This window comes from Streptomyces sp. yr375 (assembly GCF_900110755.1).
GTDB lineage: Bacteria > Actinomycetota > Actinomycetes > Streptomycetales > Streptomycetaceae > Streptomyces.
Genome location: NZ_FOFF01000024.1, coordinates 57,672 through 114,506, shown reverse-complemented (window position 1 = coordinate 114,506; position 56,835 = coordinate 57,672). Strand labels below are relative to the sequence as shown.

Annotated in this window: 52 protein-coding genes (2 of these 52 running past the window's edge); 30 read left to right on the top strand and 22 right to left on the bottom strand. The window is 71.1% G+C overall.

Annotated features, from left to right (window positions below):
• Positions 1–100, top strand: partial view of an FmdB family zinc ribbon protein gene (locus BMZ82_RS23440; protein WP_093778904.1) — the final stretch only. The gene continues 125 nt to the left of window position 1, outside the view; only the last 100 of its 225 coding nucleotides appear in the window; its start codon lies off the left edge, out of view; it ends in the stop codon at positions 98–100.
• A gap of 81 nt (positions 101–181) precedes the next feature.
• On the opposite strand, the gene BMZ82_RS23435 is transcribed toward BMZ82_RS23440, so the two are convergent.
• From BMZ82_RS23435 to BMZ82_RS23425, 3 genes are read right to left on the bottom strand one after another with little or no spacing between them, the layout of a single operon-like run.
• Entirely contained in the window at positions 182–982 is an 801-nt protein-coding gene (locus tag BMZ82_RS23435) for an HAD family hydrolase (RefSeq protein ID WP_093778902.1), read from the bottom strand.
• A complete protein-coding gene (locus tag BMZ82_RS23430; RefSeq protein WP_093778900.1) occupies positions 982–3,537 on the bottom strand; it encodes a phosphoribosyltransferase in 2,556 nt (851 codons plus the stop codon). The genes BMZ82_RS23435 and BMZ82_RS23430 overlap by 1 nt, the downstream gene beginning before the upstream one ends.
• Before the next feature lie 24 nt (positions 3,538–3,561).
• The gene (locus BMZ82_RS23425) at positions 3,562–4,728 is read right to left on the bottom strand and encodes an HpcH/HpaI aldolase/citrate lyase family protein (RefSeq protein ID WP_093778898.1); all 1,167 of its coding nucleotides are present in this window, start codon (positions 4,726–4,728) and stop codon (positions 3,562–3,564) included.
• A gap of 186 nt (positions 4,729–4,914) precedes the next feature.
• Here BMZ82_RS23425 and BMZ82_RS23420 point away from each other — a divergent pair, with 186 nt between their 5' ends.
• Positions 4,915–5,634 carry a TerD family protein gene (locus BMZ82_RS23420; RefSeq protein ID WP_093778896.1) on the top strand — a complete coding sequence of 240 codons (720 nt, stop codon included), beginning with the start codon at positions 4,915–4,917 and terminating at the stop codon, positions 5,632–5,634.
• 119 nt (positions 5,635–5,753) lie between these two features.
• Positions 5,754–6,641: an SCO6745 family protein gene (locus BMZ82_RS23415; RefSeq protein ID WP_093778894.1), complete on the top strand. Its 888-nt coding sequence runs from the start codon at positions 5,754–5,756 to the stop codon at positions 6,639–6,641.
• Between the two features lie 53 nt (positions 6,642–6,694).
• On the opposite strand, the gene BMZ82_RS23410 is transcribed toward BMZ82_RS23415, so the two are convergent.
• The 6 genes from BMZ82_RS23410 to BMZ82_RS23385 all read right to left on the bottom strand — a co-directional run bounded on the left by BMZ82_RS23410 (position 6,695) and on the right by BMZ82_RS23385 (position 11,423).
• The gene (locus BMZ82_RS23410; RefSeq protein ID WP_093778892.1) at positions 6,695–7,435 is read right to left on the bottom strand and encodes a TerD family protein; all 741 of its coding nucleotides are present in this window, start codon (positions 7,433–7,435) and stop codon (positions 6,695–6,697) included.
• Between the two features lie 109 nt (positions 7,436–7,544).
• The gene (locus tag BMZ82_RS23405) at positions 7,545–8,693 is read right to left on the bottom strand and encodes a DUF475 domain-containing protein (protein WP_093778890.1); all 1,149 of its coding nucleotides are present in this window, start codon (positions 8,691–8,693) and stop codon (positions 7,545–7,547) included.
• A gap of 208 nt (positions 8,694–8,901) precedes the next feature.
• Complete coding sequence (locus BMZ82_RS23400; protein ID WP_093778889.1) at positions 8,902–9,477, bottom strand: TerD family protein; 576 nt, start codon at positions 9,475–9,477, stop codon at positions 8,902–8,904.
• Positions 9,478–9,619: 142 nt separating this feature from the next.
• A complete protein-coding gene (locus tag BMZ82_RS23395; protein ID WP_057583419.1) occupies positions 9,620–10,195 on the bottom strand; it encodes a TerD family protein in 576 nt (191 codons plus the stop codon).
• 121 nt (positions 10,196–10,316) lie between these two features.
• Positions 10,317–10,775, bottom strand: coding sequence for a peroxiredoxin (locus tag BMZ82_RS23390; RefSeq protein ID WP_093778887.1), 459 nt, complete (start codon positions 10,773–10,775; stop codon positions 10,317–10,319).
• 210 nt (positions 10,776–10,985) lie between these two features.
• Positions 10,986–11,423: a DUF3052 domain-containing protein gene (locus BMZ82_RS23385; protein WP_177244620.1), complete on the bottom strand. Its 438-nt coding sequence runs from the start codon at positions 11,421–11,423 to the stop codon at positions 10,986–10,988.
• Positions 11,424–11,839: 416 nt separating this feature from the next.
• On the opposite strand from BMZ82_RS23385, the gene aceE reads away from it, so the two are divergent.
• Together aceE and BMZ82_RS23375 are read left to right on the top strand one after the other, a co-directional pair.
• Complete coding sequence (gene aceE / locus BMZ82_RS23380; protein ID WP_093778885.1) at positions 11,840–14,587, top strand: pyruvate dehydrogenase (acetyl-transferring), homodimeric type; 2,748 nt, start codon at positions 11,840–11,842, stop codon at positions 14,585–14,587.
• A 90-nt stretch (positions 14,588–14,677) separates the two neighbouring features.
• Positions 14,678–15,448 carry a potassium channel family protein gene (locus tag BMZ82_RS23375; RefSeq protein ID WP_093778883.1) on the top strand — a complete coding sequence of 257 codons (771 nt, stop codon included), beginning with the start codon at positions 14,678–14,680 and terminating at the stop codon, positions 15,446–15,448.
• Between the two features lie 219 nt (positions 15,449–15,667).
• Here the strand turns inward: BMZ82_RS23375 and BMZ82_RS23370 are convergent, their stop codons facing one another.
• A complete protein-coding gene (locus tag BMZ82_RS23370; RefSeq protein WP_093778881.1) occupies positions 15,668–17,287 on the bottom strand; it encodes an MFS transporter in 1,620 nt (539 codons plus the stop codon).
• Between the two features lie 66 nt (positions 17,288–17,353).
• Between BMZ82_RS23370 and BMZ82_RS23365 the strand changes: the two genes are divergently transcribed.
• The 3 genes from BMZ82_RS23365 to BMZ82_RS23355 all read left to right on the top strand — a co-directional run bounded on the left by BMZ82_RS23365 (position 17,354) and on the right by BMZ82_RS23355 (position 20,206).
• Entirely contained in the window at positions 17,354–17,980 is a 627-nt protein-coding gene (locus BMZ82_RS23365) for a TetR family transcriptional regulator (protein WP_093778879.1), read from the top strand.
• Positions 17,981–18,072: 92 nt separating this feature from the next.
• The gene (locus BMZ82_RS23360) at positions 18,073–19,290 is read left to right on the top strand and encodes an alpha/beta hydrolase (protein WP_093778877.1); all 1,218 of its coding nucleotides are present in this window, start codon (positions 18,073–18,075) and stop codon (positions 19,288–19,290) included.
• A gap of 58 nt (positions 19,291–19,348) precedes the next feature.
• On the top strand, positions 19,349–20,206 hold the full coding sequence (locus BMZ82_RS23355; RefSeq protein ID WP_093778875.1) for a DUF4429 domain-containing protein: 858 nt from the start codon (positions 19,349–19,351) through the stop codon (positions 20,204–20,206).
• Here the strand turns inward: BMZ82_RS23355 and BMZ82_RS23350 are convergent, their stop codons facing one another.
• Both BMZ82_RS23350 and BMZ82_RS23345 read right to left on the bottom strand, forming a co-directional pair.
• Positions 20,207–21,223, bottom strand: a complete 1,017-nt coding sequence (locus tag BMZ82_RS23350; protein WP_093778873.1) for an aldo/keto reductase — start codon at positions 21,221–21,223, stop codon at positions 20,207–20,209.
• Positions 21,220–21,696: a MerR family transcriptional regulator gene (locus tag BMZ82_RS23345; protein ID WP_093778871.1), complete on the bottom strand. Its 477-nt coding sequence runs from the start codon at positions 21,694–21,696 to the stop codon at positions 21,220–21,222. Before BMZ82_RS23345 ends, BMZ82_RS23350 begins: the two co-directional genes overlap by 4 nt.
• A 144-nt stretch (positions 21,697–21,840) precedes the next feature.
• On the opposite strand from BMZ82_RS23345, the gene BMZ82_RS23340 reads away from it, so the two are divergent.
• A complete protein-coding gene (locus BMZ82_RS23340) occupies positions 21,841–22,665 on the top strand; it encodes a serine hydrolase domain-containing protein (protein ID WP_093778869.1) in 825 nt (274 codons plus the stop codon).
• Here BMZ82_RS23340 and BMZ82_RS23335 read toward each other — a convergent pair whose 3' ends face one another.
• Positions 22,666–23,346 (bottom strand): pirin family protein, encoded by a 681-nt coding sequence (locus BMZ82_RS23335; protein ID WP_177244619.1) that lies wholly within the window; start codon positions 23,344–23,346, stop codon positions 22,666–22,668.
• 127 nt (positions 23,347–23,473) lie between these two features.
• Here BMZ82_RS23335 and BMZ82_RS23330 point away from each other — a divergent pair, with 127 nt between their 5' ends.
• The 5 genes from BMZ82_RS23330 to BMZ82_RS23310 all read left to right on the top strand — a co-directional run bounded on the left by BMZ82_RS23330 (position 23,474) and on the right by BMZ82_RS23310 (position 28,428).
• The gene (locus BMZ82_RS23330; protein ID WP_093778867.1) at positions 23,474–24,679 is read left to right on the top strand and encodes a PucR family transcriptional regulator; all 1,206 of its coding nucleotides are present in this window, start codon (positions 23,474–23,476) and stop codon (positions 24,677–24,679) included.
• 89 nt (positions 24,680–24,768) lie between these two features.
• A complete protein-coding gene (locus tag BMZ82_RS23325) occupies positions 24,769–25,695 on the top strand; it encodes an ACP S-malonyltransferase (RefSeq protein ID WP_093778865.1) in 927 nt (308 codons plus the stop codon).
• Positions 25,696–25,712: 17 nt separating this feature from the next.
• Entirely contained in the window at positions 25,713–26,714 is a 1,002-nt protein-coding gene (locus BMZ82_RS23320; protein WP_093778954.1) for a ketoacyl-ACP synthase III, read from the top strand.
• An 81-nt stretch (positions 26,715–26,795) separates the two neighbouring features.
• Positions 26,796–27,044 carry an acyl carrier protein gene (locus tag BMZ82_RS23315; protein WP_093778863.1) on the top strand — a complete coding sequence of 83 codons (249 nt, stop codon included), beginning with the start codon at positions 26,796–26,798 and terminating at the stop codon, positions 27,042–27,044.
• A 103-nt stretch (positions 27,045–27,147) separates the two neighbouring features.
• Positions 27,148–28,428: a beta-ketoacyl-[acyl-carrier-protein] synthase family protein gene (locus BMZ82_RS23310; protein WP_093778861.1), complete on the top strand. Its 1,281-nt coding sequence runs from the start codon at positions 27,148–27,150 to the stop codon at positions 28,426–28,428.
• Positions 28,429–28,512: 84 nt separating this feature from the next.
• Here BMZ82_RS23310 and BMZ82_RS23305 read toward each other — a convergent pair whose 3' ends face one another.
• Positions 28,513–29,007, bottom strand: a complete 495-nt coding sequence (locus BMZ82_RS23305) for a DUF3145 domain-containing protein (protein ID WP_093778859.1) — start codon at positions 29,005–29,007, stop codon at positions 28,513–28,515.
• A 278-nt stretch (positions 29,008–29,285) separates the two neighbouring features.
• Between BMZ82_RS23305 and BMZ82_RS23300 the strand changes: the two genes are divergently transcribed.
• On the top strand, positions 29,286–30,185 hold the full coding sequence (locus BMZ82_RS23300; RefSeq protein WP_093778952.1) for an SGNH/GDSL hydrolase family protein: 900 nt from the start codon (positions 29,286–29,288) through the stop codon (positions 30,183–30,185).
• Positions 30,186–30,200: 15 nt separating this feature from the next.
• A complete protein-coding gene (locus BMZ82_RS23295) occupies positions 30,201–31,178 on the top strand; it encodes an aldose epimerase family protein (RefSeq protein ID WP_093778857.1) in 978 nt (325 codons plus the stop codon).
• Between the two features lie 103 nt (positions 31,179–31,281).
• On the opposite strand, the gene BMZ82_RS23290 is transcribed toward BMZ82_RS23295, so the two are convergent.
• Positions 31,282–33,705 carry a beta-glucosidase gene (locus tag BMZ82_RS23290; protein WP_093778855.1) on the bottom strand — a complete coding sequence of 808 codons (2,424 nt, stop codon included), beginning with the start codon at positions 33,703–33,705 and terminating at the stop codon, positions 31,282–31,284.
• Between the two features lie 104 nt (positions 33,706–33,809).
• Here BMZ82_RS23290 and BMZ82_RS23285 point away from each other — a divergent pair, with 104 nt between their 5' ends.
• Both BMZ82_RS23285 and BMZ82_RS23280 read left to right on the top strand, forming a co-directional pair.
• Positions 33,810–34,394, top strand: coding sequence for a TetR/AcrR family transcriptional regulator (locus tag BMZ82_RS23285; RefSeq protein ID WP_093778853.1), 585 nt, complete (start codon positions 33,810–33,812; stop codon positions 34,392–34,394).
• 89 nt (positions 34,395–34,483) lie between these two features.
• Complete coding sequence (locus tag BMZ82_RS23280) at positions 34,484–35,773, top strand: pyroglutamyl-peptidase I (protein WP_256252063.1); 1,290 nt, start codon at positions 34,484–34,486, stop codon at positions 35,771–35,773.
• An 18-nt stretch (positions 35,774–35,791) separates the two neighbouring features.
• Here BMZ82_RS23280 and BMZ82_RS23275 read toward each other — a convergent pair whose 3' ends face one another.
• Positions 35,792–36,595, bottom strand: a complete 804-nt coding sequence (locus BMZ82_RS23275) for an EI24 domain-containing protein (protein ID WP_093778851.1) — start codon at positions 36,593–36,595, stop codon at positions 35,792–35,794.
• A 256-nt stretch (positions 36,596–36,851) separates the two neighbouring features.
• On the opposite strand from BMZ82_RS23275, the gene BMZ82_RS23270 reads away from it, so the two are divergent.
• Both BMZ82_RS23270 and BMZ82_RS23265 read left to right on the top strand, forming a co-directional pair.
• Positions 36,852–39,458 carry a M14 family zinc carboxypeptidase gene (locus BMZ82_RS23270; protein WP_093778849.1) on the top strand — a complete coding sequence of 869 codons (2,607 nt, stop codon included), beginning with the start codon at positions 36,852–36,854 and terminating at the stop codon, positions 39,456–39,458.
• On the top strand, positions 39,455–40,636 hold the full coding sequence (locus BMZ82_RS23265; RefSeq protein WP_093778847.1) for a serine hydrolase domain-containing protein: 1,182 nt from the start codon (positions 39,455–39,457) through the stop codon (positions 40,634–40,636). Before BMZ82_RS23270 ends, BMZ82_RS23265 begins: the two co-directional genes overlap by 4 nt.
• Positions 40,637–40,751: 115 nt before the next feature.
• On the opposite strand, the gene BMZ82_RS23260 is transcribed toward BMZ82_RS23265, so the two are convergent.
• Positions 40,752–41,771 (bottom strand): NADP-dependent oxidoreductase, encoded by a 1,020-nt coding sequence (locus BMZ82_RS23260; protein ID WP_093778845.1) that lies wholly within the window; start codon positions 41,769–41,771, stop codon positions 40,752–40,754.
• Between the two features lie 151 nt (positions 41,772–41,922).
• Between BMZ82_RS23260 and BMZ82_RS23255 the strand changes: the two genes are divergently transcribed.
• Positions 41,923–42,369, top strand: coding sequence for a MarR family winged helix-turn-helix transcriptional regulator (locus BMZ82_RS23255; RefSeq protein WP_093778843.1), 447 nt, complete (start codon positions 41,923–41,925; stop codon positions 42,367–42,369).
• A gap of 22 nt (positions 42,370–42,391) precedes the next feature.
• On the opposite strand, the gene BMZ82_RS23250 is transcribed toward BMZ82_RS23255, so the two are convergent.
• Genes BMZ82_RS23250 through BMZ82_RS23240 form a run of 3 tightly spaced genes read right to left on the bottom strand, consistent with a single transcriptional unit; the run spans position 42,392 to position 43,934 of the window.
• Entirely contained in the window at positions 42,392–42,580 is a 189-nt protein-coding gene (locus BMZ82_RS23250; protein WP_093778841.1) for a hypothetical protein, read from the bottom strand.
• Positions 42,577–43,395, bottom strand: coding sequence for a GntR family transcriptional regulator (locus BMZ82_RS23245; protein WP_093778839.1), 819 nt, complete (start codon positions 43,393–43,395; stop codon positions 42,577–42,579). The genes BMZ82_RS23250 and BMZ82_RS23245 overlap by 4 nt, the downstream gene beginning before the upstream one ends.
• Positions 43,392–43,934 carry a GntR family transcriptional regulator gene (locus BMZ82_RS23240; protein WP_177244618.1) on the bottom strand — a complete coding sequence of 181 codons (543 nt, stop codon included), beginning with the start codon at positions 43,932–43,934 and terminating at the stop codon, positions 43,392–43,394. Before BMZ82_RS23240 ends, BMZ82_RS23245 begins: the two co-directional genes overlap by 4 nt.
• A gap of 219 nt (positions 43,935–44,153) precedes the next feature.
• On the opposite strand from BMZ82_RS23240, the gene BMZ82_RS23235 reads away from it, so the two are divergent.
• The gene (locus BMZ82_RS23235) at positions 44,154–44,552 is read left to right on the top strand and encodes an ATP-binding protein (RefSeq protein ID WP_093778948.1); all 399 of its coding nucleotides are present in this window, start codon (positions 44,154–44,156) and stop codon (positions 44,550–44,552) included.
• 22 nt (positions 44,553–44,574) lie between these two features.
• Here the strand turns inward: BMZ82_RS23235 and BMZ82_RS40825 are convergent, their stop codons facing one another.
• Complete coding sequence (locus BMZ82_RS40825; RefSeq protein ID WP_177244617.1) at positions 44,575–45,450, bottom strand: SCO2400 family protein; 876 nt, start codon at positions 45,448–45,450, stop codon at positions 44,575–44,577.
• Between the two features lie 236 nt (positions 45,451–45,686).
• On the opposite strand from BMZ82_RS40825, the gene BMZ82_RS23220 reads away from it, so the two are divergent.
• From BMZ82_RS23220 to BMZ82_RS23185, 8 genes are all read left to right on the top strand, one after another.
• Entirely contained in the window at positions 45,687–46,847 is a 1,161-nt protein-coding gene (locus BMZ82_RS23220) for a mandelate racemase/muconate lactonizing enzyme family protein (RefSeq protein WP_093778831.1), read from the top strand.
• On the top strand, positions 46,844–47,857 hold the full coding sequence (locus tag BMZ82_RS23215; protein WP_093778829.1) for a zinc-dependent alcohol dehydrogenase: 1,014 nt from the start codon (positions 46,844–46,846) through the stop codon (positions 47,855–47,857). Before BMZ82_RS23220 ends, BMZ82_RS23215 begins: the two co-directional genes overlap by 4 nt.
• Before the next feature lie 129 nt (positions 47,858–47,986).
• A complete protein-coding gene (locus tag BMZ82_RS23210) occupies positions 47,987–48,958 on the top strand; it encodes a hypothetical protein (protein ID WP_093778827.1) in 972 nt (323 codons plus the stop codon).
• 143 nt (positions 48,959–49,101) lie between these two features.
• Entirely contained in the window at positions 49,102–50,208 is a 1,107-nt protein-coding gene (gene chvE, locus BMZ82_RS23205) for a multiple monosaccharide ABC transporter substrate-binding protein (protein WP_093778825.1), read from the top strand.
• A gap of 32 nt (positions 50,209–50,240) precedes the next feature.
• Complete coding sequence (mmsA, locus tag BMZ82_RS23200) at positions 50,241–51,791, top strand: multiple monosaccharide ABC transporter ATP-binding protein (RefSeq protein WP_093778823.1); 1,551 nt, start codon at positions 50,241–50,243, stop codon at positions 51,789–51,791.
• Positions 51,788–53,035 carry a multiple monosaccharide ABC transporter permease gene (gene mmsB, locus BMZ82_RS23195; RefSeq protein ID WP_093778821.1) on the top strand — a complete coding sequence of 416 codons (1,248 nt, stop codon included), beginning with the start codon at positions 51,788–51,790 and terminating at the stop codon, positions 53,033–53,035. The genes mmsA and mmsB overlap by 4 nt, the downstream gene beginning before the upstream one ends.
• A 51-nt stretch (positions 53,036–53,086) precedes the next feature.
• Complete coding sequence (locus BMZ82_RS23190) at positions 53,087–54,196, top strand: aldose epimerase family protein (protein ID WP_093778819.1); 1,110 nt, start codon at positions 53,087–53,089, stop codon at positions 54,194–54,196.
• Between the two features lie 169 nt (positions 54,197–54,365).
• Positions 54,366–56,120 (top strand): pyridoxal phosphate-dependent aminotransferase, encoded by a 1,755-nt coding sequence (locus tag BMZ82_RS23185; protein ID WP_093778817.1) that lies wholly within the window; start codon positions 54,366–54,368, stop codon positions 56,118–56,120.
• A 274-nt stretch (positions 56,121–56,394) separates the two neighbouring features.
• Here BMZ82_RS23185 and BMZ82_RS23180 read toward each other — a convergent pair whose 3' ends face one another.
• On the bottom strand, positions 56,395–56,835 hold the 3' portion of the coding sequence (locus BMZ82_RS23180) for a hypothetical protein (RefSeq protein ID WP_143098897.1). The gene runs 33 nt beyond the window's last position; the window shows 441 of its 474 coding nt (coding positions 34–474); its start codon lies off the right edge, out of view; the stop codon is at positions 56,395–56,397.

Sequence of the window (56,835 nt, the reverse complement as noted above, 5' to 3'; positions counted from 1 at the left end):
AACGGTAGCTGTAGGCGGCACCAAGTCCGCCCCCGCACCCGGATCGGGTGGCGGGGGCGGAGGCGGTGGCGGCTGCTGCGGGGGCGGCTGCTGCGGCTGACCACCCGCAGGAGACGGGTGGCCACCCACAGGAGACGGGTGGCGGCCGACAGGTGACGAGTGGCGGCCGGTGGGCGAATTCTCAGGTGTTCTTCAGGAACTCCCGCAGGATGCGCTCGCCGGCCAGCACGCCCCGCTCGGGCAGGGCGGTGATCTGCGGGGCCGTCCAGGCCGTGTCGGCCAGTTCGCCGTGCCCGGGGCGCCAGCCCCGGTCGGCGGCCAGCAGCAGGTCGGCGTCGAGCAGCGAGTCGCCCGCGGCCAGCGTCAGCTCGGCCCCGGTGCGGCGGGCCACCTCGCGCATGGCCGCGCTCTTGGTGAGCGGCTTCGGGACGGCGTAGAGCTTGCGGCCCTGCACGGACACCGTCCAGCCCCGGTTCTCCGCCCAGGCCGCGAGGTCCTTCACCCACTCCTCGGGCAGCAGTTCGCGCTCCACGACGAGGTAGGCGAACAGGTCCTCGGCGACGCGCTGTTTGCGCAGCCAGAGCGGGTCCGCCGACTCGGCCAGGTGCTCCTGCACCTCGGCGAGCGGCGCGCACTCGTCGGCCAGCCGCGCCAGCACGCCCGCGTGCCAGTCCTGGTCGGTCACCCCGTCGACCAGGAGGTGGCCGCCGTTCGCGCAGATCGCGTACTTCGGCGGCGGGCCGGGGAGGTTGATGCGCTGGTACTGCTTGCGGGTGCGGGTCGTCGTCGGCACGAAGACGGCCGCGTCCCCGAGGTCGGTGAGCAGCCCCGCCGCCGTCTCGGTCATGAACGACAGCGGCCTCGCCTCGTGGACCTCCACGCACAGCAGGCGCGGCGCGCGGGCGTCCGGCATGGTCAGCGCCAGGGCGGCCGCCGAGTAGATGAGCGTACGGTCGAGATCGCTCGCCACCAAGGCCGGCATCAGACCGTCACCGCCTTGCCGTCGGCACCGGTCGCCCCGCGCGTGTACTGGGGGTGGATCAACCCGACGCAGGTGTACGGCAGTTCGCCGACCTCCTCGACCGGGACCCCGCGCTGCTCGGCGAGCAGGCGGACATGGTCCAGGTCGGCGCCCGCGCCGGCTCGCGCCAGGATCTTCCAGGGCACCCGGCGCAGCAGCACCCGGGTGGTCTCGCCGACGCCCGGCTTGACCAGGTTCACGTCGTGGATGCCGTACTCCTCGCTGATCCGCTCGACGGCGGCCCAGCCCTCCCAGCTCGGCGTGCGGTCGCCCGCGAGGAGCTCCTTGACCGCGCCGTCGACGGCGTCCGCGACCTCCGGGAAGCGGGCGGCGACGGCGTCCAGGAAGGCCACCGAGACGTCCGCGCCGGCGAGTTCGCGGTAGAACTTCGCGCCGTGGAAGTCGTCGGGCCCGACCAGGTCGGCGCGCAGCACGGTCCGCGAGATGAGCCCCGAGACGGTCGAGTTGAGGCAGGCGGACGGGATCAGGAAGTCCTCCCGGGTGCCGTACGTCCGCACGCACGAGCCCGGGTCGGCCAGCACCGCGATCTCCGCGTCGAAGCCGGCCGCGCCGCCGCCCGCCTCGAACTCCTCGATGGCGGCGGCCAGTTCACGGGTGATCGCGCCCTTGCCGGTCCAGCCGTCGACGAAGACGACGTCCCGGGGGTCGTGGTGGGCGGCCAGCCAGCGCAGCGCGTTGGCGTCGATGCCGCGGCCGCGCACGATCGACACGGCGTAGTGCGGCAGGTCGAGCCCGTGCCGATACTGCGCCCAGCGCCGCATCAGCACCCCGACCGGGGTGCCGGCGCGGGCCAGCGAGACGAGGACCGGGCGCGGCGACCGCTCGGCGAGCACCGCCTCGGTGACGACGCCGGTCGCCTGCGCGATGCGCGCCGCGGAGGTCTCCAGGGCGGCGTGGAACAGCGCCTGGTACTGCTCGCTGGGCTGGTACTCGACGGGCAGCGACTCGGCGTAGTGCGCGCCGCCGCTCTGGATGGCCTCCTCCCGCTCCTCGGTCGGCGCTTCCAGCGTCACGTCCGAGAGGTCCTGGAGCAGCCAGCCGACCTCCTCCGGCGGATACGAGGAGAAGGCGGGGCCGCGAAGCGGTTCGGGCAGCATGGCGGGCCTTTCGGGTACGTACAGCGGCTCGGGGACGTACGACGGTACGACCGCGAGGACGACGTGCGGGGTGTGCGCGCCGAGCTGCGCGAGCAGCCCGTCCGGGGCGTGCAGGGCGGCGGTGTCGGCCACCGAGTCCACGACGGCGACGACGGCGTCGAAACCGGCGCCCGCGACGTTGTAGGCGTAGCGCTCGCCGGGGCCGTCGGCCGGGTCGTCATGCGCGGGGAAAACGATTTTGCTGCGGATCGCGTAGCCGGGGTCGTCGACCGCGAGGACGGGTGAGCGGGTGGTCGTGGAGTACCGCACCTGCGCGGGCACGGTCCGCTCCAGCTCCTGCGCGAGGCGGAGGGGCGTGTACATCAGCTCTTCGAAGCCGAGGACGTGTATGCGGGTGGCGTCCGCCGGGAGGGCCGCGGCGAGTTGTGCGGCCATGTGGGGGAGGGCGGTTTCCAGCCGTATTCGATGTGCGGGGGTGAAACCGTGCCGGCCGCCGTCGGGGAGGCCGGGGGGCCAGTGCAGGTCTACGAGCGTGAGGTTGTCGTTCGTCCGCGGGGCGGTGGGGGCTTGTCGCGCCCACGCGGCGGTAGCCGCAGATTCAACACAGCCCCGCGCCCCTAGGGGATTGCGGCTGACGTCGGGTTCAAGGCCCTGGGGGGACTCGTACCGTGCGACCAGTTCCTGGCCCTTCTCCAGTACGCCCTCCGGCAGGCGTACCGTCCCCGAGGCTGTGGCTATCAGGTCGACTCGGGCGTTGATCTCGCGGGCGAAGTCCGCGAGGCGGCCCGCGTCGGATGCCGAGCGCATGTCGACCAGGGCGACGACCACGTACCGGCCGCGCGGGTAGCGGTCGTGGAGGGCTCGGATGGTGTTGAGGACTGTGTTGCCGGTGGAGAACTCGTCGTCGACGAGGACCAGGGGGCCGTCGCTGACCAGCAGGGTGGGGTCCTCCGGGAGGAGGAGGTGGGACGTGGCGTGGGAGTGGGACTCCTCGAAGCCGCCCGCCGCCGCGACGCCCGCGACCGGGCGGCGGGTGGAGTGCAGGTAGGGCGCGCTGCCGAGGCCGTCGGCGACGCAGTGGCCGAGCCCGGTCGCGGTCTCCGCGTAGCCGAGGACGACCGCCCGGGCCGCCTCCCGCTCGCCGAGCAGCTCCCGCACCCGCCGCCCGAGGGCGAACCCGTGGCCGTGGACGACGGACGGGGACTGCGGGACGTGCTTGCCGAGCACGTTGGACACCAGCAGGTGCGCCCGCTTGGGGTTGCGGCGCAGGGCCAGCCCCAGCAGGTCCGGCAGCGTGCCGTCGTCGCCGACGAGCTCGACGCCGAGCCGCTCGGCGACCCAGCTCCCGGACCAGATCCCGCCGTCGTGGCCGTCCCCGTTGTTCAAAGCCCTGTTCATGCGTCCCTTGGTGGTGAGGTGGGTTCAGTGAGGTATCGCCGCGGCGAGCAGGTCGACGAAGCTGACGTCCTCGTGCGCGACGCCGAAGACGTCCGCGCGGAGCATGGTGCGCTCGGCCCAGGCGCGGTGCGGCTTCACCTCGTTCATCTTGTTCGTGTACTGCGAGCGCAGTACGCCCCCGCCGCCGCGCTCCGGCCGCAGGATGTCCGCCGCGTCGCTGTACTCCTCGTGGCTGACGACGGACAGCGCGTGCACCGCCGGCACGTGCGAGGGGTGGATGCAGGTCTTGCCGAGCAGGCCGTTGGCGTGGTCGAGGGAGATCTCGCGCAGCAGCCCGTCCATCGCGTGCTCGATCAGCCGCTCGCGCAGCTCCACCGCCTGCCCCTCCAGGAAGGGGCTGTGCCGCAGCATCGGCTTGAACATGCGCTCGGGGACCCGGAAGTACTCCCACACCGGCCCGGTCACCGTGAACCCGGTGCCGTCGGCCCGCCCCAGCATGTTCACCACGTCGGCGATCACGGAGGCGACGATCTGGACGTCGTAGGCGGTCATGTCGGGCGCGCGGCGCAGCCCGTAGGAGGAGCAGAAATCGGTCACGCCCAGGCGCAGCGCGAGGACCCGGCTGCGGTACTTCTCGACGGCGCGGGCGATGCCCTCCAGGGCGTCGACCCGGGACTCCCGGTACATCAGCTCGGGCGTCTCCAGCACGGGCATGCCGAACAGCCGGCGGCCGCTCGCCGCCTCGGCGCCCGACAGCGCCTCCAGGAAGGGGATGCCCCGCTCCTCGGTGAACTTCGGGAAGACGAACCCGCTGAGCAGCTCGGCGGTGGTCCCGAGCCGCCGGACCAGGTCGGGGATCTGCTCGGGCGTCCGCACCCGGATGAAGAGCAGCGGCAGCTCCACGTCCGTACGGCCCGCCAGGTCGGCGAACTGGCGGACGAGGTTCTCCTCACCGGCCGCGACGTCCTCGTCGCCGATGGAGTCCTCCAGGCACAGCACCATCGACACCACGCCGCGGCCGGTCTGCTTGAGGACGTCGTCCGCCAGCCGAGGCCGGGTGGCCGGGCTGTAGAGCGTCGCGCCCAGGGCGGCGGACAGCAGCCTGGCCGGGGAGTCCCGGTCGAAGACGCACGGCTCCCGGTGGAACAGGCGCTGCCGCACCTCAGGAGCGAGGTGCCCGAAATGACGCATATATCTCCCCCGTGGCGCAAGGTAAGTCGGTGGATTCGGCAAGAGGTGGCCGGTAATAGTACGTAGGGATCCATGTCAGAGGTTCCCGCCGGGCATGAACTTCAGGTAACCCGCCCGTGAGAGTTGTCCGGACTCGCCGTGCACCCCGCGTTGTCGTGAGCAGGACCGAGCAGGCAGGATGACCGCATGACGCACGCGATGCTGAAGGGGTCGAACGTCCCGCTGAGAACCACCACGGTACGCGCCGTGCTGCGCTGGACCCCCGGGCAGGGGGTCCCGGACGTCGACGCCTCCGCGCTGCTCCTCGGCCTCGACGGTCGGGTGCGTTCCGACCAGGACTTCGTCTTCTACAACCAGCCCCGGCATCCGTCCGGGAAGGTGTGGCGGCTCGGCAAGAAGCGGGTCGCCGAGGGCCTTACGGACACCATCCAGACAGATCTGTCCGGTGTCGAGTCCGGCGTCGGCCAGATTCTGCTGGTCGCCTCGGCGGACGGCGTCCCGTTCGACCGCGTACGCTCCCTCACCATCCTGCTGTACGACGCGACGACCGACGGCGAGCCGCTGGCCACCTTCGACATCCGCCCCGAGACGGGCGAGGAGACGGCCCTGATCTGCGGCGAGCTGTACCGGCGCGGCGACGGCTGGAAGTTCCGCGCCCTCGGCGAGGGCTACTCCAACGGCCTCAAGGGCCTGGCCACCGACTTCGGCATCTCGGTCGACGAGTCGGAGGAGGCCCAGCCCACCCCGAGCCTCTCCCAGCCCCTGCCCCCCGAGCAGCCCGCCGCGTCGGTCCCCCCGCAGCAACCGGCCTACGGCTACCCGGCCAACCTCCCCACCCACGGCTACGGCTATCCGGACGGCGCGTTCCGACTGCCGCCGCAGGGCCCGCAGTTCATCGGGCGGTAGTGGCCGGAGCCGCTCTCCGATACCGTTCCGACCAGACGGTACGGACGGGTCTGCCCGCCGCGCCGTCGTGTGCTCGATGAACAGCAACGTTTCATCCGCCGCAGGACGGAGAGCCCCTCATGACGCCTGACACGCTCGGCGACGACCTGGCCTTAGCGCGCCAGACCTGGAGAACCCTGGAGCCATACCACGGGGCCAGCTACTTCTCGCCCGAAGCGGCGAGCCAGTACGCCGAGTTGGGCGTGGACGCCAGGGCCGGGTACTTCGCGTCCCGCTCCGCCCCGCTCGGCGCGGCGCCGGCGGAGCTGGTCATGGCCACGTTCTACAACTTCAGTCCCCAACTGGTGCGCCGGGCCATACCCGCGGCCTGGGAAGCGGCCACGCCGCAGCAGTTCGCCGCCGCCCGGCTCGCCGCGGTCGACGCCATGCTCCGCCGCATCCTCGGCACGGACGTCTCGTCACCGGCGCTGGCCCGCGCGGCCGAACTGGCCCGTACCGCGGCCGAAGTGACCCTGGGCCATTCCCATGGTCGCCCCCTCTTCGCCGCGCACGCGTCGCTGCCGTGGCCGACCGAGCCCCACCTCGTGCTCTGGCACGCGCAGACCCTGCTGCGGGAGTTCCGCGGCGACGGCCACCTGGCGGCGCTGCTGAGCGCCGGGCTGAGCGGGCTGGAGTCTCTCGTCACGCACGCCGCCACCGGCGACATGGACGCGGCGGTGCTGCGCGATTCGCGGGGCTGGACCCCGGAGCAGTGGGAAGAGGCCGTGCGGGGCCTGCGGAAACGCGGCTGGCTCACCGACGGGCCCGACCTGGCCCTGACCGAGGACGGTGCGCGGCGCAGGGCGGAGATCGAGCACACCACCGACCGGCTGTCCGCCCTCCCCTACACCACGCTCGGTCCCGCCGCCTGCGCCGAACTCCGGTCGCTGGCAAGGCCGTTCAGCCTTGCGCTGGCCAAGGAACTCGTACCGTGGGCGGTCGACCGGCTCAGCCAAGAGAGCGACTGAGAGAAGAGCGCCTCCGGGGGACGAGAGGGGCTGGGAGGAGAGAGCCCGGGGCGCTAGGACTTCTCGGCCTTCGCCTTGTAGCCCCGGCCCCACTGGAGGCCCCACCCGTACAACCGGTCCAGCTCCGCCTGGAAGCCGTAGACGAAGCGCACCTCGCGCCGCACCATCAGCTCGCCCTTCACGTTCTCGATCATCACCACCGCGCAGGACCGCGCCTGCGGGTGCCGCTCGTCGAGCCCTATCTCGATGCGCGGTCCGTTGCTCGGATACAGCGTGACGATCGCGTGGGTCCGGTCGAAGGCCGGCGTCTGGTCGTAGATGTACACGAAGACCAACAGCCGCTTGATGGCGTCCTGATGGTCGAGGTTGACGTACATCGTCTCGCCGGACGCCGACCCGAACCGGTCGTCGCCGCTGAGCTTCACGTACGGCGCTTCGTTGATGTCCCCCAGCAGCCCGCCCAGCGGCTGTACGACGCCCTTCGTGCCGTCGGCCAGCTCGTAGAGGCAGCCGAGGTCGAGGTCGACGTTCACCATGCTCTGGCTGTGGCCGATGACCTCCGGGGGGCGCAGCGCCTTGAAGGGGTGGCGCAGCAGGCTCTCCCGCTGCGGCCCGCCGATGTCGGACGTGCGCATCCGCCAGGTCAGGTTGACGCGCAGGTTGCCCGTCGCCGCCCCCTGTTTGGTGAGGGAGACCTGATGGTGCCGTTTGGTCAGTTCGATCGCGTTGCTGGCCGCGCTGCCCGAGTCGAACTCGGCCGTACGGCTGCCGAGAATCCCGTCGAAGAAGCCCATTCCCGCCCCCACCCTCCACACCGCTCGCCACGAAGTCCGGCGGGGCGGCCGTGGAGGACAGTTTCCTCACCGGCCGCCCCGCACAGAGCGTTCCTCACTGGGAAGGTGATCACACCCCGGACGACACCTCAGTCTTGTCGTCCGAGGCCGCCGCTTTTCCCTCTGCCGCTGCCAGCGCCTTGTTGCGGCGCACGGAGGACCAGAAGGACCAGGCGATCAGCAGGACGCCGACGAGACCGGTGATGACCTCGTGGATCTGGTACTGGATGGTGACCAGCAGCAGCACGGCCAGGGCGCCGATCGCGTAGTGCGCGCCGTGCTCCAGGTAGACGTAGTCGTCGAGGGTGCCCTGGCGGACCAGGTAGACGGTCAGCGACCGGACGTACATCGCGCCGATGCCGAGGCCGAGCGCCATCAGGACGATGTCGTTGGTGATGGCGAACGCGCCGATCACACCGTCGAAGGAGAACGACGCGTCGAGGACCTCGAGGTAGAGGAACATGAAGAACGCGGCCTGACCGGCCAGGACGACCGGGGAGCGCTGCTTGCCGCTGCGCGCGGCCGCTTCCTCCGCCTCGTGCTCGCGTTCCTCCTCTTCCTCGAGCTTGTCCTCGAAGTAGCCGGAGAGCCCACCGACGATCATGTACGTGATCAGGCCGGCGATGCCGGAGATCAGCACCGTCTGCGCCTTGTCGACGTGCGCGCCGCCGTGCTGGTGGGCGTGGGCGGCGAAGGTGAAGGAGCTGATCAGCAGGACGATCAGGGCGATGCAGACCGACAACATGTCGACCTTGCCGAGCTTGGCGAGCGGGCGCTCGATCCAGCGCAGCCACTGGATGTCACGGTCCTCGAAGATGAAGTCCAGGAAGATCATCAGCAGGAACATGCCACCGAAGGCGGCGATCGACGGGTGGGCGTCGGTGACCAGTTGCTGGTACTGGTCCTTGTCGTTGAGCGCGAGGTCGACCGCGTCGATCGGGCCGATCTTGGCGCTGATGGCCACGATGACGACGGGGAAGACCAGCCGCATGCCGAAGACCGCGATGAGCACACCGACGGTGAGGAAGATCTTCTGCCAGAAGGCATTCATCTTCTTCAGGATCCCGGCGTTGACCACCGCGTTGTCGAACGACAGCGAGATCTCGAGGACGGAGAGGATCGCCACGATGCCGAAGGCCTCCCACCCCCCGTAGAAGACCGCTGCGACCAGGCCGAGCGCGGTGACCGCGAACGACCAGCCGAAGGTTTTCAGAAGCACTGGCTACCCAATCGTGTGTTGGGGGTCCCCCCAGACGGAGTCTGGGGGAGGGTCTCCCCCGCGCCGTACTCGGCTTTACATAAAGTTGACCTAGAAGGGCAAGTCTAGAGGCGGCTGCCTCGCTGGGTACCGGCACCCCCATACCAGTCGGTAGTGGCGCTCGCGCGGGGAGGTCCGAGGCCGGGCGGTCGGGAGGGCGGGGCGCCGGCTAGGAGACGCTGACGCCGAAGTCCAGGGCGATGCCGCGCAGACCCGACGCGTACCCCTGGCCCACGGCCCTGAACTTCCACTCGCCGCCGTACCGGTACAGCTCGCCGAAGATCATCGCGGTCTCGGTCGACGCGTCCTCACTGAGGTCGTACCGGGCGAGTTCCTGGCCGTCGGCCTGGTTGACGACCCGGATGAAGGCATTGGCGACCTGGCCGAAGGTCTGGCCACGCTCGTCCGCCAGGTGGATGGAGACCGGGAAGACGATCTTGTCGCAGCGCGTCGGCACCTTGGCGAGATCGACCAGGAGCGATTCGTCGTCGCCCTCGCCCTCGCCGGTGAGGTTGTCGCCGGTGTGCTCCACCGAACCGTCCGGACTCTTGAGCTGGTTGTAGAAGACGAACCACTCGTCCCCCATCACGCGCCCGCTGTCGCACAGCAGCGCGCTGGCGTCCAGGTCGAAGGGGGCTCCGGTGGTGGAGCGCGCGTCCCAGCCGAGTCCGACCATCACCTGAGTGAGGTTCGGCGCGGCCTTGGACAAGGAGACATTGCCTCCCTTGGCGAGTGTGACGCCCATTGCTGGTCCTCCCCTAAGTACTGCCAGGTACTGCTTCTTCGGTTGTCCTGCGCGTCCGGCGCCGCCCGTAAACGGTGCGGCGCCGGACGATCAGACGTTCAGGTGACCTGGGTCCTTCTGGGACTCAGACGCCTTCGGTGACTCAGACGTTGACGCCGAAGTCCTGCGCGATGCCGCGCAGGCCCGACGCGTAGCCCTGGCCGATGGCGCGGAACTTCCACTCCGCGCCGTGCCGGTAGAGCTCGCCGAAGACCATCGCGGTCTCGGTCGACGCGTCCTCACTGAGGTCGTAGCGGGCGATCTCGGCGCCGCCCGCCTGGTTCACGACGCGGATGAACGCGTTGCGGACCTGGCCGAAGGACTGCTGGCGGTTCTCGGCGTCGTAGATCGACACCGGGAAGACGATCTTGTCGACGTCGGCCGGGACGGTGGCGAGGTTGACCTTGATCGCCTCGTCGTCGCCCTCGCCCTCACCGGTGGTGTTGTCACCGGTGTGCTCGACCGAGCCGTCGGGGCTCTTGAGGTTGTTGAAGAAGACGAAGTTGGCGTCGCTGGCGACCTTGCCGGCGTTGTTCACCAGCAGGGCGCTGGCGTCCAGGTCGAAGTCCGTGCCGGTCGTGGTGCGCACGTCCCACCCCAGACCGACGATGACCGCGGTCAGGCCCGGGGCCTCCTTGGTCAGCGAAACGTTGCCGCCCTTGCTGAGGCTGACTCCCACGAGTCCTCCATTGGTGTCCTGGGGCGGGGAGCCCCGTCGTGCTCGGATATCGGATCTACCGGATCAACGAATCGATCCTAGTGAGGGGTTCCCGCGCCACGCAGGCCCTGGGACCGAACAATCACAGGGTGTCGAGGGCCGCGACGTACTCGCCGAGGTCGCGCGCGTCCGGCAGCGCGTTGACGACCGTCCAGCGCACCACGCCCTCCTTGTCGATGACGAAGGTGCCGCGCACCGCGCAGCCCTTGTCCTCGGCGAAGACGCCGTAGGCGCGGGACACCTCGCCGTGCGGCCAGAAGTCGCTGAGCAGCGGGTACTCCAGGCCCTCCTGCTCGGCGAAGACGCGCAGGGTGTGGATGGAGTCGTTGGAGACGGCGAGCACCTGGGTGTCGCGGTCGGAGAACTGCGGCAGGTTGTCCCGCACCTCGCACAGTTCACCGGTGCACACGCCAGTGAAGGCGAAGGGGTAGAAGAGCAGGACGACGTTCTTGCTGCCCCGGAAGTCGGAGAGCTTCACGGCCGCGCCGTGGTTGTCCTTGAGCTCGAAGTCGGGGGCCTTGTCGCCGACCTGGATCGCCATCGCGTGGATGTCCCTTCGGGTGGGGCTGTCTGGGTGACAACACCCTACGCAGCGGGCCCACGGGACGGCGGACGGGACGCGGCCCGGACGGCCGGAAAGCACGGCGGCAGGACCTGCCGACGGGCCGGGCCGAATGCGGGCCGGATGCCGGACGGGCCGACCGGAGTCGGTCGGCCCGTCCGGTCTTGGACCGGTACTACCTCGACGAGGTCACTTCTTGGACTTGGCGGCCTTGGGCGTCACCAGCCGACTGCCGCTCCAGTCCTTGCCCACACTGACGCTCTTGCTGGCCGACAGGCCCGCGGTCGTCGAGGCTTCGGAGACGTCGCTCGGCTCCACGTATCCCGTCCGGCCGGTCTTCGGCGTCAGGAGGAGGATCGACCCGCCTTCTTCGATGTACGTGGTGGCGTCCACCAGCGCATCCGTCAGGTCTCCGTCATCGTCGCGGAACCACAGGACCACGGCGTCGGCGACGTCGTCGTAGTCCTCGTCCACCAGATCGCTGCCGATGACTTCCTCAATGGACTCGCGGAGCTCCTGGTCGACGTCGTCGTCGTAGCCGATCTCCTGGACCACCTGCTCGGGCTGGAAACCCAGCCTGACGGCAGGGCTGGTCCGCTCCTCCGCGTGGTCCGCGGTCGCGCTCACGGGTTGCCTCCTGATCATGATTCGGATGGGGGTGCCCCCGGGCCCGTCCAGGGCGTGGGGGAAACTCAGCCACGCGCGTGCGCGAAGCATTGGCCGTAGTCCACACGGGCGGGACGGATCGCGCAAGTACCCGGCGGTTCGGACCGCCGAAACGGTGACGATCCTGGCCGTGTCGACGCAACTCCAGGTATGAGATCCAGACGGAAGGTGACATACACCACACCCATCTGCCCTGTTTGCGTATTTGAGAACCATCCAAGGGTACGAGATTCGAACGGGTGCCGGTTACCTCGGGGTAGAGATGACGTTTGCGGCCCCTGGGTACACGATGGGGGCGTGCGGGTCCCCCCGCGCCCTCACCGGCCCTGTACAGCCCCGTACGGCCCCACACGACCCTCTGACAGGTAAGGAACAGCGTGGCTTCCGGATCCGATCGCAACCCGATCATCATTGGCGGCCTTCCGAGTCAGGTTCCTGACTTCGATCCCGAGGAGACCCAGGAGTGGCTCGACTCCCTCGACGCCGCGATCGACGAGCGCGGCCGGGAGCGTGCCCGCTATCTCATGCTGCGCCTGATCGAGCGGGCCCGCGAGAAGCGCGTGGCCGTGCCCGAGATGCGCAGCACGGACTACGTCAACACCATCCCCACCAGGGCTGAGCCGTTCTTCCCGGGCAACGAGGAGATCGAGCGCCGGATCCTGAACGCGACCCGCTGGAACGCGGCCGTGATGGTGTCCAGGGCGCAGCGCCCGGGCATCGGCGTGGGCGGCCACATCGCCACCTTCGCGTCCTCCGCGTCCCTCTACGACGTCGGCTTCAACCACTTCTTCCGCGGCAAGGACGAGGGCGACGGCGGCGACCAGGTCTTCTTCCAGGGCCACGCCTCGCCGGGCATCTACGCGCGCGCGTTCCTGCTGGACCGGCTCAGCGAGCAGAACATGGACGCGTTCCGCCAGGAGAAGTCCAAGGCGCCGGACGGGCTGTCCTCGTATCCGCACCCGCGGCTGATGCCGGACTTCTGGGAGTTCCCGACCGTGTCGATGGGCCTCGGCCCGATCGGCGCGATCTACCAGGCGCGGATGAACCGCTACATGCACGCGCGCGGGATCGCCGACACGTCGAAGTCGCACGTGTGGGCGTTCCTCGGCGACGGCGAGATGGACGAGCCGGAGTCGCTCGGCCAACTGACCATCGCCGCGCGTGAGGGCCTGGACAACCTGACCTTCGTCGTGAACTGCAACCTCCAGCGGCTCGACGGGCCGGTGCGCGGCAACGGCAAGGTGATCCAGGAGCTGGAGTCGGTCTTCCGGGGCGCCGGCTGGAACGTGATCAAGCTGATCTGGGACCGCTCCTGGGACCCGCTGCTCGCCCAGGACCGCGACGGCACCCTGGTCAACCGGATGAACACGACCCCGGACGGCCAGTACCAGACGTACGCCACCGAGTCGGGCGCGTACATCCGCGACCACTTCTTCGGCGACGACCAGCGGCTGCGCGCGATGGTCGAGGGCATGACCGACGACCAGATCCTGCACCTGGGGCGCGGCGGGCACGACCACCGGAAGATCTACGCGGCGTTCAAGGCGGCCGTGGAGCACTCCGGGCAGCCGACGGTCATCCTGGCCAAGACGGTCAAGGGCTGGACGCTGGGCCCGAACTTCGAGGGCCGCAACGCCACGCACCAGATGAAGAAGCTGACGGTCGCCGACCTCAAGGGCTTCCGCGACCGGCTGCACCTGCCGATCTCCGACAAGGAGCTGGAGGGCGGCCTCCCGCCGTACTTCCACCCGGGTCGGAACTCGGAGGAGATCCAGTACATGCACGACCGGCGCAAGGGCCTCGGCGGCTACGTCCCGACCCGCGTGGTCCGCTCGAAGCCGCTCGCGCTGCCGGACGACAAGACGTACGCGAGTGTGAAGAAGGGCTCGGGTCAGCAGTCCATCGCCACGACCATGGCGTTCGTACGGCTGCTCAAGGACCTGATGCGGGACAAGGAGCTCGGCAGGCGGTTCGTGCTGATCGCGCCGGACGAGTACCGCACGTTCGGCATGGACTCGTTCTTCCCGAGTGCGAAGATCTACAACCCGCTGGGCCAGCAGTACGAGGCCGTGGACCGGGATCTGCTGCTCGCCTACAAGGAGTCGCCGACCGGCCAGATGCTGCACGACGGCATCTCGGAGGCGGGCTGTACGGCGTCGCTGATCGCGGCGGGCTCGGCGTACGCCACACACGGCGAGCCGCTCATCCCGGTCTACGTCTTCTACTCGATGTTCGGTTTCCAGCGCACCGGCGACCAGTTCTGGCAGATGTCGGACCAGTTGGCGCGCGGTTTCGTACTGGGCGCGACCGCCGGCCGTACGACTCTGACCGGTGAGGGGCTCCAGCACGCGGACGGCCACTCCCAGTTGCTGGCCTCGACGAACCCGGGCTGTGTCGCCTACGACCCGGCGTACGGCTTCGAGATCGCGCACATCGTGCAGGACGGGCTGCGGCGGATGTACGGCAGCACCCCCGGGCATCCGCACGGCGAGGACGTCTTCTACTACCTCACGGTCTACAACGAGCCGATCCAGCACCCGGCCGAGCCGGCGGACGTGGACGTCGAGGGCATCCTGAAGGGCATCCACCGCTTCAGCGCGGGCACGGCCGGCCGGATCCCCGCGCAGATCATCGCGTCCGGTGTGGCGGTCCCCTGGGCCGTCGAGGCGCAGAAGATCCTCGCCGAGGACTGGAACGTCAAGGCCGACGTCTGGTCGGCGACCTCCTGGAACGAGCTGCGGCGCGAGGCCGTCGACGTCGAGCGGCACAACCTGCTGCACCCGGAGGAGGAGCAGCGGGTGCCGTACGTGACGCGGAAGCTGTCCGGGGCCGAGGGGCCGTTCGTGGCCGTCTCGGACTGGATGCGGTCGGTGCCTGACCAGATCGCGCGCTGGGTGCCGGGCACGTACCAGTCGCTGGGCGCGGACGGCTTCGGCTTCGCCGACACCCGGGGCGCGGCGCGCCGGTTCTTCCACATCGACGCCCAGTCGATCGTGGTGGGCGTGCTGACCGAGCTGGCGCGGGACGGCAAGGTCGACCGGTCGGTGCTGAAGCAGGCCATCGACCGGTACCAGTTGCTGGACGTCTCGGCGGCCGACCCGGGGGCGGCGGGCGGCGACGCGTAGCGCGTACCCGTAGGGCGGACCCCTAGCACGGGGGTGAGGGCGGTGGGCCTCGGGGCCACACCGCCCTTACTCGTTCTTTACGATGCGACCATGCGAGAAAAGTCGGTGCAGGGCCGGTCCGAGCGGGGTCGGTGGGAGTCGCAGCGCCGGTGGGAGTCGCGGACGCAGCGGCCGCTGCTCGCCCTCGCCGTGGTGTTCGCCGTCGCCTACGCCGTACCGATCGTGGACACGTCGCCGAACCACGTGGTGACGGCCGTGTGCACCGCGGTCGAGTGGGTGGTGTGGGGCGCGTTCGCCGCGGACTACGTGGTCCGGCTGGCGCTGACGCCCGACCGGCGGCTGTTCGTGCGGACGCACTGGCTGGACCTGTGCGCGGTGGTGCTGCCGCTGGTGCAGCAGCTCAAGCTGCTGCGGCTGGTCTCGACCCTGCTGCTGGTGGGGCGGCGGGCCCGGATGGCCTCGCAGATCCGGATGACGACGTATGTCGTGGGGGCGGTCGTCGGCCTGCTGATGTTCGGGTCGCTCGCCGTGCTGTCGGTGGAGCGGGGGGCGCCGGAGGGGAACATCCGCACGCTGGATGACGCGCTGTGGTGGTCGTTCACGACGATGACGACGGTCGGCTACGGGGACCACTCGCCGACCACCGGTCTTGGCCGGATCATCGCCGTGGGCCTGATGCTGTCCGGGATCGCCCTGCTCGGTGTCGTCACCGCGAACATAGCGGCGTGGTTCATCGAGCGCTTCGAGAAGGACGACGTCGAGGAACGCGCCCAGACCCAGGCGATCCACGCCCTGACGGAGGAGGTACGGGCGCTGCGCCGAGAGGTGGCGGCACTGCGGGAGCGGTCACCGACCCGGTGACTCGCGAGGCGACGGGGGAAACGGCGGGGGAAACGGTCAGGGCCGCGGCGCGCTGTCCCCCTCCGGCAGCGCGCCGCGGCCCTGGCCGCCCTCCCATCCGGAGGGCTTGACTAACTGTGACCTGCGGCGCGTGCCGGATGCGAGGAACCTTTAGCGTTGTCACCCTGATAGGGGAAAGTTCTTGAAATCCCGTCAGGGCAGGGACCGGCGCGCGTCCCGTCAGATGTGACCGACGCCCGCGCCCGCCTCCGCGTTCGCGCCCCGCTTGGTGAGCAGCGACACGAACACGGCGACGACCGCCACCCCGGCGGCGACCAGCGACGCGAGGCTCATGCCGGAGATGAACGTGTCGTGGGCGACGTCCGCGATCTTCGCGGCGACCGCCTCGGGCGTCCCCTTCGCCACCGGCGCCACGCCGACCTGGACCGCCTCGGAGGCCTGGTCCAGTTGGCCGGGGGTGAGCGCGGGCAGACCCGCGGCCGTCCAGTTGCCGGGCAGGTCGCTGTCCACCTTGGACGCCATCACCGCGCCCAGCACGGCCGTGCCCAGGCTGCCGCCGATCTGCATGGCGGCCTGCTGGAGACCGCCCGCCACGCCCGACAGCTCCATGGGGGCGTTGCCGACGATGACCTCCGTCGCGCCGACCATGACCGGGGCGAGGCCGAAGCCCAGCAGCGCGAACCAGACGGACATGACGCCGCTGCCGGTGTCCGTCTCCAGCGTGGACATGCCGTACATGGCGATCGCGGTGGCGGCCATGCCGCCGGCCAGCGGGACGCGCGGGCCGAGCTTGGTGATCGCCGCGCCCGCGAGCGGGGAGCCGACGATCATCATGCCGGTGAGCGGGAGCAGGTGCAGGCCCGCGTCGATGGGGCTCATGCCGTGCACGTTCTGCAGGTAGAACGTCACGAAGAACAAGCCGCCCATGAAGGCGATCGCCATCAGCACCATGAGGACCACGCCCGCCGACAGCGGGACCGAGCGGAACAGTCCGAGCGGGATCAGCGGTTCCTCGACCTTCGTCTCCCAGAAGGCGAAGGCCGCGAAGAGGACGACGGAGGCGACGATGAACGCCCACGTCGTGCCGGCGCCCCAGCCCCAGGTCGGGGCCTTGATGAGGGCCCAGACCAGGCTGAACATCGCGCCCGAGAGGAGGGCGATGCCGAGCAGGTCGAAGGAGCGCGGCGCGTTCTCGGCGCGGTGGTCGAGCAGGATCAGCGCGCCCAGGACGAGGGCGATCGCGCCGACCGGCACGTTGATGAAGAACACCGACTGCCAGTTGACGTGCTCGACGAGGACACCGCCGAGGATCGGGCCGCCGGCGGTGGAGGCACCGATGACCATGCCCCACAGGCCGATGGCCATGTTGAGCCTCTCGGCCGGGAAGGTCGCCCGCAGCAGCCCGAGCGCGGCCGGCATCAGCAGCGCGCCGAACAGGCCCTGGAACACCCGGAAGGTGACGACGAAGGCGATGCTGTCGGACAGGCCGATCGCGCCGGACGCGGCGGCGAAGCCGACGACGCCTATCAGGAACGTCTGGCGGTGGCCGAAGCGGTCGCCGAGCTTGCCCGCGGTGATCAGGGAGACCGCGAGGGCGAGGAAGTAGGCGTTGGTGATCCACTGGACCTGGGCGAAGGTGGCGCCCAGGTCGCTGGCGATGGCCGGGTTGGCGATGGCCACGATGGTGCCGTCGAGGGCCACCATCATGACGCCGACGGCGACGGTGATGAGGGTGAACCAGGGATGGCCGCGCAGCCCCTTGGCGGGCCGCCCGTCCGACGGATCCGCCGGTGCGTCGCCCCCCGGGCCCGTCGCGCTGATGGTGGTCTGACTAGTCATGCGTTCGAGGCTAGTGACAGCCACTGACAATTGACAAACGTGTTCACAAGTCGGTAACTGACACCTATGGAAACACTGCGCGAACGCAAGAAGCAGCGCACCCGGGACGCGCTGGTGCGGGCCGCCGTGGAGCTGTTCACCTCGCAGGGCTACGAGGCGACGACCGTCGACGAGATCGCCGAGGCCGTCGACGTCTCACAGCGCACCTTCTTCCGCTACTTCGCCGGCAAGGACGAGGCCGCGCTCGCCCTGGTGGAGATGACGGTGGCGCGGTTCGTGGCGGCGCTGCGCGAACGCCCGCCGCACGAAGCGCCGATGGAGGCGCTGCGGCACGCCGTCGTGGACGGCTGGTACGAGATCAACGACATCGTCGAGTCGGTCGTCCCGGTCGAGACCTACCTGCGGCTGTACCGGGTGATCGAGTCGACGCCGGTGCTGCTCGCCGCGCATCTGCGGCGCGCGGCGGCGGTCGAGGAGGATCTCGCGCGGGTGATCGCCGAGCGCGAGGGGCTCGACGTGGACGCCGATCCGCGGCCACGGCTGGTGGTGGCCGTGTTCAGCGGGGTGATGCGGATGACGGAACGGCGCTGGAGCACCGGCGAGGACTACAGCCTGGAGGGTGCCCATGCCCTGACGTCCCGGTCCCTCGACGGGGTGGGTCCCGCGCTGCTGGGGAACTGGCGCGAGGCCTGAGGGTCTTTATGACCATTCCCACGTCCAGCGAAACGTGATCCCCGTCACTTGGGTCTCCCGAGACCCTCTCGTTCTCCTAGTGTGTCCTTTCAGTGACTTCCTTCGACACCTCCCCTCAGCTCAGCGTCTGGCGCGCACTGGCCGCCCTGGCCGTGGTGTTCGTGATGCTGGCGACCACCGGCTGGACCGCGGTGCGCCACCACCGGGAGAGCACCGCCCTGCAGGTCTCGCGCACCGCGTGGGAGCAGGGCCGGCTCGACGGCCGCGAACTGCCGGATCCCGCGGCGGCCCCCGGCCGGATCGCCCGCTTCTTCGCCTCGCTGACCGCCCCGCAGCGCGCCGCCCTCGTCCGGGACTACCCGCTCGCGGTCGGCAACATGAACGGCGCCCCCGCCGAACTGCGCTACCGCGCCAACCGGGTCGCCCTGCGCCAGCAGATCCGCCTCGAACGCACCCGCACGCACGACACCCGTCTGACGCCCGCCGGGCAGCAGTTGGCCGTCCGCCGCATGGAGCGCTTCGAGGCGATGAGCGGCGCCGACCGGCAGATCCTCGCCTTCGACCCGGACGGCTCCGGCCGCGCCGCCGAGGTCATCGGCAGCCTGGAGAAGGCCGAGCGGATCTCCGTGGTCGTCCCCGGCGTCGACACCGATCTGCTCACCTTCGAGCGCACCAACCGCAGATACTCCGCGCCCCTCGGCATGGCCGAGGCGCTCTACGCCGCCGAGCACGAGGCGAGCCCCTCGACGCGGACGGCCGTGATCGCCTGGGCCGACTACACCTCCCCCGACGGTCTGGGCATCGACTCGGCCACCGCGATGCGCGCCGAGAGCGGCGCCGTCCGGCTGAACGCCCTGCTGGCCGCCCTGCCGGGCAGCGCGCCCGTCTCGATGTTCTGCCACAGCTACGGCTCGGTGGTGTGCGGGGTCGCCGCGCACGCCATGCCGGACCGGGTGAGCGACATAGCGGTGGCCGCCAGCCCCGGGATGCGGGTGGGCAGCGCGGCGCATCTGGGCACCGACGCCCGGGTGTGGGCGATGCGGGACGACAGCGACTGGGTGCAGGACGTGCCGCACCTGGAGGTCGGCGGCCTCGGGCATGGCGAGGACCCGATGGCCCGGGCGTTCGGCGCACGGCTGCTGTCGGCGCACCAGGCCAAGGGCCACGGCGGCTACTTCGAACCGGGTACCGACAGCCTGCGCAACTTCGCCGGCATCGGCACTGGCGCGTACCGATCGGTGGAGTGTGCCCACGACGATGACGCCTGCACGGCGGGTTTGTCCGACACGACGAAGGCCGGACGCGCGTAGAGACGCAGGAATTGCGGGGCGCGCGGGGAGGGGACGAAGAATGGGTGTCCCGCATACGATGAGCCGTATGGGTGACGTACTGGCCGGATTTCATGCCGCCTGGGAGTTCGATTCCGACTCCGTCATCATCCGCTACGAACGGGGGCTGCGCACGCCCAAGTTGCTGTCGGCGCTGGGCGAGCGCCGGATACCGCTGGCGGCCATCGGCCGGGTGACGCTGGCCCCGGGCAGGCGGGGGACGGTCGTCCTGCACGCCGAACCCCGGCCGGGCGCCGATCCGTTGATGGAGGCGGCGGCGGGGCAGCTCAAGGACGCGTGCGATCCGTACCGGCTGGTGCTGCCCGCCGAACGGGAGACGCTCGCCGAGTACTACGCCGACGAACTGCGCGACCGGCTCAGCGACGCCGACGCCGGTCCGGCGGAACGTTTCCTGGTGGACGCCCCCGAGGTGCCGCTGTCGTTCAAGGCGTACGACGGGAAGGCCTCGTTCGACGGGAGCACGGTGCGTTTCCGGTGGTTCTGGACGGGCGCGTCGTCGGCGAAGTGGAAGGCCGGCGACCAGCGTTTCGCCGTGTCCGAGCTGACCGGCGTGGAGTGGCGCTCCCCGGAGGTCTTCGAGGGGCACCTGCGCCTGCTGCGCGGGGACGGCACGCCCACGCAGGCCGACCAGGACCCGGCGACGGTCGTGTTCGGCCTGGGCTACGGCCCGGTCCACGAGTCCCTGCCGTTCGCGGCGGCGGTCCTGGCCGCCGTACGCACCCGTGGGCCCGCGGCCGCGGTCGCGGCCTCGAGCCCACGGCGTGATCCCGCCGACATCGCCGAACGCATCCGCCACCTGGGGGAACTGCACCGGGCCGGACTGGTCACCGATGACGAGTTCTCCGTGAAGAAGGCGGAGCTGCTGTCGGAGCTGTGATCACTCCCGTCCGGCAGAAGTGAACCTCATGTCCGTGTAGCGGTCGCCGGCGACCTTGGCGGCGATCGGCTCCAGGAGGGCCAGTTCGTCTTCCGTCAGGTGCAGGGCCGTGGCCGCCGTGTTCTCCTCGACCCGGGTCGGCTTGCGGGTGCCCGGGATCGGGATCACCGGGAGGCCGTGGACCTCGGCCTGCTGCTGGACCCAGGCCAGGGCGATCTGGCCCGGCGTCGCGTCGTGGGCCTTGGCGACCGTGCGGATCGGCTCCAGGAGCGCGCCGTTCGCGGCGGCGTTGTCGCCGGTGAAGCGGGGCTGCTGGCGGCGGAAGTCGTCGGCGGTGAGGTCCTGGTCGGCGTTGGCGAAGGAGCCGGTGAGGAAGCCCCGGCCGAGCGGCGAGTACGCGACCAGGCTCACGCCGAGTTCGCGGGCCGCGGGGACCACCTGCGCCTCGATGTCCCGGCTGAACAGCGACCACTCCGACTGGAGGGCGGCGATGGGGTGCACGCCCTGCGCGGCGCGCAGCTCGTCGCCCGTGACCTCGCTGAGGCCCAGTTGCTTGACCTTGCCCTCGCGCACCAGCTCGGCCATGACGCCGACGGTCTCCTCGATCGGCACGTCCAGATCGCGGCGGTGCATGTAGTAGAGGTCGATGACGTCGACGCCGAGCCGCTGGAGGCTCCCCTCGACGCAACTGCGGATGTAGGGCGCGTCGTTGCGGATGATCCGCTTGGTCGGGTCGTCCGGGTGGACGGCCAGGCCGAACTTGGTGGCGATGACGAGCTCGTCGCGGTGCGCCTTGAAGAACGGGGAGAGGAACTTCTCGTTCTCGCCCGCGCCGTACGCGTCCGCCGTGTCGTAGTGCGTGACGCCGAGTTCCAGGGCGCGGTCCAGGGTGGCCCGGGACGCCGCCGCGTCCGGGGGGCCGTACGCGAAGCTCATGCCCATGCAGCCGAGGCCCTGGACACCCACCTCGGGGCCGTTCGCGCCGAGTCGTGCGGTGGGGATCCTGCTGTCGGTCATCCGACCTTCTCCTTCTCAAAGACGCGGCATGCGTCCGCGTAAAAATCGATCTTGCGGTCGAGCACGGCGAGCGTGTCCCGCAGTTCGGAGATCCGGGCCAGGACGTCCCGGCGGGTCGACTCGAGGAGGTCGAAGCGCTCGGTGAACGTGGCGTCGCCCTCGCGCACCAGCTCCGCGTACCGCACCATGTCGGCGACCGGCATGCCGGTGAGCCGGAGCTTGCCGACGAACTCGAGCCAGTCCAGGTCGCGGTTGCTGTAGCGGCGCTGGCCGGTGTGCGAGCGGTCGACGTGCGGCATCAGGCCGATCCGCTCGTACCAGCGCAGCGTGTGGGCCGTCAGGCCGGTGAAGGCGACGACCTCGCTGATCGTGTAGCTGTCCCGGCCGTCCGGTCGCCGAAGGGGTCGCGGTTGGGGTTGCGGCGGGGCGGCACAGTGGTCGGTCCTGGTGCCCGTGGTCTCCATCACCGTCATGCCCCCAACGCTATGGCCTTGGAGTGCGCTCGAAGCAAGCCGAACCGGTAAGAAAACCGGGGGGACGCGGCTTGATCGGGCCGGTGCCCGTGCGGCCGGACCCCTTGGCGGAGCGGCCGCCGTGCGCCGCATAGGCTCGGCGGCATGTCGTTGAAGAGCCTCGCGCTGATCGAGAACTGGCCGGTTCCCTCCGCCTCGGCGGGGGTCGTACGGGCCGACGGTGCGGTCCTGGGGACCCACGGCCCCGCCGACCGGCGTTTTTGGCTGGCGTCGGTCACCAAGCCGCTCGCCGCGTACGCCGCGCTCGTCGCGTACGAGGAGGGGGCGATCGAGCTGGACGAGCCTGCCGGGCCGCCCGGGTCCACGGTCCGGCACCTCCTCGCGCACACCTCCGGGCTGGCTTTCGACGAGCACCGGGTGACCGCGCCGCCCGGGGAGCGGCGGCTGTACTCCAACGCCGGGTTCGAGCAGCTCGGCGAGCATCTCGCGAAGGCGACGGACATCCCGTTCGCGGAGTACCTGCGGCAGGCGGTCCTCGAGCCGCTGGGCATGGCCGACACCGAACTGGCGGCCGGGGGCTCGCCGGCCAAGGACGGGGTGTCGACCGTGGCGGACCTGCTGCGGTTCGCGGCCGAGGTGCAGGCCCCCCGGCTGCTGGATCCGCGGACGGTGGCCGAGGCGATGAGCGTGCAGTACCCGGGAACGAAGGGCGTCCTGCCGGGCTACGGGCACCAGAACCCCAACGACTGGGGCCTCGGCTTCGAGATCCGCGACACCAAGTCCCCACACTGGACGGGAAGTTCGTCGTCGCCGCGCACCTTCGGGCACTTCGGCCAGTCCGGTACGTTCCTGTGGATCGACCCCGAGGCGGGAGTTGCCGGAGTCGCCCTGACGGACCGGGCGTTCGGGCCGTGGGCGGTCGAGGCGTGGCCGCCGTTCACGGACGCGGTGCTGGCCGAACTCCGTTAGCTAGCCGGGGAGTCGGCCGGCCTGCGGGCCGGTCATCTCCCACAGCAGCAGCTCCGCCCCCGTCACGCCCACCGCCTCCACGTCCTTCGCGTCGGTGATGCGCGCCGCGTCGCCCGGCCCCAACTCCACGCCGTCCAGCCGGACTTCGCCGCGCACGACGTGGGCGTACACATACGGCCCGTCCGGTACCGCCGTCCGCTCCCCCGCGAGCAGCCGCCGTACGTGCAGCATCGCGCCCGCCTGCGGGACGGCGTACGGCGTCGAGTCGGCGATGCCGTGGACGATCTCGTACGACGGGTCGCCGCCGGGGTCCAGGGGGGCCAGCCACATCTGAAGGAACGTCAGGGGGCCCACGCCGTCGTTGCGTTCGACGTGCCGGACGCCGGAGGCGGAGCTGAGCCGCTGTACGTCACCGGGGCGCACCAGCGTGTCGTGGCCGGCCGCGTCACGGTGTGTCAGCTCGCCCTCGACGACCCAGGTGACGATCTCGGTGTGGCGGTGCGGGTGTTCGTCGAAGCCCGCGCCGGGGGCGAGGCGTTCCTCGTTGCAGGCGATCAGCGGGCCGAAGCGGAGGTTGCCGGGGTCGTAGTGCGGGCCGAAGGAGAAGGCGTGCCACGACTCGATGCCGGCGGCCCGGTCGCCGCCCGGGAAGCGCTCGTCGGCGCGCCGTACGTCCATCATCCGACCACGGTAGACCCGCCGCCGCCCGCACGGTGACCGCCTCGACGGCCGTCGCCCCGCCAATATGCCGTCCTCACCTGCGACCCGGCGGCACACGGCCCCGTCCCGATAAGGCAGTCTTGTCCACGTGCCCGAACCCGAAACGAGTCGCCCCGACCCCGCGGCGCGCGCGGTCCACTCCCACCCCGCGACGCTGAAGCGGCTGGAGAAGTCCTCCGGAAGTCTCGCCGCCCAGGCCATCGCGCGGATGGACGAGACACTGTCGTGGTACCGGGCGATGCCCCCGGAGAACCGTTCCTGGATCGGGCTCGTCGCCCAGGCCGGTATCGCCGCCTTCACCGAGTGGTTCCGGCATCCGGACGCCCCGCAGGCCATCTCCACCGATGTGTTCGGCACCGCGCCGCGCGAGCTGACGCGGGCCATCACGCTGCGCCAGACCGTCGAGATGGTGCGGACCACCATCGAGGTCATGGAGTCCGCGATCGACGAGGTCGCGGCCCCCGGCGACGAGAACGTACTGCGCGAGGCGCTCCTCGTGTACGCCCGGGAGATCGCCTTCGCCACCGCCCAGGTCTACGCCCAGGCCGCCGAGGCGCGCGGCGCGTGGGACGCCCGCCTCGAGTCGCTCGTCGTGAACGCCGTGCTGAGCGGCGAGGCCGACGAGGGGGCCGTGAGCCGGGCCGCCGCGCTCGGCTGGAACGCGCCGGAGCATGTGTGCGTGATCCTCGGGACCGCGCCCGACGGGGACTCCGAGCTGACCGTGGAGGCCATCCGGCGGGCCTCGCGGCACGCCAAGCTCCAGGTGCTGACCGGGGTGCTCGGCACCCGGCTCGTGGTGATCGCGGGCGGCAGCGACAACCCGCTGGCCGTCGCGAAGTCGCTGATCGGGCCGTTCGCCGCGGGCCCGGTGGTGGCCGGGCCCGTGGTGCCCGACCTGCTCGCCGCGACCCGCTCCGCGCAGGCCGCCGCCGCCGGGCTCAAGGCCTGTTCCGCCTGGCAGGACGCGCCCCGCCCGGTGCTGGCGGACGATCTGCTTCCGGAGCGCGCGATCGCCGGTGACCCCGGTGCGCGTGATCAGTTGGTGGAGGAGATCTACAGACCGCTGGAGGAGGCCGGGTCCGCGCTTCTGGAGACGCTGTCCGTCTATCTCGAACAGGCGTCCAGTCTCGAAGGGGCCGCACGGATGCTCTTCGTTCACCCGAACACCGTGCGCTACCGGCTTCGACGTGTGACTGACGTCACCGGATGGTCACCCTCGGATGTACGCTCCGCGTTCACGCTCCGGATCGCGCTGATCCTGGGGCGCTTGGTCGACGGCGATCCCCAGACCTAGGCATTTGTCGGGAGTCCACAAAACCCCCTGCCGTTCTTCGTCCCTGTCCTCACGGGCGGCTTTGGCCGTCCCCAAGAGAGAGTGTGAGAGTGCTCGTACTCGTCGCTCCCGGCCAGGGCGCCCAGACGCCCGGCTTCCTGACCCCCTGGCTCGAACTGCCCGGTGCCGCCGCCCGCGTCGCCGCGTGGTCGGACGCCATCGGCCTGGACCTCGCCCACTACGGCACGCAGGCCGACGCGGACGAGATCCGTGACACCGCGGTGGCCCAGCCGCTGCTGGTGGCCGCCGGCATCCTGTCCGCCACGGCACTCGGCGACCTCGCCGACCTCGCGCCCGGCGCGGTCGCGGGCCACAGCGTCGGCGAGTTCACCGCCGCCGTCCTCGCCGGGGTCCTCGACGACACCGCCGCGCTGGCCCTCGTCCGCAAGCGCGGGCTGGCCATGGCCGACGCCGCCGCGATCACCGAGACCGGTATGTCGGCGCTGCTCGGCGGCGACCCCGAGGTGTCCGTGGCGCATCTGGAGAAGCTGGGGCTGACCCCGGCGAACATCAACGGCGCGGGGCAGATCGTCGCCGCGGGCACCCTGGAGCAGCTCGCCGCGCTGGCCGAGGACAAGCCCGAGGGCGTCCGCAAGGTCGTCGCGCTGAAGGTGGCCGGCGCCTTCCACACGCCCCACATGGCGCCCGCCGTGGAGACCCTCGCCAAGGCCGCCGCGGAGCTGTCGCCGGCCGACCCGAAGATCCGTTACGTCTCCAACAAGGACGGGCAGGCCGTCGCCGGCGGCGCCGAGGTGCTCCAGCGGCTGGTGGGCCAGGTCGCCAACCCGGTCCGCTGGGACCTGTGCATGGAGACCTTCAAGGAGCTCGGCGCGACCGCGATCGTCGAGGTCTCCCCCGGCGGCACCCTGGTCGGCCTCGCCAAGCGCGCCCTGCCCGGCGTGCGGACGCTCGCCCTGAAGACCCCTGACGACCTCGACGCCGCTCGTGCGCTCATCGCCGAGCTCGGCGTCGCCTGAGGAGCCGAGGAGTGGTGATGGCGAAGATCAAGCCCAGCAAGGGCCATCCGTACGCGCGCATCCTCGGTGTCGGCGGCTACCGGCCGGTCCGGGTCGTCCCCAACGAGGTCATCCTCGAGACGATCGACTCCTCCGACGAATGGATCCGCTCGCGTTCCGGCATCGAGAGCCGGCACTGGGCGAACGACGAGGAGACCGTCGCCGCGATGTCCATCGAGGCGTCCGGCAAGGCGATCGCCGACGCCGGGATCAGCGCCGGGCAGATCGGCGCCGTGGTCGTCTCGACCGTCTCGCACTTCAAGCAGACCCCGGCCGTGGCCACCGAGATCGCCGACCGGCTCGGCACGCACAAGGCCGCCGCCTTCGACATCTCGGCCGGCTGCGCGGGCTTCGGCTACGGCCTGACCCTCGCCAAGGGCATGGTCGTCGAGGGCTCCGCGGAGTACGTGCTCGTCATCGGCGTCGAGCGGCTGTCCGAGCTGACCGACCTGGAGGACCGCGCGACGGCCTTCCTGTTCGGCGACGGCGCGGGCGCGGTCGTCGTCGGCCCGTCCGCCGAGCCGGCGATCGGCCCGACGGTCTGGGGCTCCGAGGGCGACAAGTCGGACACCATCAAGCAGACCGTGCCGTGGACGGACTACCGCGACGGCGTGGTCACCAGGTTCCCCGCGATCACGCAGGAGGGCCAGGCGGTCTTCCGCTGGGCCGTGTTCGAGATGGCGAAGGTCGCCAAGGAGGCGCTGGACGCCGCCGGCATCACCGTCGACGAACTCGACGTCTTCATCCCGCACCAGGCCAACGAGCGGATCATCGACTCGATGGTGAAGACTCTCAAGCTGCCGGAGTCCGTCACGGTCGCCCGTGACGTGCGCACCACCGGCAACACCTCGGCCGCCTCGATCCCGCTCGCGATGGAGCGGCTCCTGGCGACCGGCGAGGCGAAGAGCGGGGACACCGCGCTCGTCATCGGATTCGGGGCGGGTCTCGTCTACGCCGCCACTGTCGTTACCCTCCCCTAGGCACTCCGTGCCGGATCAACCGGTCCGGCACGGGAAGCACCACTGCCACACCCTCTGGAAAACTACGAAGGAGCGCCCACAATGGCCGCCACTCAGGAAGAGATCGTCGCCGGTCTCGCCGACATCGTGAACGAGATCGCCGGCATCCCGGTTGAGGACGTCCTGCTGGACAAGTCCTTCACCGACGACCTGGACGTCGACTCGCTGTCCATGGTCGAGGTCGTCGTCGCCGCCGAAGAGCGCTTCGACGTCAAGATCCCGGACGAGGACGTCAAGAACCTCAAGACGGTCGGCGACGCGACCGAGTACATCCTGAAGAACCAGGGCTGATCCACCCGGTCCCCTGGACCGAACTGCCCCGCCACCCGGCGGTGGCGCCGCTCTCCCCGCACCGGCGGGGGAAGTCCTCCTCGCACCGTTGGAGAAAGAATCCGTGAGCCCGACCAATCGCACCGTGGTCGTCACCGGTATCGGCGCAACCACACCGCTGGGTGGCGACGCAGCATCGACCTGGGAGGGTCTGGTCGCCGGCAAGTCCGGTGTCAAGGCCCTGACCGAGGAGTGGGCGGCCGACCAGGCCGTCCGGATCGCGGCCCGGGTCGCCGTGGAGCCCCTCGAGGTCATCCCGCGCCCGCAGGCCCGCAAGCTGGACCGCTCGGCGCAGTTCGCGCTGATCGCGGCCAAGGAAGCCTGGCAGGACGCCGGTTTCTCCGGCAAGGCCGGTGAGGCCGACAGCGACGGCAAGGTCGACCCCGACCGGCTCGGCGCGGTCATCGCCTCCGGCATCGGCGGCGTGACCACCCTGCTCGACCAGTACGACGTGCTGAAGGAGAAGGGCGTCCGCCGCGTCTCCCCGCACACCGTGCCGATGCTGATGCCCAACAGCCCGTCCGCCAACGTGGGCCTGCTCGTGGGCGCCCGCGCGGGCGTGCACACGCCGGTGTCGGCGTGCGCGTCGGGCGCGGAGGCCATCGGCTACGCCATCGAGATGATCCGTACGGGCCGCGCCGACGTCGTCGTCGCCGGTGGTACGGAGGCGGCGATCCACCCGCTGCCCATCGCCGCGTTCGGCAACATGATGGCGATGTCCAAGAACAACGACGACCCGCAGGGCGCCTCGCGCCCCTACGACGTGGCCCGCGACGGCTTCGTGATGGGCGAGGGCTCCGGTGTCATCGTCCTGGAGTCCGCCGAGCACGCGGCGAACCGCGGCGCCCGGGTCTACGCCGAGGCGGTCGGCCAGGGCATCTCCGCCGACAGCCACGACATCGTGCAGCCGGAGCCGGAGGGCCGCGGCATCGCGCACGCCCTGCAGAACCTGCTGGACAGCACCGACCTGAACCCGGCGGAGATCGTGCACGTCAACGCGCACGCGACGTCGACGCCCGCCGGTGACGTGGCCGAACTGAAGGCGCTGCGCAAGGTCTTCGGCGACGACGCGGACCACTTCGCGGTGTCCGCGACCAAGTCGATGACCGGTCACCTGCTGGGCGGCGCGGGCGGTGTCGAGTCGGTGGCGGCGGTGCTCGCGCTGTACCACCGGATCGCGCCGCCGACCATCAACGTGGAGCACCTCGACCCCGAGGCCGAGGCGAACGCGGACATCGTGCGGGGCGAGGCGCGCAAGCTGCCCGTCGAGGGCCGTATCGCCGCGCTGAACGACTCGTTCGGCTTCGGCGGGCACAACGTGGTGCTGGCGTTCCGCAGCGTCTGAGCAGTTCACCGAACGGCGTGTGGCCCGAACCCCGGGACGGGTTCGGGCCACACGCCGTTCTGGTCGTCGGTAAAGCCGGGGGTTTCACACCACCTGGTGCAGCCAGCGCACGGGGGCGCCCTCGCCCGCGTACCGGAAGGGCTCCAACTCGTCGTCCCACGGCTTGCCCAGGAGCCTGGCTAGCTCGGCCTCGAGGTCCGTCTCGCCCCGCTGAGACCTCGTCAGCGCGGCGCGCAGCCGGTCCTCGGGGATCAGGATGTCGCCGTGGATGCCGGTGACGGCGTGGAAGATGCCCAGGTCGGGGGTGCAGCTATAGCGCTCGCCCTCGGCACCGGCGCAGGGCTCTGCGGTGACCTCGAAGCGCAGCAGTTGCCAGCCGCGCAGCGCCGACGCCAGCTTGGAGGCGGTGCCGGCCTCGCCCTTCCAGGAGAACTCCGAGCGCCAGGTGCCGGGCGCGGCGGGCTGCCGGATCCAGTCGAGGCTGACGCGGGTGCCGAGCACCCCGGCGATCGCCCACTCGACGTGCGGGCACAGCGCGCGCGGCGCGGAGTGCACGTACAGAACTCCACGTGTCGTCACCGGGACCTCCGGGCAGAGCGGGACAGTCTTGCAGGCTGGCATGGCGGCGAAGGCAGGCAGCCGCGTTGATGGCGAGGCTACCCTGCGGCGGCGCGAGGAGTGTGACGTACCGTCGCTCCCGGTGCCGTGAAACCGCGCCATTCACCCGGCAGGACGCCTGTATGTGCGGACGGCGTTCCATCGTGTGGGTGTTGATTCGCCGGGAACTCCCGCACGTTGTCATATACGTGGAGTCCGAGGAGCGAGGGGAACGGCGGCGGATGGGGCGGATGGGGCGGATGGCGAAGCGGAACCGGCAGGCGCGGGCCGTGCTCGCGGGCACGACGGCGGCCGTCCTGGGCCTGGCCGGCTGCGCCGCGTCGGGCGGCGACGGTACGAAGTCCTCGGGCGCGGGCGCGCGGCAGGCGAAGCCGTCTCCGTCGCCGACCCCGGTGTGGGACCCCAGCCCCGCGTCGGTCGCGGCGGTGGGCGACTCGGTGACGCGCGGCTTCGACGCGTGTACGGTCCTCGCGGACTGCCCCGAGGTGTCCTGGGCGACCGGCGGCGACGCCGAGGTGAACAGTCTCGCGGTCCGGCTGCTGGGGGCGGCGCGGGCGGCCACGCACAGTTGGAACCACGCGTCGAGCGGGGCGCGGATGGCGGACCTCCCGGCCCAGATGGCGCAGGCGGCGGCCGACGGCCCGCAGTTGGTCACGGTGATGGCGGGTGCGAACGACGCGTGCCGCGCCTCGACGGCGCAGATGACGCCGGTGGCCGACTTCCGGACCCAGTTCGAGGACGCGATGGGCACGCTGCGCCGCGCGCTGCCGAAGACGCAGGTGTACGTGGCGAGCGTGCCGAACCTGAAGCGGCTGTGGTCGCAGGGGCGGACGAACGCGCTGGGCAAGCAGGTGTGGAAGCTGGGCATCTGCCCGTCGATGCTGGGCGACGCGGACGCGCTGGACTCGGCGGCGACGCTGCGGCGGGAGACGGTGCAGAAGCGGGTGGAGGACTACAACACGGTGCTGAAGGAGGTCTGCGCGAAGGACCTGCGGTGCCGGTTCGACGGCGGCGCGGTGTACGACTTCCGGTTCGGCACCGCCCAGTTGAGCCACTGGGACTGGTTCCATCCGAGCAAGGACGGGCAGGCGCGGCTCGCGGAGATCGCTTACCGCGCGGTCACCGCGAAGGCCTCGTGACTTAGGGTTTTACTCATGAGCGAACACTTCGGAACACTTCCGGACGGCACCCCGGTGCACCGCTGGACGCTGGAGCGGGCGGGCACCCGGGTGCGGGTGCTGTCGTACGGCGGCATCGTGCAGTCGGTCGAGGTCCCGGACCGGGACGGGCACGCGGCGAACGTGGTGCTGGGGTTCGCGGACCTGGCCGGGTATCTCGCGCATCCGGAGCCCTACCTCGGCGCGCTGGTCGGGCGGTACGCCAACCGGATCGCGCACGCCCGCTTCCCGCTGGACGGGGTGACGTACGCGCTGGAGCCGAACAACGCGCCCAACTCGCTGCACGGCGGCGGGCGCGGCTTCGACAAGCGGGTGTGGGACGTGGCGCCGGTGGCGCACGGGCTGCGGCTGAGCCGGGTCGCCGCGCACGGCGAGGAGGGTTTCCCGGGCCGCCTCGAGGTCTCGGCGACGTACACGCTCGACGCGTCGGGGGCGCTGCGGCTGGCGTACGAGGCGGTCACGGACGCGCCGACGGTGGTGAACCTGACCAACCACAGCTACTTCAACCTGGGCGGGCCGGGCAGCGGGGCGGCGAGCGGGCACGAGCTGCGGCTCGCGGCGGGCCGCTACACGCCGGTCGACGCCGACCTGATCCCGGCGGGCGGACCGGCCGCGGTGGACGGCACCCGTTTCGACTTCCGTACGGCGCGCAAGATCGGCGTCGAGTACGACCACAACTTCGTGCTCGACAAGGGGGTCGGCGGCGCGCCGGAGGAGGTGGCCGAGCTGCATGATCCGGCGACCGGGCGGGTGCTGACGGTGGCGACGACCGAGCCGGGGATCCAGGTGTACACGGCGGATCATCTGGGCGAGCCGTTCGTGCCCTGCGAGGGTGTCGCGCTGGAGACGCAGCACTTCCCCGACTCCCCGAACCGGCCGGATTTCCCGAGCACGGTGCTGCGGCCGGGTGAGGTGTACCGGTCGGAGACGGTGTACGGCTTCTCGGTGCGGTAGAAACCCACGGCGGCAACCCTGTCGGGGGCCGTAAAAAGATGTTGCCCCGGTCCGGGGGTCAGGTCCCGGACCGGGGCTGTTCGTGGGGGCGACGAGCGCCTGGTTACACGTTAATCGTCGCGGTGATCCTGCGGTCGGCGATCGAGCGGCCCACCTGGATTTCGTACGAACCCTTCACAAAGGACCAACGGCGCTCCGCCTCGTCCCAGATCTCGAAGGCGCGCTGCGGGAGTTCGACGGTGACGTCCACGGTCTCTCCCGGGGCGGCCTCGGCACCGGCGAAGCCGGCGAGCCAGCGGGCGGGGCGGTCGGGGGCCGGGGCGGTGTCGGTGGGCGCGAGGTAGACCTGTACGACCTCGCGGCCGGGCCGCTCGCCGGTGTTGCGGATCCGCACGGTGAGCGTGGCGCCGTCGACGGCGACCGACTCGTAGGCCCAGTCGGTGTAGCCGAGGCCGTGGCCGAAGGGGTGGACGGGGGTGCGGCCGGCCTTCTCCCAGGCCCGGTAGCCGATGAAGACGCCCTCGGTGTAAGGGAGTTCGCCGTCGGCCGGGACGACCCTGGTGACCGGGGCGTCGGCCAACGAGCCCCAGGTGGTGGGGAGTCGGCCGCCGGGCTCGTGGGCGCCGGTGAGGACGTCGGCGAGGGCGGTGCCGCCCTCCTGGCCGGGGAACCAGCTCAGCAGGACGGCGGCGACCTTCTCGCGCCAGGGCAGCTCCACCGGGGAGCCGGAGTTGACGACCACGACGGTGTTCGGGTTGGCGGCGGCGACGGCATGCACGAGGTCGTCCTGCCGGCCGGGCAGGCGCAGGTTCTTGCGGTCGAAGCCCTCGGACTCGACGCGCTCGGTGGTGGCGACCACGACGACGGCGGTGTCGGCGGCGCGGGCGGCGGCGACGGCCTCGGCGATCAACTCGTCGGGGTCGCACTGCGGTTCCTGGTGGGTGAGGGCGAAGACGACGGCCTTGAAGGGGATGCCCTCGGGGAGGGCGACGCGGAAGGTGAGGGAGACCTCGACGGGCTGTCCTGCGGTGAGTTCGACGTCGGCGTGGGGGCGCGGGATCCCGAAGAACGACTCGAAGGGGTCGGTGTCGTCGGCGGGGCGCTGGACGTCGTCGAAGTGCGTCGTGCCGGCCACGGTGAGGGTGAAGGCGCCGGTGCCCTTGATGCCGAGGACGTGCGGGCCGCTCACGCGCGGGGTGAACGTGCCGGTCAGCTCCACGGTGTGGAGGGTGTCGTGGGTGACGCCGTCGGGGAGGTCGGAGCCCAGCCAGTTGATCTCGCCGGTGGGGGCGGCGCCGGTCCCGATGACGGCGCCCGCCGCGTCGCGGCAGACGGCGCGCAGCTCGAACCCCTTGTCGGCGATGGCGAGTTCGGTGTTCGGGTCGGCGCCGACGGTGTAGCTGAGGCGGCCGTCGGGGAGGGCGGCGGTGAGGCCGTCGAGCGGGGAGACGACCCGGGCCGGGAAGACGACGGCCGAGCCGCCGCCGAGGACGCGGGCGTCGCGGGCGGCGGCCCCGATCAGCGCGACCGTCGCCCCGGGGCGCAGCGGCAGGGCCCGGTTCTCGTTGCGGACGAGGACGAAGGAGCGGCGGGCGATCTCGCGGGCGAGCGCCTCGCCGTCGACGGTGGCGGGGAGGTCGGTGACGGCCGGCTCCACGCCCTCCAGGACGCCGACGCGGGCGGCGAGCCGCAGGACGTTGCGGACGGCCCCGTCGACAACGGACTCCTCGACCCGGCCCGCCCGTACGGCCTGGGCGAGGGCCTCGCCGTAGACGGTGCGGGGGCCGGGCATGGCGACGTCGAGGCCGCCCTCGATGTCGGCGACGGTGTCGCGGGCGGCCATCCAGTCGGAGACGTTGTAGCCGTCGAAGCCCCATTCGCCGCGCAGGACGTCGTTGACCAGATAGCGGTGTTCGGTCATCGAGGTGCCGTTGACCGTGTTGTAGGCGGTCATGACGCCCCACGGGTGGGCGTTGGCGACGATCGCCTCGAAGGGGGCCAAGTACAGCTCGCGCAGGGCCCGTTCGGAGACCAGGTTGTTCACGGTGAAGCGGTCGGTCTCGGCGTCGTTGGCGACGAAGTGCTTGACGGTGGTGCCGACGCCGCCGGACTGCACGCCCCGCACATAACCGGTGCCGATCCGGCCGGTCAGGTACGGGTCCTCGCTGTAGGCCTCGAAGTGGCGGCCGCCGAGCGGGGAGCGGTGCAGGTTGACGGTGGGGGCGAGCAGCACGTGGACGCCCTTGCGGCGGGCCTCCTGGGCGAGCAACACCCCTGCCCTGCGGGCGAGTTCGGGGTCCCAGGTGGCGGCGAGGGCGGTCGGGGAGGGCAGCGCGACGGACGGGTCGCCGGAGGTCCAGCGCACACCTCGGACGCCGATCGGGCCGTCGGACATGACGAGGGACCTGAGGCCGATCTCCGGCAGGGCGGGCAGCGACCACATGTCCTGACCGGCCAGGAGGCGGGCCTTGGCGTCCAGGTCGAGCTTGCCGAGTGCCGCCTCGACGGCCGCTTCCGTACCCGCCATGGGGGTGCCTCCTCATTGAGCGCCGGTGCTGTTCCCCTCATCGTGCACCGGTTACCTGTAGAGCGGTAGGTTTCGTTATCTTGCCGTTATTTTTTCATGGCCGGATGCCGTACCGTGACGGCATGAGCGCCAGGACGACCAGGAGCGAGGAGCGGCGGGCGGAGATCGTCCGGGCCGCTCTGGAGGTGATCGCCGAGCGCGGTTACCGGGGCGCGAGCCTGGCGGCGGTGGCGGAGCGGGTGGGGCTGACCCAGCAGGGGCTGCTGCACCACTTCCCGACGAAGGAAGCGCTGCTGGTGGCGGTGCTCCAGGAGCGCGACCAATGGGACGCGCGGCCGGACCCGCAGTGGCGGCTCGACCTGCTGGTCTCGCTCGTCGAGTACAACGCCATGCGGCCCGGGATCATCCAGACCTTCTCGGCGCTGCTCGGCGAGAGCGTCACCGAGGGGCATCCGGCGCGCGGCTACTTCACCGACCGCTACCGCAAGGTGCGCGAGAACATGGCCTCGGTCCTGCGCGCGAAGTACGGCGACCGCGTCCCCAGCGGCCTCACCCCCGAACGCGTGGCACCCCTCCTCGTGGCCGTACTGGACGGCCTCCAGTACCAGTGGCTGCTGGACCCGGAGTCGGTGGACATGCCGGCGGCGTTCCGGGACTTCGTCACGCTGCTGGGCGAGCCCGTCGACTGAGCGCCATGGCGTAGACCACTCCCGGCACGGGATACTTCCGCCGTCCCACACCCCCCGCTCCCCACAGCGACGGAAGGACCCGAACCCCCGTGCATTCCCTACGAGTTCGCGTACGAGTTCGCATACGACTTCGCGTCGGCGTTCTCGGCCTGGCCCTGCTGGCCGGCCTCTCCGCCCCCACGCCCGCCACCGCCGCGGCCACCGCCGCCGAGGCGGCCCCGGGCGTCACCGTCGAGGAACAGCGGCTGGACAGGGCCGTCCCCCGAGAGATCCTCGCCCGCTCCGGATTCGCCTCCGTGGCACCGGAGTTGGCTCGCGCGCTCGGCTCGGCGCGCTCCTACGCCGAGGCCCGTCGGGTCGTCGAACGCCAGGGGGCGGCGCTGTGGCGGCGGGCCGTCGACCGGGTGCAGGGGCGGGGGCCGGCGGGCGGTGATCTGAGCCGGGACGACGACCGGCCGCTGTACTGGGCACGGTTGGGGATGACCCGGGAAGTGCGGGCCTGGGAGCCGGAGTTCGGGCTGACGCAGGGCCAACGCGCCGCGCTGCTCGACCGGTTGGAGCAGACCTCGCGCGGCCAGACCGACATCCGCTACCCGGAGCGCCGGTCGGCCAAGGGCCTCAAGCGGGTCCTCGTCACCGGTTTCGACCCGTTCACCCTGGACCGGGACGTCCGGATCTCCAACCCGTCGGGGGCGACCGCGCTCGCCCTCGACGGCACGGTGATCCGGACGGCGGACGGTCCGGCGCGGGTGGAGACGGCCGTGTTCCCGGTGCGCTGGCAGGACTTCGCGGACGGCACGGTGGAGCGGACGCTGCGGCCGTATCTGGCGGACGTCGACCTGTTCACGACCGTCAGTCAGGGCCGCGTCGGCCGGTTCGACGTGGAGCGCACCAACGGGGCCTGGCGGGGCGGCTTCGCCGACAACGACAACGTCGGCCGCACGGAGACCGTCCCGGTGACCGACCCGGCCTCGCAGCCGCAGTGGACGACGACGACCCTGCCGTACGCCGCGATCGTGGCGGCGGACACCGGCCGGTTCCCGGTCTACGACAACACGAGCGTCACCGAGATCCCGGCGGGCGGCGGCGCGCCCGTCGTCCGGCCGGACGGGCCGACGGCGGGGTCGACCGCGCGGGCCGGGGGCGGCGGGGACTATCTCTCCAACGAGATCGCCTACCGGGCCACCCTGCTGCGCGACCGGCTGGGACTGCACGGCAGCCTGCCGGGCGGGCATGTGCACACGCCGGTGCTGCAGTTCGGGACCGGCAACACCGATCCGGCGACCGGGACGGTGACCGATCCGGAGTTCGTGCGGAACCGGCTGGACATCGTCGCGCAGGTGCGGGCGATCCTGGGCGTGGCGACGGCCGGCGCGTAAGCGTCGGTGTCGGGTCGGTCAGGAGACGGCGGTCTCGCCTTCCGGGGCGTCGGCGGGCTCGTCGGCGTCCTCCCTGGTCTCCTCTCCGAGCAGGTCGCGGGCCATCAGCGTTGCGCCCGCGACCGCGCCCGGCATCAGGAACACGGCGACGAAGGGCACCAGGAAGGCGAGGCCCAGCGGGGTGCCGAAGCCCCAGACCAGGGTCTTGCGGGAGCGCAGCAGGGCGAGGCGGGCGCGCAGGTCGACGCCCCGGCGCTGGAGGGCGACGGCGGCGAGTTCCTCGGTGAGGAAGAAGCCGGTGACGAAGAAGCCGACCACCGGGACGACCGTCTGCCCGGCGACCGGGATGAACCCGAGGGCGAACAGCAGCACGCCCCACACCAGCGCGCGGACCAGGATGCGGAGGCTGTCGCGGGCGGAGAGCCACAGTTCGCGCCAGAGCGGCAGCCCGGACTCGGGGGCCGTGCCGTCGGGCGAGACGTCCCGGTCGACCTTCTCGGAGAGGTTCTCGTAGAAGGGCTGGCCGAGGAGCAGGGTGACCGCGGTGAAGGTGAGGACGGCGAGGAGCAGGCCGAGGGCGAACAGCACGGCGGTGAGGAAGCCGCGGAAGAGGCCCTGCCAGGGGCTGGACCAGGCGTCGGCGAAGGGCGTGGCCCAGGCGACGAAGTCGCCGCCCCAGAAGGCGAGCGCGACGAAGGCGGCGAGGTAGAGGACGAGGGTGATGAGTCCGGGGATCAGGCCGAAGCCGTACTGCCTGCCGTGCCGGGCCACCCACTTCTGGCCCTGTAGCAAGTAGTTGAAGCCCACCCCGAGATCGCGCATGGCCGGAACTTTACCGTGGGCCCGCGCGGTCTTTCCCAGCGGTCTTTCCCAGGGTCTGCCCGCGCCGTCCCCGTAGCCATCCCGTGCCGTCCCCGGGCCGTCTGTGGGCCGTCTGTGGGTCGTCCATGGGCCGTTGCCGGGCCGTCCGGGGTGTCGCGGACGCCAACACCCTCTTGTTGCAGTTGAGTCGAACAGGTACACCTCGCCGTACCGATCTCCGGAAGCAACGATCTCGGCAAGTCCAGAGGAGGTACGCGTGCGCACCACGAGCACCTACCCGGCCCGGCCTGTTCTGATCACCGCCCTCGCCCTCACCGCGACGGGCTCACTCCTGCTCACCCCCCACGCGGCGGGCGCCGATCCGAAGCCCGCCACCCGCGAAGGCTCCGGCCCCGACCGCACCGCCGCGACGACCGCGCAGAGCGCCGCGTTACGCGCCCTCGCCCCGCCGTCGACGGCGGAGACCAGGGCGACCGGGGAGACCGTCGGGACCGGGGCCGCCCGCGGCTACCCCCGCAGACAGACCCTCGCCCCCGATCCCGAGAACCCCGCCGACAAGTCCCTCAAGCTCGGCCTCACCCCCTACCACGCCCTCGCGCCGAAGCTCAACGCCCTCCAGGCGCTCGGCGACCGGGTGAGCGTGGAGGTGACGGGCCGTTCGGCGGGCGGGCACCGGCTCTTTCTGGTCACCGTCACCGCACCGGAGACCGCCCGGCAGGCGCGGGCCCAGGAGCGGATGCGCGAGCTGATCGAGAACGCGCCCGGCGCGGCGGCCAACAGCCGTGAGATCAAGGCCGGTTACAAGACGCCGGTGTTCTTCAACAACAACATCCACGGCAACGAGTGGGAGGGCACCGACGCCTCCCTCGCGCTCATCGAGCGGCTCGCCACCGCGCACGACACGACGACGAACGACCTCCTCGGCCACAGCCGCCTCTACTTCAACATCACCGCCAACCCGGACGGCCGGATCGCCGGAACCCGCGCGAACGCGGCCGGCTTCGACCTGAACCGGGACTTCGTGACCGCCTCGCAGCCCGAGACGCGCGCGATGCGGCAGATCGAGATCGACAAGCAGCCCGCCGTCATGCTCGACCTGCACGGCTACGTCAACGGCACCCTCATCGAGCCGACCACCCCGCCGCACGGCGAGAACTACGAGTACGACCTCTTCCTCAAGAACACCTACGCCAACGCGCTGGGCATGGAGTCCGCCGTCAACGGCCTCGGCTACACGCCCGCCGCCGACGGTGTGCAGCCCGCCCAGATCCCCTTCCGGGACCAGGCCGAGGGCTGGGACGACTGGCCGCCGATCTTCACCCCGCAGTACGCGGCCTTCCACGGCACGGTCGCCGCGCACACCGTGGAGATCCCGATGACCGTCAACAACGCCGCCTACGACACCCTGCCGGTAGGGGAGTTGCGGCGGCGGTCCGCGATCAACGTCGACGTCGCCGGGGCCGCCCTGCGCGCCACCCTCGACTTCGTACGGACCCGGCGGACCACGCTGATCGCCGACCAGATCGAGGTCTTCCGGCGCGGCGCGGCCGGTGCGGCGCAGGTGCCGGTGTCGGCGCAAACCGTCCCGGGGGTGCCGGGCATCGGCCCGGAGGACGTCTACACGACGACCTTCCCGCGCGCCTACGTCCTCCCGTCAGCGTCCACCACGTCCACCACGTCCACCACGTCAACGGCGCGGCTCGTCGACCATCTCCTCGCCAACGACGTCCGCGTGAGCCGCGCCCCGCGCGCCTTCCGGCTCGGCGGGCGGACGTATCCGAAGGGCTCGTACGTCGTCGACATGCACCAGCCCAAGCGGGGGCTGGCGAACGTGCTGCTGGCCGACGGGCGGGACATCAGCGACACGGTGTCGGTGATGTACGACATCTCGGGCTGGAGTCTGGGGCGGCTGTGGGGCGCGCAGGTGGTGCCGGTGACGGTGCCGGGCGGTGGTCTGGCCGGGCTCGGACTGCGTCCGGTGTCGGCCGCCGCCCCGGTCGGCTCGGTCGCCCCGCGCGGCGACCTGCGGCTGCGGCTCGACGACCCGAACGCGGTCGCCGCCCTCAACTCCCTTCTCCGGCAAGGCGTTCCGGTGCGGCGGGCGGCGGACGGCAGTGTCGTCGTCCCGGCTTCGGCACGCGGCCGGGCGGTCGCGGCGGCACGGTCGTACGACGTCGCCTTCACCGCGGTGCCATCCGCCGGACCGGCCGCCGGCACGACGACCGCTCTGCGGCGCGTGCGGGTCGCCGCCGCCGTCACGCCGGGTGAGCTGCTCGCGCTGCGGGAGATGGGGTTCGACGTCACGCCGGTCTCCACAGCCGTCCTGAACGCGGGCTTCGACTGGTCGTCGGTGGATGTGCTGTTCGTGTCGGCCGGGCTCGACCGGGCCGCCCTCGACGCGTCCGCCCGCACCGCCCTCGACGCCTTCCTCGCCGGGCACGGTCTGGTCGGGCGGGGCGTCGCCGGGGCCGCGGTCGGCACCGGCGCCGGGCTGCTGGACGTGACGGCGGTCGAGGGCAACGGGAACGCCAACGGCGTGGTGCGGGTGGTGAATTCGGGCGTGCCGGTGACGGCCGGCGCACCGGACCACTCCTTCGTCTACGCGCCGGTCTGGTTCACCGGTCTCGGACCGGGGGTGCGCGTCGAGCAGTCGTACGCCGCCGGGAACCCGCTCGTCTCCGGGCACTGGCGGGCCCTGGACGACGGCTCGGGCGGGCCGGCCGCCGCGGCCGGGCAACCCGCAGTCGTGAGCGGGCCGCACGCCGTCCTGTTCGGCACCGAGCCGCTCTTCCGGGACCATCCCAAGGGGGAGTTCCCGCAGGTCGCACAGGCATTGATCACCATGGTCGAGGAGAGCGGATGACACGGTTGCAGCGGTCGGCGAAGAACATCCACGGCACCGTCGCCGACGGTTTCGAGGCGGTGCGGAAGGAGTTCGCCGCGTTCGTCGCGGAGGAACTTCCCGACTACGAAGGCCAGTTGTGCGCGTACGTGCACGGCAGGCGGGTCGTCGACCTGTGGGCGGCCGGGGACGACGCCGACGTCGGCCCCGAGTCCCTCTACGGCGTCTACTCCTCGACCAAGGGCGCCGCCCATCTCGTGGTCGCGCTCCTCGTCCAGGAAGGCACCCTGGAGCTGGACCGCAAAGTCACCTACTACTGGCCGGAGTTCAGCGCCGAGGGCAAGGGCGCGCTGACCCTGCGCGAGCTGCTCGCGCACCGGGCCGGAGTGGTCGGCACGGACAGCGGGTTCACGGCGCGGGAGCTGGCCGACGACCGGCAGATCGCCGAACGCCTCGCCGACCAGCGGCCGTTGTGGCGTCCGGGCACCGCCTTCGGCTACCACGGGCTGGTCATCGGAGCGCTCACCGGCGAGGTCGTACGGCGCGCCACGGGCCGTACGCTCCAGGAGGTGTACGAGGAGCGGGTGCGCGCCCCCTACGGGCTGGACCTCTTCCTGGGGCTGCCGGCGGCGCACGAGCCGCGCTTCCGCACCGCGCAGCCGATGGCGCCGACCCCTGAGCAGCGGGCCCTGCTGGACGCCCGGCCCGGCGGCCCGCACACGCTCGAGGCGATCGCCTTCAACACCCACGCCGCCGAGCCGACCGACCTGGAACTCCTGCCGAACGACCCCCTGGTCCGCGCCAAGGGGCCGGCCTCGGTGGGCGGGGTCGGCTCGGCGCGCGGGCTGGCCGGGCTGTACGCGGCGGCGATCAGCGAGGTCGACGGCAAGGCACCGCTGCTGAAGGAGGACACGGCGGCGGAGTTCGGGCAGTTGCACTCCGTGGGGTACGACGTGGTGCTGCGCATGCACAAGGCGTACGGGCTGGGCTTCCAGGCCACCGCCGACACCTGGTATCCGTTCCTGGGCGCGGGGGCGTTCGGGCACAGCGGGGCGGGCGGCTGCCAGGCGTTCGCCGACCCGCGCAGCGGGCTCGCCTACGGCTACACGCGCCGCCGGTGCGCCTTCCCGGGCGCGGCGGCACCGGAGAACCACCGGCTGGCGGCGGCCGTCCACCGGGCGGCGCTGGCCTCGCGCTAGAAAAACCGACTGGCATACGGGCGAAGGCCGCACCCCCCGCCGAGGGTGCGGCCTTCGTCATGTACGGAATCTGCGGAGTCCGCGGAATGTGCGCGGACCGGCGCGGGGGCGACGGTCAGATCTTGACGATCATCTTTCCGGTGTTGTCGCCGCGCAGGACCCCGAGGAACGCCTCGAAGGTGTTCTCGACGCCCTCGACGACCGTCTCGCGGTACTTCAGCTCGCCGGAGCGGACCCAGCCGCCGACCTCCTCGACGAACTGCGGCTGGAGGTCGTAGTGGTCGCCGACGAGGAGGCCCTCGATGCGGCCGCGGGTGGCGATCAGACGGGCGAGGTTCTTGGGGCCGGGGGCGGCCTCGGTGTTGTTGTAGACCGAGATCATGCCGCAGACGGCGATCCGGCCGTGCAGGTTGAGGGAGCCGATGGCGGCCTCGAGGTGGTCGCCGCCGACGTTGTCGAAGTAGACGTCCACGCCGTCCGGGGCGGCCTCGCGGAGCTGCTCGGAGACCGGGCCGCTCTTGTAGTTGAAGGCCGCGTCGAAGCCGTACTCCTCGACCAGGAGCTTGACCTTGTCGTCGGAGCCGGCCGAGCCGATGACCCGGGAAGCACCCTTGAGCTTGGCGATCTGGCCGACCTGGCCGCCGACGGCACCGGCCGCGCCCGACACGAAGACGGAGTCGCCCTCCTTGAAGGAGGCGGTGCGCAGGAGACCGGCGTAGGCGGTGAGGCCCGTCATGCCGAGGACGCCGAGGTAGGTGGAGAGGGGCGCGGCCTCGGGGTCGACCTTGACGGCCTGCTTGGCGTCGAAGGTGGCGTACTCGCGCCAGCCGCCGAAGTGCAGGACGTGGTCACCGGCCGCGATGCCCTCGGCGTTCGAGGCGACGACCTCGCCGACCGCACCGCCCTGCATGGCCTTGCCCAGCTCGAAGGGGGCGACGTACGACTTGGCGGCGCTCATCCGGCCGCGCATGTACGGGTCGACGGAGACATAGGCGTTGCGGACCAGCACCTCGCCCGGGCCGGGCTGCCGGATCTCCGCCTCGGCCAGCTCGAAGTCCTCCAGCTTCGGCCAGCCGACGGGACGGCTGATCTGACGCCATTCGCGGCTGGTGGTGGGGAGGGCGGAGTCGGTCATGGGGGGCTGCCTTTCACATGTCGCACGTTCAAAACGGTTCAAAATACTTCAGAGTGGGTCACCGGAACGGCTCACCGGAATGCTTCACTACCTGAAACAACCATGCACCTGAATATTTCATGTTGTCAAGTAAAGGGGGTACTCTCGGACCATGGCCACCCCACACCGGACCCCCGTTCCCGACCCGCTGACCATGGAAGTCGTCGAGCTGATCGGCGAGGTCGTGGACCGCTTCTACCAGGACTACGAGGAGGCCGCCGCAGGTCACGCGCTCACCGGCGCGCAGGCCCGGCTGCTGAGCCTGCTCTCGCTTGAGCCGCTGCCGATGCGCAAGCTGGCGCAGAAACTGAAGTGCGAGCCGTCCAACGTGACCGGCATCGTCGACCGGCTGGAGTCCCGCGGCCTGGTCGAGCGGCGGCCCGACCCGGCCGACCGGCGCGTGAAGCTCGCGGCGGCGACGGACGAGGGACGGCGCATCGCCAAGGGGCTGCGCGAGTCGCTGCGGTTCGCGCGGGCACCACTGGCGGGGCTGGGGGAAGAGGAGCGGGTGGTGCTGCGGGGGATGTTGCAGCGGATGCTGGCGGTGCAGGACGCCTGACTCCGGCCGCCCTGCGCCGTCGCTAGTCGTCCGAGTCCGACTGCTGGTTGCCGCGGCTTCCGCGGTCCGACGTGCGTAGCAGTTCGCCCGCCGCGAGGGTCACGGTGGCCACGGCGCGGGCCCAGCGGGGGCCGCCGCGCGCTGCCCACCAGACGCAGGCGCAGCCGCCGAGGACCAGGACGACAAGCACCGACAGGACGAACACGATCACGTTCCTCCCCCGCTTTCTTCTGTGGGTTGTTCTGTGGGTTCCGCCGTGAACTCGTACTGGAGCTCGTAGAGATGGCCCGCCTTCACCATCACCGTGACCTCGATGGGGCGGTCGTCGTCGCTGTGGACGACACGCAGGGTGCGCAGCACCGGCATGCTGCTGGTGAGGTGGAGGGCCTGGTACTGCCGTTGGGTGGGGACCCGGGCGGAGACGCCGTCCGTGCTGCGGCGGGGCGGGTGGCCGAGTTCGGTCAGCAGGGCGGGGGTGCCGCCTCTGATCCGGCGGAGCTCGGTCAGGGGCGTGCCCCGGGCGATGTCCAACGGGTAGTAGGACTCAACGAGTTCGGCGGGTTCGTCGTCGACGAGGAGGATCTGACGGCGCAGCAGGGCGGTGCCGTCGGGCGGCAGGCCGAGGACGGCGCGGACGTCGGCGGGTGGGCGGATCTCCGTGACGTCGAGGAGTTCGCTGCGGGCGTGGGTGCCGTGCTTGGCCGCCTCGGTGAGCCAGCGGTAGGGCGCGCCGGGGCGGCCCGGGGCCATCAGGGCGGCGGGCCGGACGGTGCGCTGGCGGTGCTCGCGGACGGTGACGGAAGCGCCCGCCCGGCCGACCACGAGGTGTTCGTCCTTGAGGAGTCGCAGGGCCTTCTGGACCGTGGCGCCGGCCGCCGCGAAGCGCTCCCTGAGCTGGGCGGTGCTGGGCAGGCTGGCGCCGGGGGCGAGCTCGCCGCTCATGATGTCGTCGCGCAGGTCGGCCGCGATCCGCTCGTGCAGGGATCGGCGGTCGGCGGCTTCCGGTTCTGCCTTGGGCACGGTCATCCGATCCTGATCTGGTAGCGCAGCCTCTGCCGTAGGGCCGGCATCACCATACGGTCGGCCTGGATCGGCCGGTCGTCGCCGTCCAGCGTGAGCCGCAGGAGCCGCAGGACCGGCTCCCCGGGGGCGGTGCGCAGGGCTTCGCGCTCCTGCTCGTCGGGCATCCCGGCCGTCACGTCCTCCCGGACGAGGACGCCGACGTGGCCGAGTTCGGCGAGCAGGGTGAGCGCGCCGCCGGGGATCCTGGCGGTGCCGGCGAGGCGGGTGCCGCCCGCTATCGCGAACGGGTAGTAGGTGTCGGCGAGTTCGGTGGGCTCGTCGTCGAGGAGGATCAGGCGTCGGCGTACGACGACCGGCTCGCCGGCCGGGACGCCGAGCAGCTCCGCCACGTCGGCGGGGGCGGGCACCTCGCCGGCGTGCACGATGCGCTGGGTGCCGCGCCGGCCACGGGCCGCGGCCTCGGCCGCCCAGGGGTCGCCCCGGCCCGCGCCCGGGGGCGTCAGATACGGCAACGACGTGCTGACCCAACCGCTCGCACCCACGACGCCTCCCTGTGACGACCGACCGACCGGTCGGCGGACTGGCCGGCCGACTGGCCGACCGTTCTTCCGACCCTGCCGCCCTACACGGTAGGCGACTTGCCTCATCCGCCAACCGCCACCCCGGGCCACCCTCAGCCACCCTGGACTGCCTTGTTACCTTTCGCGAACAACAGTAAGGTATCGCCGCAGGACGCCCCAGAACCACCGGAGGTGGCCCCCGTGCCCTTGACACGGCAACGTCGTTTCCCCCGCTCGCGCGCCTCCGTACGGGCCGCCCGCACCTTCGTCCAGGAGGTCCTGGCCGACTGGGGGTGCGTCGACCGGCTGGACGACATAACGCTGTGCGTGTCGGAACTCGCCACGAACGCCCTGCTGCACGGCGTCCCTCCGGGCCGGCAGTACTGCGTGACCCTCACCCTCGACGGCCCCCTGCTCCGGCTGGCCGTACGCGACACCGGCGACCACCCCGCCCCCGCGCCCCCGCCCACCCAGGACGCCTGCTCGGGCCGGGGCCTCCACCTGGCCCGCCATCTGGCCGACGACTTCGGCATCACGAACCACGTCGTGGGCAAGACCGCCTGGACCCTCTTCAAGACGGACGCCCGCACGGCACGGTGAGCGCGGCGTTCCCGGCGACGGCCTACGTGCACCACCACAGGAAGCGGTTGCAGGTTTCCGTCGGCGAGGGCTGGGGGGTGGGGTTCGAGGTGGTCGGGTCGGTGGTCGGGGTGGTGGTCTCGTCCGCCGGGGGTGTCGAGTCGGACGTGGAGCCGGAGGAGCCCGGACGGGTGGCGGACAGGGGGTCCTTGGTGGGGGTCGCCGTGGGATCCCCGGAAGGCGTCGAGGACGCCGATGCCGAAGGGGACGCGGAGGCGTCCGGGGAGGCGGAGGCGGTGCTTCTGCCGGTGCCCGTCTCGTCGTCCCGGGGGTGGGCCGTCCGGTCCGGGGACGGGGTCTCCCCGTCGACCTCCGCGGACTCGCCCCCGGCCGCCGCCGGGTTCGGGGAGCTGAAGCCCGGCGCGTCCATGCCGAGTTCGGCCAGGCTCAGGCCGGCGGCCGCCAGGACGAAACCGGCGGTGATCAGCACCGTGCGGCGGCGACGCCTGCGGTGCACGGCGGCCTTGCGATCGCGACGACTCGCGTCACCGGCGGCCGGCCCGTCGTCGGCGTCGTCCACACCGTCGACACCGCGCATACCGTGCTCGGCGTCGCCCGTATGCGGTGTGGCCTGTTCCCGACCGCGCCCACGGCCTCGCCCGCGCCCCTGCTCGCGCCGGCGCGCGGCCCGCCCCTGCGACTCCCCCGCACCACCCCGGTCGCCCTCACCGCCACGGTCGGCCTCACCGCCGCGGTCGGCCTCGGAGGCCGGTTCCCGGGGGTCGTAAGGCCCCGGAGTCGGCGGCAGGTACGCCGTCGCCTCCGGGGTGTACGCGCGTAGCTGATGGGCTGGGGCGCCGCACCCCGGACAGGCGAGGGCGCCGTTGAGGTGCCGTCGGCACGGGTCGCAGTAGTCCATGACGCGGGAAGACTAAGTTGCCGGATGGTCACGTTCCCAGGTCAGCCTGTGAAAGTTGTGTGGGAAACCAGCCATCCCGGCGCGGCGACTCGACCGACCCGTTATCGAAAGCCGGGGCCGAAACTGTCGAAACCGTTACGTGTTCGACCCATTGACACTCCCGGCACTCCGTCCTTACTGTCACGCCAGCATTTCGAACGTGTGACGAAATCTCGAACAGCCGAAGGGTATCTTCCGTGCGCATCACCGGAATCAGCACACACGTGGTCGGGACGCCCTGGCGCAACCTGACCTACGTTCTCGTGCACACCGACGAGGGCATCACGGGTGTCGGCGAGACCCGCATGCTGGGTCACACCGACGCGCTGATCGGCTACCTGAAGGAGGCCGAGGCCAACCACATTCTCGGCTCCGACCCGTTCGCTGTCGAGGACCTCGTGCGCCGGATGAAGTACGGCGACTACGGCCGCGCCGGCGAGATCGTGATGTCCGGCATCGCCGTGATCGAGATGGCCTGCTGGGACATCAAGGGCAAGGCTCTCGGCGTGCCGGTGTGGCAGCTCCTCGGCGGCAAGGTCACCGACAAGGTCAAGGCGTACGCCAACGGCTGGTACACCACCGAGCGGACGCCCGAGGCGTACCACAAGGCGGCGCAGGGGGTCATGGAGCGCGGGTACAAGGCGCTGAAGATCGACCCCTTCGGCACCGGGCACTTCGAGCTGGACCACGCGCAGACCCTGTACGCCGTCTCCCTCATCGAGGCCGTGCGCGACGCGATCGGGCCGGACTCCGAGCTGATGCTCGAGATGCACGGCCGCTTCTCCCCCGCCACCGCGATCCGCCTGGCGCACGAGCTCGCGCCGTTCAAGCCCGCCTGGCTGGAGGAGCCCTGCCCGCCGGAGAACCTGAAGGCGCTGGAGAAGGTCGCCGCCAAGGTCGACATCCCGGTCGCCACCGGTGAGCGCATCCACGACCGCATCGAGTTCCGTGAGCTCTTCGAGAGCCAGGCCGTCGACATCATCCAGCCGGACGTCGGCCATATCGGTGGAATCTGGGAGACCAGGAAGCTCGCCGCGACCGCCGAGGCGCACTACGTGCTCGTCGCCCCGCACAACGTCGGCGGCCCGGTGCTGACCGCCGCCTCGCTCCAGGTCGGCTTCACCTCCCCGAACTTCAAGATCCTGGAGCACTTCAACGACTTCGCCGACGCGGAGATCAAGAAGGTCGTGAAGGGCGCCCCCGAGGTGATCGACGGCTACTTCCACCTCTCCGACGCCCCCGGCCTCGGCGTCGAACTGGACGTGGACGCCGCCGCCGAGTTCCCGCAGCAGCAGGCCCGTTTCGACCTGTGGGCCGAGGGCTGGGAGCAGCGCAAGCCGAAGGGCGGCGGGAAGTGACCGCTGCCGGCACCGCCGTCGTCGTGGACGCGCCCGGCGAGCACCGGATCGTCCCGCACGAGCCCCGGCCGCCGGAGCCCGGCGAGGCGCTGGTGCGCGTGCACGCGACCGGCATCTGCGGCAGCGACCGCGAGGTGTACCAGGGCAACCGGCCCGAGGGGTACGTCCGTTACCCGCTGACCCCCGGCCACGAGTGGTCCGGGACGGTCGAGACGGTCGGCGCCGGGGTCCCCTCGTCGCTGGTCGGCCGCAAGGTCGTCGGCGAGGGCTTCCGCAACTGCCAGGTCTGCGACCGCTGCCACGCGGGCGAGACGACGCTGTGCACGGACGGCTACGAGGAGACGGGCTTCACCCAGCCGGGGGCGATGGCCACCACCCTCACCCTGCCGGCCCGGCTGCTGCACGTGCTGCCCGAGGACGCCGACCTCACCGCCGCCGCGCTCCTGGAGCCCGCCGCCTGCATCGCGGCCGCCGCGATCAAGGCGGGCGCGCTGCCCGGCGATCGGGTGGCCGTGGTCGGCACCGGCACGCTGGGCATGCTCGCCGTGCAGTTCCTGAAGGCGGGCTCGCCGGCCGAGCTGCTCGTGGTCGGCGCCCGGCGCGACCGCGAGGCGCTGTCCTCGCAGTTCGGGGCCACCGACTTCCGCACCCGGGACCAGGAGCTGCCGGACGACTTCGACGTCGCCATCGAGACCGCGGGTTCGGCCTCCGCCGCCCGTACGGCGATCTCGCTGCTCAGGCGCGGCGGACGGCTGGTGCTGACCGGGATCCCGGCGCCGGGCGCCGAGGGGCTCGACCCGACGGACCTGGTCGTACGGCAACTGGAGGTGTACACGGTCTTCGGGGCCCCGCCGGACGCCTGGTCGCACACGGTGCGGGTGTTCGGGGCCGGGCTGCTGGATCCGCTGGCGCTGGTCACCCACGAGCTGCCGCTCGCCGATTTCTCCGAGGCCATCGAGCTGGTGGGATCCGGCGACCCGAAGGTGGGCAAGGTGCTGCTCCGGCCCTAGCCGGCCCCCCAGTCGTACGCCGGTACGGGGGCGCACCGACGACTCCGCACCGGCGTACACCCAGCCCCGCGCACTCCACGCCTCGAGCCGCGAACCTCGCCCGAAATATCGAACACGAAGGACAGTCCTGTGACGACCGACGCCTCCGACACGGCAGCCCGTCGACCCGGCGAGCAGGCGCTCGCCGCGCTCGGCCTCGGCGCGCCCGCCCTCGACCCCGCCGACGCCTCCGCCCACACCTTTCCGGGCGGCGGACGCTGGCGCACCGAGGTCCCTTCGTGCGAGGGTCCCGAAGCGCTGGCCGTCATCCTGAAGGAAGCCTCGCTGCTGGAGGTGCCGGTCCACCGGATCAGCCAGGGCAGCGGCATCTGGATGCTCTCCGACGCCGAGATCACCGAGATGGTCCAGGCGACCGGCGAGCGTGACATCGAGCTGTGCCTGTTCACCGGTCCGCGCGGCACCTGGGACATCGGCGGCTCCACCCGGTCCGACTCGCGCGGCGCGGGCCTGCGCGCCCGCGGCCACGACGCGGTCGCCGGATGTGTCGAAGACGCCGTCCGGGCAACGGAGTTGGGTGTCAAGTGCCTGCTCGTCGCCGACGAGGGCGTGCTGTGGACGCTGCACCGGGCGCGCCAGTCGGGCATCATCCCGGCCGACACGACGCTGAAGGTGTCGGCGCTCATCGGCCCCGTCAACCCGGCCGCGTACGCGGTGTACGAGCGGCTCGGCGCCGACTCGCTCAACGTGCCCAGCGACCTCACGCTCGACCACCTCACGGAGATCCGCCGGGTGTCGGGCGCCCCCATGGACATGTACATCGAGGCCCCCGACGATCTCGGCGGGTACATCCGGATGTACGAGGTCGCCGAGCTGATCCGGCGCGGCGCACCGCTGTATCTGAAGTTCGGTCTGTCCAAGGCCCCGGGGATCTACCCGTACGGCCACCACATGCGCGACCTGACGCTCTCCACGGCCCGGGAGCGGGTGCGGCGCGGACGGCTCGCGCTGGACCTGCTCGCGCGGCACGGAGCGGACGGCGACATGGCGCCGCTCGGCTCGCGTCTGCCGGGTGAACTGAACCGCTTCGACATCCGGTCATAACGTTCCGGAAACCCCGCTTCACAGAAGCCGACACAGGCGCGCAGAATCCCACACACCTCCTTCTCGGTCTTTCCGGCCTCAGATCCGGAAGCGCCCTTCGCACCGCGAGACCGATCCCTGCACACACATCAAGGATGATGACCATGCGTAACCGCAGAGCCGCCCTCGCCGCCATAGCCGGAGCCGCCTCCCTCGCCCTGGCCCTGACCGCCTGCGGGCAGTCCGGGGCGGGCGGCAGCGAGGAGAAGGCCGGGGACGCCAAGGGCGGGACGATCGGCATCGCGATGCCGACCAAGTCCTCCGAGCGCTGGATCACCGACGGCGCGAACGTCGAGAAGGACCTCAAGGCCAAGGGCTACAAGACCAAGCTGGTCTTCGGCGAGGACGACCCCGACCAGCAGGTCTCGCAGATCGAGAACCTGATCACGCAGGGCGTCAAGGCGCTGATCATCGCGGCCATCGACAACAAGTCCCTGAACAACGTCCTCCAGCAGGCCGCCGACGCGAAGATCCCGGTCATCTCCTACGACCGCCTGATCCTCGGCACGAAGAACGTCGACTACTACGCGTCCTTCGACAACGAGAAGGTCGGCAAGCTCCAGGCCGGCTACATCGTGGACAAGCTGGGCCTGGCGGCCGGCAAGGGCCCGTTCAACATCGAGCTGTTCGCCGGCTCCAACGACGACAACAACACCAAGTACTTCTTCAACGGCGCGATGAGCGTGCTCCAGCCGTACATCGACAGCAAGAAGCTGGTCGTCAAGTCCGGCCAGACCAAGATGACCCAGGTCACCACCCTGCGCTGGGACGGCGCCACCGCCCAGAAGCGCATGGAGGACATGCTCACCTCGTCGTACACCACCGGCAAGGTCGACGCCGTGCTCTCGCCGTACGACGGCATCTCGATCGGCATCATCGCCGCGCTGAAGTCGGACGGCTACGGCACCGCGAGCAAGCCGCTGCCGGTGATCAGCGGTCAGGACGCCGAGCTGGCCTCCGTGAAGTCGATCATCGCGGGTGAGCAGTCGATGACGGTCTACAAGGACCTCCGCAAGCTCGCCAAGGTCGCCACGGACATGGTCGACGCCTCCCTCAACGGCAAGAAGCCCGAGGTCAACGACACCAAGTCGTACGACAACGGCACCAAGGTCGTCCCCGCCTACCTGCTGCAGCCGGTCAGCGTCGACAAGACCAACTACGAGAAGGAGCTCGTCGAGGGCGGCTACTACACGGCGGACCAGCTCAAGTAAGCGTCGAACCTCACGGATTGGAAGGCACGACCATGGCGGGACCCGTCCTGGAAATGCGCTCGATCGTCAAGACCTTTCCCGGTGTGAAAGCGCTGTCGGACGTCACACTCGCCGTCCGGCCTGGCGAGGTCCATGCCATCTGCGGGGAGAACGGCGCCGGTAAGTCCACCTTGATGAAGGTGCTCTCCGGCGTCCATCCGCACGGCACCTACGAAGGGGAGATCCTCTTCGAGGGAGAGGTCTGCTCCTTCAGGGACATCCGGGCGAGCGAGCAACGCGGCATCGTGATCATCCACCAGGAGCTGGCGCTGTCGCCGTATCTCTCCCTGGCGGAGAACATCTTCCTCGGCAACGAACACGCCAAGGGCGGGTTCATCGACTGGCGGGAGACCCTGCGGCACGCCACGCAACTGCTGCGCCGGGTCGGTCTCGACGACCACCCGGAGACCCGCGTCGCCGACATCGGCGTGGGCAAGCAGCAGCTCGTGGAGATCGCGAAGGCGCTGTCGAAGAAGGTGAAGCTGCTCATCCTGGACGAGCCCACCGCGGCGCTCAACGACGAGGACAGCGGCAAACTCCTCGAACTCATCCTGGAGTTGAAGAAGCAGGGCATCACCTCGATCATCATCTCGCACAAGCTGAACGAGATCCGGCACGTCGCCGACTCGGTGACGATCCTGCGCGACGGACGCTCCATCGAGACGCTCGACGTCAAGGCGGCGGACACCACCGAGGACCGCATCATCAGCGGCATGGTGGGCCGCGACCTCGACCACCGCTTCCCCGAACGCACCCCGTTCGAGGGCGAGTTGGAGGCCGCGCCGGCGCTGGAGATCCGCGGCTGGACCGTGCACCACCCGATCGACCAGCAGCGCAAGGTCGTCGACGACGTGTCGGTCCAGGTGCGCCGCGGGGAGATCGTCGGCATCGCCGGCCTGATGGGCGCGGGCCGCACCGAGCTCGCGATGAGCGTGTTCGGCCGCACCTACGGCCAGTACGCGGGCGGCACGGTCCTCAAGGACGGCAAGGAGATCCGTACCAGGACGGTCGCCGAGGCCATCGACCACGGGATCGCGTACGTCACCGAGGACCGCAAGCACTACGGCCTCAACCTCATCGACACCATCAACCGCAACATCTCGCTGACGGCCCTGGACAAGGTCGCCAAGCGGGGCGTGGTCGACGAGCAGGAGGAGCGGAAGGTCGCCGAGGGCTTCCGCAAGTCCATGAACATCAAGGCGCCCACCGTCTTCGAGGTGGTGGGCAAGCTGTCCGGCGGCAACCAGCAGAAGGTCGTCCTCAGCAAGTGGATCTTCGCGGGTCCGGATGTGCTGATCCTGGACGAGCCGACGCGCGGGATCGACGTCGGCGCCAAGTTCGAGATCTACACGGTCATCGACCAACTGGCCGCCCAGGGCAAGGCGGTCGTCTTCATCTCCTCCGAGCTGCCCGAACTGCTCGGCATGTGCGACCGCATCTACACCATGGCCGCCGGGCGGCTCACGGGCGAGTTCCCGCGGGCCGAGGCCACGCAGGAAGTGCTGATGCGCCAGATGACGAAGGACAAAGAGGTAACGCGATGAGCACGGACGTGACCGACAAGAGCCCGGCGGCCGCGCCGCCCGGGAAGAGCGGGGGCACGGCCTCCGGCGGCGGGCTGCTCCAGCTCATGCTGAACGGGCTGCGCCGCAACATGCGCCAGTACGGCATGCTGATCGCGCTCGGCCTGCTCGTGATCCTGTTCCAGGTGTGGACGGGCGGCGATCTGCTGCTGCCGCGCAACGTCTCCAACCTGGTGCTGCAGAACAGCTACATCCTGATCCTCGCGATCGGCATGATGCTGGTGATCATCGCGGGCCACATCGACCTGTCGGTCGGTTCGCTGACGGCGTTCGTGGGCGCGTTCGCGGCCGTCCTCACGGTGCAGCACGACGTGGCGTGGCCGCTCGCGCTGGTGCTGTGCCTGGCCATCGGCGCGGCCGCCGGCGCGGCGCAGGGCTTCCTGATCGCCTACTTCGGCATACCGTCCTTCATCGTCACCCTCGCGGGCATGCTGATCTTCCGCGGTCTGACGGAGATGTTCCTGAAGGGGCAGACGCTCGGCCCGTTCCCCGACGGCCTGCAGAAGATGGGCAACGGCTTCCTGCCGGCGGTCGGCCCGAACACCAACTACCACAACCTGACGCTGCTGCTGGGCTTCGCCCTGCTGGCGTTCGTGGTCCTCCAGGAGGTCCGCGACCGCAAGCGGCAGCAGGAGTTCTCCCTGGAGGTGGCTCCCAGGAACCTGTTCCTGCTGAAGCTCGTCGCCATCGCCTCCGCGGTCCTCGCCGTCACCCTGCTGCTCGCCAGCTACAAGGGCGCGCCGATCATCCTGATCATCCTCGGCCTGCTGGTGGTCGGTTACGGCTACGTGATGCGCAACGCGGTCTTCGGCCGGCACATCTACGCGATCGGCGGCAACCTCCCGGCGGCGAAGCTGTCGGGCGTCAAGGACAAGAAGGTCACCTTCCTCGTCTTCCTGAACATGGGCGTGCTCGCGGCCCTGGCGGGTCTGGTGGTCGCCTCCCGCCTCAACGCGGCCTCGCCGAAGGCAGGTCTCAGCTTCGAACTCGAAGCGATCGCCTCGTCGTTCATCGGTGGCGCGTCCATGAGCGGCGGTGTGGGTACCGTCCTCGGCGCGATCATCGGTGGTCTCGTCCTCGGCGTGCTGAACAACGGCATGAACCTCCTCAGCGTCGGCACCGACTGGCAGCAGGTGATCAAGGGCCTGGCCCTGCTCGCGGCCGTCGGGTTCGACGTGTGGAACAAGCGCAAGTCCGGTTCGTAAGTCAGCTCGGGCTCCGCCGGAAGGCGGGGCCCGAGCCCTTGGGGAGCCGCGATGGAACCGAACAGCCGCACCGGCATCGCCGACGCCGAGGCCGCCTCAGGAGGCAGCAGGCCCGTGAAGACCCTCTTCGGCGAGCTCGCCGACGGCACGAAGATCTACAACTGGGCGCTGGAGAACGGCGGCACCCGCCTGAAGGTCCTCTCCTGGGGCGGCATCGTCCAGTCCCTGGAGATCCCCGACCGGCACGGCCGCTACGCCAATGTGTCGCTCGGCTTCGACACCATCGAGGACTACGTCGCCAGGACGCCGTACTTCGGGGCCCTCATCGGCCGGTACGGCAACCGCATCGGCGAGGGGCGGTTCACCCTCGACGGCAAGGCCTACCAAGTCGACGTCAACGACGGCGTGAACAGCCTGCACGGCGGCGCGAAGGGCTTCGACAAGCACGTGTGGGACGTCGAGCCGTTCACCAAGGGCACCGACGTCGGCCTGTACCTGCACTGCACGAGCGCCGACGGCGACATGGGCTACCCGGGCACCCTGAAGGTGAAGGTGACGTACACCCTCACCCAGCGCGGCGAGTGGCGCATCGACTACGAGGCCACCACGACCGAGGCCACCGTCGTCAACCTCACCAGCCACGTCTACTGGAACCTGGCCGGCGAGAGCAGCGGCACGATCGAGGACCACGAGCTGACGATCGCCGCCGCCCGCTACACGCCCACCGACGCGGGCCTGATCCCCACGGGCGAGCTCGCGAAGGTCTCCGGCACCCCCTTCGACTTCCGCAGGACGAAGGCGATCGGCCGCGACCTGCGCGCCGGGCACGTCCAGCAGGTCCACGCGAAGGGCTACGACCACAACTGGGTCCTGGACAAGGGCGTCACCGCCGAGCCGGTGCACGTGGCGACGGTGCGCGACCCGCGCTCGGGCCGCACCCTGAAGATCGCCACCGACCAGCCGGGCCTGCAGTTCTACTCGGGCAACTTCCTGGACGGCACCCTCACCGGCACCGGCGGCCGCACCTACCGCCAGGGCGACGCGCTCTGCCTGGAGACGCAGCACTTCCCGGACGCGCCGAACCAGCCGTCGTTCCCGTCGACGACCCTGCGCCCGGGACAGACGTACCGCACGACGACGATCCACACGTTCGACGCCTGACACCGGTGTTTCTCCACAGGTGGGGCACAAGTTTCTTACCGATTCCCCAGCGGTTGAACAGCGCCGCCCAAGCCTCCGTATGTATGGGTGGCCCGTGCTCCCCCGCGCGGGCCACCCAATGACGACGGGCCCGGTCGTCCCCGCCGGCTCCGCCCCATACGGAGGTTCCATGGCCGACAACGTCTCCTCGTTGTTCCGCAACACCGCGGCGCACAGCCCGTCGATGGCGGCGCTGACTCGCGAGGGCGGCGAGGGGGTCGGCCCGGTGGACTTCTGCATCCCCTGCAACCCGTACTTCCCGACCCCGGCCATGTTCGACGAGATGGCCGCGCGGCTGCGCGACATCATCACGTACTACCCGAGCAGCGCCGACACGATCACCGCGGAACTGTGCAGTCTGCTCCAACTCCCGCCGCAGGCCGTGGCGATGGGCAACGGCTCGACGGAACTCATCACCTGGATCGACCACTTGCTGGTCCGTGAGTCCCTCGCCATCCCCGTCCCCACCTTCGGCCGCTGGACCGACCAGCCCATGGAGACCGGCAAGCGGGTCGACATGTTCCCGCTCCAGGAGTCCAGCGGCTTCGCCCTGGACCTGGCCCAGTACGCCGAGTTCATCCGCGCCCGCGGCACCCGGGCCGCCGTGATCTGCAACCCGAACAACCCCGACGGCGGCTTCCTGCACAAGCACGCGATCGTGCAGTTCATGGACGCGATGGCCGACCTGGACCTGATCGTCATCGACGAGTCGTTCCTGGAGTTCGCGGACGCGGAGGCCGAGCCGAGCGTCGTCCAGGAGGCCATGCTCCGCCCGAACGTGATCGTGCTGCGCAGCCTGGGCAAGAACTTCGGCCTGCACGGCATCCGCTTCGGCTACCTGGTCGCCAACCCGGCGCTCGCGGGCAAGGTCCGCTCGATGCTGCCGAAGTGGAACCTCAACTCCTTTGCCGAGCATGTGGTGTTCATTCTCAAGCAGCACGGCGCGGAGTACGCGCAGAGCCTGCAACAGGTGCGCCGCGACCGCCTCGACATGGCGAGCCAGCTCAGCGCGCTGCCCGGCCTGACGGTCTACCCCTCCCAGGGCAACTTCCTCTTCGTACGCCTGCCCGTCGGCGCGGAGGGCACCGTGGTCCGTGACCGGCTGCTCGCCGAGCACCGCATCCTGGTCCGCGAGTGCGGCAACAAGATCGGCTCCTCCAGCCGCTTCCTGCGGCTCGTGGTGCGCCCCCAGGTGGACGTCCGCCGCCTGGTGTCCGGCATGGAACAGGTGCTCTACGGGACCAGGCGGGGCGCCCCCGTGCCCGAGCTGAGCGCCGGCGTCGGCTACAGCTCCGGCATGGCGGCCGTGGACCGGCTCGTCACCAACGGCGCGGGCATGCCGGGCCTCGCCGCCCAGGCGATGGGCATGCAGGCGCCGGGACTGGTCGCCGCGGCCCCGCCGATGGCGCCGGCGGCGGCGATGGCCCCGCCCGCGATGGCCCCGGCGGCCGCGATGGCGCAGCCCACCCCCTCCGACGGCGCGGGCATGCCGCTCCCGGCGGCGGCCCAGATCTTCCCCCAGTCGGTACCGAGCCCGGCCCCGGCCCCGGCGCCCACCCCGTTCCCGACCCCCGTCCCGGCCCCGGCCCCGCCGATGGCACCGGCGGCGGCGATGGCCCCGCCGCCCATGGCACCGATGGCCCCCATGGCACCGATGGCGCCCGCCGCCATGGCCCCGGCGATGGCCCCGGCGGCCATGGCTCCCCCGATGGCACCGGCGATGGCCGCCCCGCCGATGGGTCCGACGCCCACCGGCGTCCCGGCCCGCGGCGGCCTCACCGCCGCCCAGGTCCGCGGCACCAACGGCCTCTCCCCCGCGGCGGCCACCGGCTGGCCCAACGCCCAGAGCTGGCCGAACGCGGCGGGCATGGGCCAGGCGGGCTAGTCACTCCGTGCGGCGGGCGGGCGCTGAGCGGTGTGGGCGCTGTCGGCCAATCCACGGGCGGCCGGGTAACAGTTCCGCGCATGTGACACCTCCGGGGGGGATGTGTCACGTTCGCGGCCGACGGCATCCGGCGCGGGTGCTTGACCTTGTACCCGTCCGGGGAGGCGACCCTGCGGATCGGCATGAAGGCCCCACGACACGGACGGCTCCCCCGGAGGCTTCTCCGGTGGAGCCGCTGTGCCACGTTCGCCTCAGAGGGCGGTCGCCCCGGGGGCTACGCAAGGAACGCGATCAGATCTCGCGCGGCCTTGGAGACTTCAGGGTCCGGATCGTCCAGCAAGCCCTGGAACACCCCGGCGCCCGCCAGCACAGCGCCCTGACTCGCGGCCTCCCAGGCGATTTTCTCCCGATACCCCTCCGCATCCTTTCCCGGTGCGAGACGGGCGGTGGACTCCCACTCCCTGGCCGAGTAGATCTTGGAGACGAGCTCCAGGATCTCCGCGCGACCGCGGACCGTGCCGTCTCCGGCCAACTCCACCAGGAACGGGACCACATGGGGAGTCGCCTCCGACACCACGAACCCGAGTGAGCACACACGGTCGCCGAGTTCGTCGATGGCCAAGCTCACCGTCGCTTCGTCACCCCAGGCCACCCTGGAAAGGAGCGACGGGATGTCGCGAGCGGAACCCAGCGAGTCTTCGAGGGTCCCCCAGGG

Excerpts from the sequence above, each read along its gene's own strand:
- mmsA (WP_093778823.1), top strand. The coding sequence starts at position 50,241 with ATGGCGGGACCCGTCCTGGAAATGCGCTCGATCGTCAAGACCTTTCCC.
- BMZ82_RS23435 (WP_093778902.1), bottom strand. The coding sequence starts at position 982 with ATGCCGGCCTTGGTGGCGAGCGATCTCGACCGTACGCTCATCTACTCG.
- BMZ82_RS23260 (WP_093778845.1), bottom strand. The coding sequence starts at position 41,771 with ATGACCGACTCCGCCCTCCCCACCACCAGCCGCGAATGGCGTCAGATC.
- BMZ82_RS23425 (WP_093778898.1), bottom strand. The coding sequence starts at position 4,728 with ATGCGTCATTTCGGGCACCTCGCTCCTGAGGTGCGGCAGCGCCTGTTC.
- BMZ82_RS23430 (WP_093778900.1), bottom strand. The coding sequence starts at position 3,537 with ATGAACAGGGCTTTGAACAACGGGGACGGCCACGACGGCGGGATCTGG.
- BMZ82_RS23190 (WP_093778819.1), top strand. The coding sequence starts at position 53,087 with ATGGAACCGAACAGCCGCACCGGCATCGCCGACGCCGAGGCCGCCTCA.
- BMZ82_RS23375 (WP_093778883.1), top strand. The coding sequence starts at position 14,678 with ATGCGAGAAAAGTCGGTGCAGGGCCGGTCCGAGCGGGGTCGGTGGGAG.
- BMZ82_RS23285 (WP_093778853.1), top strand. The coding sequence starts at position 33,810 with ATGCCGTACCGTGACGGCATGAGCGCCAGGACGACCAGGAGCGAGGAG.
- BMZ82_RS23295 (WP_093778857.1), top strand. The coding sequence starts at position 30,201 with ATGAGCGAACACTTCGGAACACTTCCGGACGGCACCCCGGTGCACCGC.
- BMZ82_RS23415 (WP_093778894.1), top strand. The coding sequence starts at position 5,754 with ATGACGCCTGACACGCTCGGCGACGACCTGGCCTTAGCGCGCCAGACC.
- BMZ82_RS23345 (WP_093778871.1), bottom strand. The coding sequence starts at position 21,696 with ATGACGGTGATGGAGACCACGGGCACCAGGACCGACCACTGTGCCGCC.
- BMZ82_RS23370 (WP_093778881.1), bottom strand. The coding sequence starts at position 17,287 with ATGACTAGTCAGACCACCATCAGCGCGACGGGCCCGGGGGGCGACGCA.
- BMZ82_RS23365 (WP_093778879.1), top strand. The coding sequence starts at position 17,354 with ATGGAAACACTGCGCGAACGCAAGAAGCAGCGCACCCGGGACGCGCTG.
- BMZ82_RS23255 (WP_093778843.1), top strand. The coding sequence starts at position 41,923 with ATGGCCACCCCACACCGGACCCCCGTTCCCGACCCGCTGACCATGGAA.
- BMZ82_RS23300 (WP_093778952.1), top strand. The coding sequence starts at position 29,286 with ATGGCGAAGCGGAACCGGCAGGCGCGGGCCGTGCTCGCGGGCACGACG.
- BMZ82_RS23275 (WP_093778851.1), bottom strand. The coding sequence starts at position 36,595 with ATGCGCGATCTCGGGGTGGGCTTCAACTACTTGCTACAGGGCCAGAAG.
- BMZ82_RS23340 (WP_093778869.1), top strand. The coding sequence starts at position 21,841 with ATGTCGTTGAAGAGCCTCGCGCTGATCGAGAACTGGCCGGTTCCCTCC.
- BMZ82_RS23410 (WP_093778892.1), bottom strand. The coding sequence starts at position 7,435 with ATGGGCTTCTTCGACGGGATTCTCGGCAGCCGTACGGCCGAGTTCGAC.
- BMZ82_RS23390 (WP_093778887.1), bottom strand. The coding sequence starts at position 10,775 with ATGGCGATCCAGGTCGGCGACAAGGCCCCCGACTTCGAGCTCAAGGAC.
- BMZ82_RS23400 (WP_093778889.1), bottom strand. The coding sequence starts at position 9,477 with ATGGGCGTCACACTCGCCAAGGGAGGCAATGTCTCCTTGTCCAAGGCC.
- chvE (WP_093778825.1), top strand. The coding sequence starts at position 49,102 with ATGCGTAACCGCAGAGCCGCCCTCGCCGCCATAGCCGGAGCCGCCTCC.
- BMZ82_RS23315 (WP_093778863.1), top strand. The coding sequence starts at position 26,796 with ATGGCCGCCACTCAGGAAGAGATCGTCGCCGGTCTCGCCGACATCGTG.
- BMZ82_RS23290 (WP_093778855.1), bottom strand. The coding sequence starts at position 33,705 with ATGGCGGGTACGGAAGCGGCCGTCGAGGCGGCACTCGGCAAGCTCGAC.
- BMZ82_RS23320 (WP_093778954.1), top strand. The coding sequence starts at position 25,713 with ATGGCGAAGATCAAGCCCAGCAAGGGCCATCCGTACGCGCGCATCCTC.
- BMZ82_RS23245 (WP_093778839.1), bottom strand. The coding sequence starts at position 43,395 with ATGACCGTGCCCAAGGCAGAACCGGAAGCCGCCGACCGCCGATCCCTG.
- mmsB (WP_093778821.1), top strand. The coding sequence starts at position 51,788 with ATGAGCACGGACGTGACCGACAAGAGCCCGGCGGCCGCGCCGCCCGGG.
- BMZ82_RS23265 (WP_093778847.1), top strand. The coding sequence starts at position 39,455 with ATGACACGGTTGCAGCGGTCGGCGAAGAACATCCACGGCACCGTCGCC.
- BMZ82_RS23420 (WP_093778896.1), top strand. The coding sequence starts at position 4,915 with ATGACGCACGCGATGCTGAAGGGGTCGAACGTCCCGCTGAGAACCACC.
- BMZ82_RS40825 (WP_177244617.1), bottom strand. The coding sequence starts at position 45,450 with ATGGACTACTGCGACCCGTGCCGACGGCACCTCAACGGCGCCCTCGCC.
- BMZ82_RS23335 (WP_177244619.1), bottom strand. The coding sequence starts at position 23,346 with ATGATGGACGTACGGCGCGCCGACGAGCGCTTCCCGGGCGGCGACCGG.
- BMZ82_RS23355 (WP_093778875.1), top strand. The coding sequence starts at position 19,349 with ATGAGCCGTATGGGTGACGTACTGGCCGGATTTCATGCCGCCTGGGAG.
- BMZ82_RS23185 (WP_093778817.1), top strand. The coding sequence starts at position 54,366 with ATGGCCGACAACGTCTCCTCGTTGTTCCGCAACACCGCGGCGCACAGC.
- BMZ82_RS23350 (WP_093778873.1), bottom strand. The coding sequence starts at position 21,223 with ATGACCGACAGCAGGATCCCCACCGCACGACTCGGCGCGAACGGCCCC.